Source organism: Pseudomonas palmensis, from assembly GCF_049942755.1.
Lineage (GTDB): Bacteria > Pseudomonadota > Gammaproteobacteria > Pseudomonadales > Pseudomonadaceae > Aquipseudomonas > Aquipseudomonas palmensis.
On record NZ_CP187958.1, the window covers coordinates 2,053,270 to 2,095,000 of the forward strand.

Genomic DNA, 41,731 nt, shown 5'->3' on the forward strand with positions numbered 1-41,731 from the left:
CTTCAACGCCACCTCGCGGCTTACCACCTCGACCACAGGCTGCCAGTGGGCCTGCTCCGGCCACGGCCCCTGGGTGGACAGGCAGTACCGTGCCTGTTCGTTCCACCAGGCCAGCGCCGCGGCCTTGAGCCGGCCTTCATCGCAGCCGCGCTGCGGCAACAGGTACAGGCTGCTGTCCAGCGAACCTGCCGCCAGCACCTGCTGCGCCCGCGCCTGCAAGGCATCGGCCTGGGCAAAGCCGGCAAAGATCTGCGCCAGCTCCGCGTCGCTGCCATGCTCCTTGAACAAGCCGAGAAAGTGCGAGCTGTCGAGCACGACGCGACCTTCGCGGCACGCTATCCAGTCATCGAGCAGGGTCATGCGCTCAGCGACCGAACTGGCGAAGAATCGTCAGGTGCACATCCAGCTGCAGCTTGCGCAGGTTGCCCAGCACCGCCTTGCCGCCCATCACCAGCGCGGGCTCGAAGCCGTACAGCTCCTGCTCGCCCAGCGGGCCCAGGGCCTGCAGCGCACGCTCGAACAGGAACTCGCCATCGGCGTCCTCCATGTCGAAGTCCTCGCGCTCGACCATCGACAGGAACGACTGCAGCTCCAGGTCCGGGTTGCTGCAGGGCACGTTCTTTTCGCTGCTCATGGCGTACACGCGGTTGTACGCACACAGCACGATCAGCTTGCGGCCATAGGTTTCGCCCCATGCATAGAGGTCGCCAAAGGCCGTGCGGCCGATCACATGGTAGGTGTCCAGCTTCTCGAACTCGGTGCCTTGCAGCCACATGTCCAGCAGGTGCTGGTAGTCGTGCGGGTTGACCAGCCAGAACAGGCCGTCGGCATAGCTGCCCCACCCCTGCTCCTGCCAATACTCCAGCAGTTTGTCCGGCAGGCGGCCACGGTACTGCGCGATGCTTTCGGCCGGCACGGGCCGCTGATGGGCAGGTTCGCCCATGGCCTCGATAAACATCTCGAGAAATGCGTCCTTCATCACTGACTGGCTCCCCTGGCTAGCTCTAACCTGATGTTCAATTTGGCACTGCCGTTGCCCGCCTCCACCGCCTTGCGCACGGTCTCGTCCAGCAGCGGCAGCCGGCTCGACCAGCTGGCGCCGATCGACGAGTTGACGTTCGAATTGCCCATTCTAACAGGGTCGGGTTTTACCCACCCGCCAGCCACCATGTCGGGCTCGTGCAGTGCGGCCAGGTTCGACTTGATTTCCTTGGCCCGTGCCTTGGCCATCTGCGCCGCGACCTTGGGGTCGACGCCGTTGTTGACCAGGCCCTTCTGGATGTTCTCGGCCACGCTGCGCTCGAATTCGCGGCCGAACTTGCGCTGCAGCGCCACCGCGTCGGGGTTGCGCCCGGTGCTGTCGAACGCCTCGCGGGCGAACTTGAACTCGTCGGCGGTCATGTTGTTGATGGCGTCCTGCTGGGCCTGCAACTGCTTGTTGTATTCCTTGAGGTACGCCTGCTGCTCGGTGGGCGTCATCTCCTTGTAGCGCGGGTTGTCATAGGGGTTGAACTGCTTCACGGGCAGTTCGTCCAGGCGCTCGACGGTGGCCACGGTGCCCGCACCCGCCGCCGGCTTGCCGGCAGGGGGCAGCTCGACCTTGGCCACCGGCGCTTCCTTGACCAGCACTTCGGCCTTGGCGGCCATTTTTTCCAGACCCGCCCGGCCCATCTTGATGCCGGTCTTGGCCAGCGTCACGCCGGCCTTGGCCGCGCCGCCCACGCCGGTGGCAATGCTGCCGGCCTGCCACACGATCTCGCCCAGGTCACGCCCCAGTTGCATGGCGTGGTCGTCACCGCCCACCTCCAGCGCCAGGGTCACGCGGTCGATCTTGGCGTTGAGTTCATCCACCACATCGGCGCCCAGCTTGTCGCGCGCCTCCTGGTTGGAAATCAGTTCCTTGATGCCCTTGAGGCCATCGATAGGGTGCGCGATGAACTGCGCCAGCCCCTCGATATCGTTGATGCCGGCCTCGACCAGGCCACGCCCCACGCCAACCTGGGTCAGCAGGTCCTGCTTCTTGCTGATGAAGCCCCACTTGGCAATGACCTTGAGCTCGTCCGCCAGGCCCTCGGCTTCCTTGAGCTCCTTCTTGGCCTGCACCAGTTGCTGGGTGGCCAGCCAGTTGTTGTCGGTGGCGGCGCCAGCGGCGGTGTTGGCGGTGGCGGCATCCAGGCCGGTGCTGGCGGCCAGCCCGGTGACCAGGCTGGTGATCAGGTTGCGCTTGGCTTCACGTTGCGCCTCGGACTCGTTGGGGCTGGCTTCGGAGAACAACCCGGTGAGCACGCTCGATGCCGCCGCCCCGGCCGCACCGCTGCCACAACTCTGGCTGCTGGCCGCCGCGCCCGCGCAGGCGAGGATGCCGTGCAGCGCCGCGTGTACCGGCGAGCCTTCGATAAGGCTGCCGTTGGCCACCAGCTCGCCGATATAGCCCGCGCCCTGCTGCTGCACGTAGTTGACCACCAGGCCCTGCATGAACGCCGTGTTGCCGGCGCTGATGTTGCCGCTGGCCGCGCCCACCAGCGCGGTGGTGATCTGCCGGTAGGTGCCGCCGGCGCCCCAGTTTTCGGCAATGCCGTCGGCCTGATGGCGCAGGTCGCTGGCCGCCAGCAGCAAGGCAGTACGCTCGCCGTCGCCCAGTTCCGGGTTGGCGGCCTTGGCTTCGGCCTCCTTGGCCTGGTTACGCTTGGCGTCGACTTCCTTGGCCTTGTTGTTGAGCAGGGTGCCCGCCTCGTTGGCGAACGCGCCGACGATCTCGAACCCGGCGCGAATCTGCTCCTCGTTGAAGATCGGCTTCAGCGCATTGCTGCCATCGCGGTCGCTGGACACGTCGCGGTTGAGGCTGGCTATGGCCTCGTCCACGCTCTTGCCGGTGCGTTTGTGCTGCTCGGCCGCATCGGTGATGACGATACTGCCACCACTGATACCGCTGCGGGTCACGCTGCTGGCGCTATCGCTGGCACTGATGGCGATCGGCATGCTCACACCGATGTCGTTCTCGTTTTTGGCAAGGTCGGTGCCAGGGGTTTGCGTGGCGCCGCTGGTGGCGTTGCCCTGCTGGTCCTTGCCGACCTCGCGGTAACCGCCGCCTAGGCTCAGGCTGCTGCCCTTGTACTCGGCCTCGTTCTTGATGTCGCGGCTGGTCAGGCTGGCGGTGACCAGGCGGTTGCTGCCGTCCTGCACGGCCTTGTCGCTGCTGGCGATCACTGCGCCCACCAGGTCGGTGTTGCCGGCCACGTAGATATCGAAGCCGCCGTCGCCGGCCTTGATCCCCGACTGCTCGGTGACGCTGGCGTACTTGGAGTCGATGTCGGTGGCGCCGAAGCTGCCGCTGGCACCACTGACCGAGCTCATGCCATAGCAGAACGGCGGAATGCACAGGCTGATACCCACGCCCAGGCTCTTCTCGTCCACGGTGTAGGTGCTGGTGTCCTGCAGGCTCTCGATGTTGAGGTTGCCGCCCACGTCCATCACCACCTGCTTGCCGCTGACCACCGCGCCCTTGAGGTTGGTGTCGCCGCCCGAAACCATGACCAGCTGGTTGCCGGCATCGATATGGGTGTTGGTATGGGTGAGGTCCTCGCCATCGGCTTCGCCGCGATTGCCCGACACCCCGAGGTCGAGGGTGAAGCCGTTGCGTGTGCCGCCCAGCGACAGGCCGATACCGACGCTGGCACTGCTGCCGGTGCTGTCGGTCTGCTGGGTGCTGGTGTTGGTGGCGGCCAGCAGGTTGATGTCGCCGTCGGCCAGCAGGCTGGCATTGTTGCCGGCCTTGATCTGGCTGCCGCGCACGGTGAGGGTGCTGTCCTCGTCGGCGCCGGTGGCGATCAGGCGCACGTCGTTGCCGGCGACGATGGTCGAGCCGGCAGCGGTATCGCTGTGCTGCTCGGTGGTGCTCTGGTTCTTCTTGGCGCCCAGCGACAGGCTCAGGTTGATCCCGCCCGCCGAACCCGGATCGGTGGCCACCGCGGTGGCCGCGTTGTTGGCCGCCAGTGCCGCAGTGGCCGCGGCCAGCGCCTTCATGCGTCCGTCTTCGGTCTTGTCCGAGGCCTGCTTCATCTGCTGGGTGGTCTGGATGGCGCTGATCACCGGGTTGGTCAGGGTCAGCGACACGCCGGTCTGCTTGAACAGGGTCTGACGCTCACGCTCGCTGGTGTTGCGCGCCTCGACGATGGCGATCTTCTCGGCACGGATATCCACGTCGCCCTTGGGCGCCATGACCTGGCTGCCGACCTGGCGATAGCTTTTGCCGGCCTCGATCAGCACGTCGCCTTCGGTGGAGCCGACGGTGCTGGCCACCGCGGTGGTGCTGGTGGTCATGTCCTTGACCCGCTGCTCCTGGGTGCCGACGGTCACGGCGATGCCACCACCGCTGAACAGGCCGCTGGTTTTCTCGGTCTTGTCGTGGCGCTCGCTGCGGCTGTCGCTGGCCGCCGCGATGTTGACGTCGTTGCCCGCCACCAGGATGGTCTGCTGGCTGGACACCACGTTGGCGCCCTGCAGGTTGATGTCGCGCCCGCCCTGCACGTAGGTGTGCTCGCCGCTTAGGGTCGAGCCCTGGGCGGTGGTTTCGCTGAGCGTGTCACGGGTGGTTCTGGTGGTCTTGGAGAACATGCCGTTGCCGCCAGTGACCTTGTGCGCCTCGTCGGCGAACTGGTAGTTCTGCCCGGCCATCAGGTTCACGTCGCGGCCGGCGTCGGCCATCCCCATGCCCTGCTCGCTGCTGGCCTGGCTGGCGCGCAGGTTGATGTCCTGACCGGCCTTGAGGCTGACGTCGCCGGTGCCCTGCACATTGCTGCCCACCTCGGTGCGGCTGGCGTCCTTGCGCCAGTTGCTGCTGTTCCAGGTGATCGACTGCTGGTGCGACTCGGTGACGGTGGTCAGGTTCAGGTTGTTGCCGGCCACCAGTTGCGTACTGCCGTTGGCACCGGCGTTGACCACCTGGGCGCCGGCCAGGTTGATGTCGTTGCCGGCCGAGGCCGTGAGCGTACCGCCGGCGCCGCTGACGAACAGCCCGGCCACCCGCGACAGGTTGCTGCGCGTGCCCTGCTCGCTGCTGCTGTCATGGGTGCTGGAGATGACGTTGAGGTCGTTGCCGGCGCTGATCGCCAGGCTGTCCACGGCGCCGATCAGGCCACCGAGGTTGTCGAGGTTCTCGCGTGCCTGCACCGACACCTTGTCGGCCTGGATACGCCCGCCGAGGTTCTCCACGTTCTGCGCGGTCAGCGCCAGGATGCTGCGCCCTCCGAGGCTGCCGCTGTTGCTCAGGGTGTCGTTCACGTCGAGCTTGAGCTGCTGGCCGGCCATCAACGCACCCGCGCCGTTGAGGTCGCCCTGCTGCACCCGCACGTACACCTGCGGCACCAGCACCCTGCGGGTTTCGCCGCCGGCCACGGTCACCTGTTTTTCCACCAGCCACACGATGTCGCTGGTCAGCTGGGCCATCTGCTCGGCGCTCAGCGCCACACCCGGCACCAGTTGCCAGGTATTGGCCACGGTAACCGCGTTGTCGAGCAGCGCGCGGTACTGTTCCTCGTCGTTGGCATAGCCGTCGATGAAGCGCCGGCCAGTGAGCTGGGCGACCTGTTCGCGAATCAGCTTCTGTTCGTAGAAGCCATCGCCCAGGCGTTGCAGGGTTTGCCCCGGGTCCAGGTGCAGCTGTTGCAGCATGTAGTCGGACGACAGCCAGTTGCGGTAGCCGGCAAAGCGCGGGTCGGTCTCCACCAGATAATTGCGCACCGCCTGCGGGTTGCTGTCGAACAGGCTGTTGCTCGGCAGGGTCAGCACCGGGCCGCCGGTGCGGATCTGCTCGCCGACGCCTTCGGCATCGAGCCCGGCCTGCGCCGCCACCTCGATGATCGGCGCCACCTGGTAGGCATTGGCGGCGGCGCTGTCCACCGCGCCGGCGCCGGCGGCCTGCTGGTCGCTCAGCTGGCTGGCATGGCCGCCGAGCTGGGTGCCGCTGCCGGTGATGGCGGCCAGCTCCTGCCATACGGTGGGCTGCAGCGAGATTTCCTGGATCAGCGGCGCGGGCACATAACCGGCCACGCGGGCGCCCTGGCGGTCGCGGCCCTTGCGCTGGATACGGTAGAAGTTGGTCACCGTGCCGCTGTCGGTGGTGACCTGCTGGCCCTTGAACTCGGTGTTCACCAGGCTGCCGATGGCGCCCTGCAGCAGGCCGCCGGCGATGATCCGGCTCTTGTCGTTGAGCACTTCGCCGGCGTTGATGACCAGGTTGCCACCGGCCAGGATCTGCCCCGGCGCCGAGGTGGCGATCTGGGTTTCGCGCACCACGCGGGTCACGTCGTAGCGGTTCCAGTTGTCCTTCTGGCCCTCGGGGGTGATCAGGTACTGCACTTCGTTGTGGCGGAACGTGACCTGGTCGGCCTGGTAGCGGTTGGGCGAGCCGGCCAGCTGGAATTCCTGGAAGCTCTGGCGGCTGATTTCCACGTCGCGGGTGCTGAAGTGGTTGTTGAGGTTGCGCAGGGTCTGCACGTCCAGCGCCATGTGCCCCAGCGACTCGATGGTGGCGCTGGCGTTGGTCAGCAGCGCGGCGCGGCCGCTGGCGTGGTCGGCGTCATCCAGCGTGGCGCCGATGGCCATGTCGCCGGCACTGAAGATCAGCGCCGCTTCGCTGTTGTCGATCTGCGTGGCGCCGATGTCCAGGCGCGCACGGGCGGCGATGGCACCGGAGCGGTCGCCCTCGTTGGCGTTGACCAGGGTGCCGGCAGCGATGCCCAACTGGTCGCCGTAGATGCGACCGGTGCCCAGGTTGTACAGCACGCCGGTTTGCAGGCGTACCTTCTGGCCGTCGATCAGGCCACGGTTGGTCAGGCTCTGGTGGGCAGTGATGCGCACCTGGTCGGCACTGATTTCACCCTCGGCGCGGTTGTCCAGGGTACTGGCGTCGAGCAGCATGGAGCGGCCGGCCAGCAGCTTGCCGCTGTTGTTCAGCGCACCGCCGGTCTGCACGTCGAGGGTGCCATTGGCCTGCAGCAGGCCACTGAGTTCAAGGCCTGCGAGCAGGCGCAGGGTCAGGTCGCCCAGGCTCACGGCCTGACCGTTGCCACTGTAGTAGGCGGCGTTCAGGCTCAGCGACTGGCCGGCCAGCAGGCGCCCGTCGAGGTTGCTGATGCTCTGGCGGCGCGCAGCGGGGTCACGGTCGGTAATGTTCAGGTGCTGGCTGGAGCTGATCAGCCCGCCCGCGTTGTCCAGCAGTTGGCTGACGCCGATGTCCAGCGTGGTGTCGGCGCGAATCACACCGGCCTGGTTGCCCAGCACGTCGGACTCAAGGCGCAGGGCGTGCCCTTGCAGGCCCTGGTTGTCGGCCTGGGTGGCGTTGTTGGCGAGGGTGCCGGTCGACACATGCAGCAAACCTGCGGAGCGGATCAGGCCGCCCTGGTTGTCCACACGTTCGGCCGAGGCCACGTCGATGGCGCCCAGCGCCTGGATCTGCCCGGCCTGGTTGTTCAGCCGCAGGCCCTGCACCTGCACACTGTCGGCGCCGACGATGCGCCCGCCGGCGTTGGTCACGTCGGTGGCCAGCAGTTGCATCGCGCCCTTGGCCGAAATGTAACCGCCGGCGTTGCTCAGATGCGCGCTGTGAATCTCCAGCGCACCCTGGCTGATGATGCCCTTGCCGCTGCCATCGTCGAGGTTGACCAGTGCCTGTTCGCCGGTATCGATGTACAGCCTGCCCTGGGACTGGATCAGCCCGCCGGCGTTTTCCAGGCGCCCGCTGCGCAGATCCAGGGTGCTGCGCGCATCCAGGGTGCCCTGGGCGTTCTGCAGCAGTTGGCCATTGCTGTTCAGGTTGAGTGCCAGGCCGCTGATCACGCCGCCACTGTTGTCGATACCCTGAGCGTTCACCACGATGTCGCCCGCCGCTTCCAGGCGCCCGCCCACGTTGCCCAGCTGGCTGTCGCGGGCAGTCAGCAGCAGGGCGCCCTGTACCGAGCCGACCGTACCGCCGCTGTTGTTCAGGTGCGCCGCAGTCAGCGTCATCTGGCGGATCGCGGCGAAGGTGCCGGCGGTGTTGAACAGCTCGCCAGCGCCCGCAAACAGTGTGCCGCCGGCGCTCACGGTGCCGCTGCGGTTGTCCAGCGTGCCGGCGTTGAACACGCCGTTGCCGCTGGCCGCAAGGGTGCCGCCGGTGTTGTCGAGCAGGCCCTGGGTGGTGACCGCAAGGCTGCCGCCCTGGGTGGCCAGGACCTTGCCGCCGCGGTTGGACAGGGTGTCGGCCTCGATCGATACGTCCTTGCCCTGAGCCACGCCGGCGTCGAGCTGTACCTGGCCGGCCTTGAGCTGCAGGGTGCCGGTGCTGACCAGCGTGCCCTGCGCGCTGTCGAGCGTCGTGGCAGTCAACTGCAGGGTGCCGGCGCCGGCATGCTCGACGCGGCCCTGGGTGTTGACCACGGTGGCGGCGCTGAGCGTGGCATGGGTCGCGTTGCTGGCGATGCGGCCACTGCGGTTGTCGAGGGTGCCGTCGACCTTGATCGAGGTACTGCCCTTGCCGCTCTGGGTCAGCTCGCCGCCCACGTTCGACAGCTCGCCGGCGCGTACTTGCAGGTTGCCCGCCACCACCTTGGCGGCGTCGCTGCGCAGGGTCTGGCGGGCGGTGGCACTGAGGGTCTTGCTGGCATCGACGCTGGCGTTGGCGAGGTTGATGTCGCCGCCGGTGAGGGTGATGTTGCCGGCCACGTTACGGCTGGCGCTCAGGTCGACGTCGCCTGCACTGACCTGCAGGTCGCCGCCGGCCAGGTGTTCGCCGTGGGCCTGCACGCGCTGCGCGGTGAGGGTCAGGTTGCCGGCCTTGCCCAGCTTGCCGCTCTCGTCCAGCCCGGCAGCCAGTGCCGAGCCCTTGCTGCTGGTGATGGTCGACTGCGCGCCGGTCGCCTTGAGTTCGACATTGGCCTGGCTGGCCAGGGTGCCGCTGTTGTTCAGGTCGCCGGCGCTGCTCAGCTGCAGGTCGCCCTTGGCATAGACCGTGCCGCTGTTGTCGACCCCGCCCTTGGCGGCGACGCGGGTGGCGCCGGCACTGCTGAGGGTACCGCTGTTGAGCAGCTTGCCGTCGGCGCTGATCACCACTTCGCCGGCGCCGGCACCGATCGTGCCGGCGTTGCGCACGCCCACACCGCCCTCGGTGCCCACCAGCATGATCTTGCCGGCGTACATGCCGCCGAGCTTGGCCACGTCGATGGCGACTGCGGGGGCCTCCTCGTCGCTGCCTGCCAGCCGGGTTGCGCGGGTGTTGTCGGCGTTGACCTGGTTGCGCCCGGCGGTGACTTTCAGGTCCTTGGCCCAGATGCCGGCGTTGACCTGCACGCTCTGCGCGATCAGGTCGGTGTAGTCGGCGTCGGCGCTGTCCAGGCCCTTGCCCTGGATGCTGAGGGTACCGCCCTTGACCTGGTAGCCGGTGATGCGGCCGTTCTCAAGCTGCGCCTGGCCGGTGGTCAGGGTGGCGCGGTTGGCGTTGATGAAGCCGCAGCCGTCGCAGGTGACGCCGGCCGGGTTGGCGATCACCACCTGGGCGCGTTGACCGGCCACTTCCACATAGCCGCGCAACTGGCTGGGGTTGCTGGCGTTGACCTCGTTGAGGATCACCCGCGCACTGCCCTTGCTCAGGTTGCCGTTGCCCTGGATCCAGCCACCCAGCTGGGTCTGGCTGGCCTTGACGCCGTTGTTGAGGATGACCCCGCGCTTGTCCACGTCGAACTGGCTGTAGGTATTGCGCGACACGCCGGCGGCGCTGGGGGCGGTGATGTTCACCTGCGGCGTGCCGTTGGCACTCTGGCCCACGTTCGGGCGCTGGGCTGCTGGCGCACGCCCATCGGCGACCACCCCGGCAGCCCAGGAAGGTGCAGCGTCCAGCGCCACCAGGCCGAGGGCGAGCATCATTGCGAAACGCAGGCGGCCCAGTTCGGCCAGTGTGCCGGCCGAGCCGGCCACGGGCCCGGTGGTGGTGCCCGGCGCCTTGCCCTGGCTGGCGACGTTCTCGGCAACCACCATCAGCAGCCCGCGAGCCTTGTTGAAAACGATACGGTAGAGATGCTTGTTCATTGCAATTCCATTTGCGGTGCCAGACCGCCAGAAGTCAGGGTTACGCTGTGAGTTCCAGCGGGTGAGCGGCAAACCAGGCCTTGGCCTGTTCGGGAATCACGCCGATCCCCAGGTGCGTCTTGACCCGCAGGCCGCGCACTTCGCCTTGGTGGTCGAGGGCGCGCATGCAGCGGTTGGGGAACAGCTGGCGCTGCACCAGGCGCGCCAGCGTTGCCGCATGCCCGAACGGGGCGACGAAATCGTTTATCCACAGGCGTTCGCCGCTGTTCCAGTCGGCATCGGCCATCTCGACAGGCGAGCGCTCGATGTAGCGCTGCTCGGCGGCGCCGTCGAGGTTGAGCCAGGACAGGTAGAACACCGGCTTGCCGGCCTCGCTGCCGAGCACGAACTGGCGGTGCTTGAGCGCCGGCAGCAACAGGGTGGCCAGGCTGTGCAGCGGTGCGTCGCGGTGAGCTGTGGAGTGCATCCACAGCCAGGTGGCCGAGCCCAGCACGGTAGCCTCGTTCCAGGGCTCGTCGAAGAGCCCGGGGGCGATGATGTCGAAGCGATCGATACGCATGGCGGGCCTCAGAACGACAAAGAGACAGTGAAGGCACTGGTGATGTTGGCCGTTTCGAAACCGTCGGGCTTCTTCAGCGGCGTACCCCAGGACCAGTCATACGACAGCGCCTTGTAGCCGCCGCGCACCCCTACCACGGCACCGGCCAGGCGCTTGCCCACCAGGTACTCGCTGGAGTGGCCGCTGACTTCGCCGTAGTCGACGCCGGTGTACAGCTCCTGGCCGGTATCGCCCAGGGCCAGGCCGATCTCGTTGCGCAGGGTCCAGCCGCGTTCGGCCGAGAGGATGTTCTCGCCGTCGAAGCCGCGCACGGTGTAGCGCCCGCCGATGGAGAAGCGGTCCTGCGGCACCAGCGCCGAGCGGTTCCACTGCGCGCGCCAGCCACCGATGTAGCGCATACGCTGGTTATAGGCGATGAAGGGCACCTGCAGCTGGGCATCGGCACTGATGATCTTGGAGCGCGAGGTGCCTTCGCCGGTGAGTTCTTCTGGCGCCTGCAATGCGCCGTGGGCACCGGTGCCGCGACGGTAGCCCGCGCTCAGGTCGAGGGTGGAGGCGCCGATGAATTCGCGGTGGCTCAGGCCGGCTTCCCAGCCGGCCATGCGCCGGCGCTGCAGCTGGATTTCAGTGTCGTCGATGAAGTTTTCCGAGGTACGCGTCCACAGGCTGCCCCAGGCCGTGGTCTTGCGCACCGCATCGCGGTACAGGAGGCGCGACAGGCGCAGCTCGTTGTTGCGGGTTTCGCCGCGATACTGGTAGGTCTCGTTCTCGCCGGCCACCTGCTGGTGGTAGTCGTACTCGCTGGTGGTGAAGCCCAGCAGCCAGTAGCCGAACGGCAGCGAGTAGTGCAGCGTGTTGCCCTTGGAGCCGCGATTGCCCGACTCGCCGCCGCCCAGGTCGTGGGTGGCGCTGGCGTAGAACAGGTCGTTGAGCGAGAGGATGTTGTCCAGCGACAACGCCAGGTTGCCCTGGTACTTGCCGGTGGTCTTGCTGCCGGAGTTATCCACAGACAGGCTGAGCCGCGCCGGGAAGGCCTGGCGCCAGGCGATCACGATGTCGCTCTCGCCGGGGCCGGCGTCGCGGGCCTGGGCCGGGGCGATCTGGATGTCGGCTTCGGCGGTGGGTACGCGCTTGAAGTTCTCCAGGGCCTGTTCGATGTCGCGCAGGTTGAGCAGGTCGCCCGAGTGCGCCGGCAGCGCGTTCCAGGCATTGGCGCGCGAGCTGGTGCCTTCGGCGAAGCGGATGTCGCGGATACGCCCGGGAATCAGGGTCAGGGTCAGTTCGCCGCTGTTGAGGTCCTGGGCCTGGGCCAGCACGCGGGTGGTGACGTAGCCTTTTTCGATGATCGCGTTCTGGATGCGCTTCATGGTCAGGTTGATGCCGGCGCTGCCCAGGCAGCGCCCGGTGGCCGGGTCATCCTTGGGGTTGGCGGCGCGCAGCGCCCACTGGAAGCGCTCGGCCGCATCGCCCACCAGGCGCAGTTGGCGGATGGGGAAGCACGGGGTTTCGTTGGCGGGCAGGCGGCCGTCGCCTTCATCGGCCAGCGGTGCTTCGAGGCGCACGTCGGGGCGTGCTTCGAGCTGCTCGCGCTGCACCCGCTCGCGGTCGCGCTGGCGCAGCAGCTCGGCATTCGGGTCGGCGGCGTGTGCGGCGGTGCCGGCACCGGCGGCCCAGGCAGCGAGGGCCAGCAGCAGTGCGGCAGCGGGAGTGGGGCGCGAGGTGCTGACGAAGCAGTGGGCAACACGTGTCGTCAACGCCCGGCAATGGGCGATCGGCAGCATGGCACATCCTTGTGGGCCGGAATTCTTGGGGGAGTGTTATCGGGGGGCGGAGCGTTGTGCGCGGCTGAATGTTCAAGCCTGCTGGGAGGGACGGTGATTTGTCCTACAACCTCTTCCGCACCGCTCTGACGGGGATATCGCGAGAAAGTTGCAACGGGGTGTGGGAAACGTGATGGGGTTCAAGGTTTTGCAGGGGATGGCACCAGATGTGCCCTCACAAGGTGCCAGCCGCTGCTTCTGCGGCGATCATCAGATCGAGCGCCGCCCGCGCGGCGTTTCGCCGGCAAGGCCGGCTCCTGCATCGATTGCAACGCGCCATGGCCTGCAGGATCGGCGGTGCCAGCCTTGTTCGCTCGGCGTCAGGTCTTCAGAAGCTCGCGCGGATGCCCGCGTACAAGGTCCGACCTGGGCCCGGCTCGTAGTAACGGGCGCCTGTGTCGTTGATGCGCAGGTTGTCGTAGTAACGCCGGTCAGTCAGGTTATCCACACCCACGTACGGTTCCAGCTCCTGGCCCTGAAGCTTGAGTACCGTGCCCACGCGCAGGTTGAACAAGGCATTGCCCGCCACCCGCGCCTCATTGGCGTTGTCCGCATACTGCGGGCCATAGGCGTTCATGTTGACCCGTGCATAGAACGCATCCGACTCGTAGCCCACCTCGGTGAACAAGGTCTGCCGGGGAATGCCCGGCAGACGGTTGTCGTCATAGCCCTCGAAACGGGTGTAGTGGTAGTCGTTGTAGCTGTAGGCCATCGACAGGCGCCAGTTATCCACAGGCCGGTATTCGCCACTCAACTCGAAGCCGTCACGCCGCGATTTGCCGGCGTTGCTGTAGGTGTTGCCGCGGTCGGTGCTCTGCGCCACCAGTTCGTCCTTGAGCAGGATGCTGTACACCACCGCCTCCAGGCGCAGGTCGTCCCACTCGCCCTTCACACCCAGCTCGCGGGTCAGCGCCCGCGCCGGTTGCAGCCCGGTGTTGAAGCCGCCTGCGGTCGGGTTGCTCAGTTCGTTGAGGGTGGGGGTCTCGAACGAGGTGGCCACCCGTGCATACGCCATGGTGTGCTCGGTAAGGCGGTAGCTCAGGCCGGCACTGTAGTTGAAGTCTTCGAAACGCTGCGCATCGGAGGCGTCGCCGTCGCTCGGGAAGCGGTCGTCGACCGACTGGCGCGTGGCGTCATAGCGTCCGCCCAGGGTCAGTTGCAGACGCTCGGTGAGGTCGATGCTGTCCTGCACGTACAGCCCATAGCCACCGGCCTTTTCGCGTTGGCGCAGGGTGAGATTGCCGGTGTGACCACCGACTTCGTTGTTGTGCCGCTCGCGGTCGTCGCGCTGCTGCTCGATGTCGATGCCGGTGGTGAGCTGATGACCCAGGCCGAACCAGTTGGCCAGGTGCGTGTACTGCCCGCCGACACCGGCAAACAGGCGTTCGTAGGTGGTCTGCCCGCCCGCGCGCAGCGGCAGCCGGTTGCCGAAGTCACGCCGGCCCAGCCAGGTACGCAGCTGGTAGCTGTCGGTGTCGCTCAGCTGGCTGGTCCAGTTGACCGCCAGGCGTTGCTGGTTCATCTGTTCGTCGGAGTCGAACAGCAGGCTCTGCGGGCGCGCCTGGCTGCGCTTGTCGCGCACCTGCGCGAGGGTCAGGGCGCCAGGGTCTTCGGAGCGGTTGTCGAGGGCCTGGAAGGTTACCCCCAGCACGCCGGCATCGGCCTGCCAGCGCAGCTTGCCGGTGAGGTTGCGCGCTTCGGAGGCGGCGTGATCGCGGTAGCCGTCCATGTTGGTGACGTTGAGCGCCAGCAACCCGCCAAGGTTGCCGGAGGTGCCACTGGTTTCGGCACGCACGCGGCGATAGCCGTCGGCACCACCACCCACGTCCACGAGGGTGCGCGGCTCCAGCGAGGGCTCGCGGGTGGTGATCGCCAGTACGCCGCCGGCACCGTTGCCGTACAGGGTGGAAGCCGAGCCGCGGATCACTTCGATGTTTTCCACCAGGCTCAAGTCGACACCGTCCATCTCGGTCTGGCCATCGGGCATGGTCAACGGCACGCCGTCGACCAGTACGCGGATGCCGCGCATGCCGAAGCTGGAGCGGGCACCAAAGCCGCGAATCGACAGGCGCATGCCCTGGGCCATGTTGTAGCGGCTTTGCGGCACCGCACCGGGCACCGCCATCAGCAGGCTGTCGAGGGTCAGCATCTGTTCGCCGGGCTTGTCGGCGACGCTCACCGAGCTGACGGCGGCCGGGGTCTGCAACCATTCGGAGGTCACGCGGGTGGAGGTGACTTCCAGCGGCGCCAGGTCGACACTGTCGGCGCTCGCGGAGCCCGCGCCAAGCAACAGGAAGGTGAGGACGGTGGGCCGCCTTGGCAACATGGTGACTCCTTGAAGGTGGCCGCCGGCTACACACTGTGCCGACGTTTTTGGGGGTTCGTTATAACGCAGATGCCGGGTCGGCAAAACTGTCCAATAGTACCGCCAGCTCCGACCATAGCTGCGGGTCGTCGCTGCAGGCGACGTTGAAGCGCATGCACTGCAACAGGCCGGGCTCGGGGCCGAACAGGCTGCCCGGCCCCAGCAGCACATCCCGCGCCAGGCCTGCACGGGCCAGGGCCTGGGCGTCGCAACCGGGGGGCAGCCGCACCCAGATGAACAGGCCGCCGGCATACCCCAGCAGCGGCTCGCAGCCCAGCGCCCGCAGGCGCTGCTCGACGCGCCCGGCCGCCTCCTGCAGGCGCAGTTGCAGGCGCTTGCGGTGCTTGTCGTAGCTGCCATCGGTAAGCAACTGTTCGACCACCTGCTCCAGCAGTTCGGAGGTGATGCCGCCGCTCATCAGCTTCATGTGGGTGAGGCTGGCGGCCAGTTGCGGCGCGGCCACCACATAGCTGACCCGGGCGTTGGCGCTGAGGGTTTTGGAGAACCCGGACAGGTACGTCACCTGCTCCAGGCCCGCCAGCGCCGCCAGGCGGGCCGGCGCCTGCGAGTGCAGGTCGGCGTAGAGGTCATCCTCGATGACATGGCAGTCGTACTGGCGCGCCAGCTGCAACAGCGCGAACGCCTGGCCCGCAGTGAACGAGTGCCCGGTGGGGTTGTGCAGCACGCTGGTGGTCAGGTACAGCCTGGGCCGGTGCTGCGCCAGCAGCTGTTCGAAACGCGCCAGGTCGAGACCCTCGGCGGTGCGCTGCACGGTGACGATGCGCGCGCCGTGCAGCGCCAGGTTGGCGTGGAAGTTGAAATAGCACGGGCTGTCGAGCACCACGCAATCGCCCGGGCGCAGCATCACCCGCAGCAGCATGTCCAGCGCCTGCACGGTGTTGCTGGTGGTGACGATCTGCTCCAGCGGCGCGGCGATGCCCTGGCCGAGCAGGCGCGTCTGCAGGGTCTGGCGCAGCGCCAGGTAACCGGCCGGCGTACCGTAGCCGCCAATGCGCAGGCGCGTGGAGCGGGCCACGGCGCGCAATGCCTGGCGCAGGTTGCCGGGCTCCAGCCAGTCGGGCGGCAGGTGCCCGCTGCCGGGGCGCAGGCTGTTGTCATCGGCCAGCAGTGAGCGGCGCAGCACGCTGGCCAGGTCCTGCGGCAGCCAGTCGGTGTCGCCCCCCGGCACCCTCGGCGCGTGACGGCTGGCGACAAAGTGCCCGCGGCCCTGGCTGGAGGTGATCAGGTTGCGGGCACGCAGGCGGTCCAGCGCTTCGATCACGGTGAACTTGCTCACGCCCAGTTGCGCGGTCAGTGCGCGCACCGGCGGCAGGCGACTGCCCGCCGGCAGCTCGCCGGCCTCGATGGCACGCGCCCAGGCTTCGGCGATCTGCTGGACCTTGGGTGTTCCGGGGCAGAACTCGATGACGGGCAGCATGCAGGTCTCCACAGGTTTACCGGTAATCCTACCAGTAAAGTCGGGCGCGATTGCCCGCTGCTTGGCCTGCCCGCAGCGTGGCCCGCGCTCTAGACTGCGGCCTTTGCACTGTGAGCACTGCCCCATGAGCCTCGGCCTGACGCCCTCCTCTTTCGGTTACTTCGTGGTGTTCTGCGCCAGCATGACCTTCAGCCCCGGGCCGATGACCCTGCTGTTGCTGAGCCTGGGCCTCAAGGCCGGCCTGCGCCAGTCGCTGCCGGCGCAACTGGGCGCCAGCGTGGCCTACCTGCTGTCGATTCTGGTGTTTGCACTGGGCTTTTCGGCGCTGATCCAGGGCTACCCGCTGGTGCGCCAGCTGATCCAGGCCCTGGGGGTCGCGTATGTGCTGTACCTGGCCTGGCGGCAGTGGACCAGTACCGGGCTGGCGCTGGGCGATAGCGGCGGGCCGGCGCTGGAGGGTTTCCGGGCGCTGTTCGCCAGGGGCCTGCTGACCGGGCTGTCGAATCCCAAGAGCATCCTGATGTTCAGCGCGGTGTTCCCGCAGTTTGCCAGCCACACCCGCGACATCGCCGTACTCGGCCTGACCTTCCTGCTGCTGCAATTTGCCAGCGGCTGCCTGTACTGCTATTTCGGCCAGCGCATCCGTCATGTGCTGCAGCAACCGGCGCGTCGGCGCCTGCTGCAACGGGCCACGGCGGTGCTGCTGACAGGCGTGGCGTTGATGCTGATGCGCGGTTTCGACGGAGCATGACGTTTTTCAATCGGCCCCATGGCGTTTTCAACCTTGCCGAGTGGGCATCCGTGCACGATTCTTAGGGGATAGGCATCGCCGCTTATCCACCGCCGAGGCTGCACATGAAAACCGTGAAAGAGCTGCTCAATACCAAAGAAGAAAAACACCATGCGGTACACACCATCAGGTCGCACCAGACGGTGCTCGAGGCACTGATGGTGATGGGCGAGAAGAACGTCGGCGCCTTGCCGGTGGTCGATGACGGCCAGGTGGTCGGGATAATCAGCGAGCGTGACTACGCCCGCAAGATGGTGCTCAAGGGGCGTTCGTCGGTGGGCACGCCGGTACGCGACATCATGAGCGCACCGGTGGTCACGGTAGACCCGCACCAGAGCGTGGAGGTGTGCATGAACCTGATGACCAACAGCCATCTGCGCCATCTGCCGGTGGTGGAGAACGGCCAGCTGATCGGTCTGCTGTCGATTGGCGACCTGGTCAAGGCGGCGATTGCCGAACAGGCCAACCTGATCCTGCAACTGGAGCAGTACATCCGCGGCGAATGAACCTCAGCGGTATTCGCCCTCCAGCTCGTCGAGCTGGTGGTCGAAGCTGCGCAGGCGCGCCGACCAGGTGTACACCAGCACTTCGAGGTCGCGGTTGAGCACGGCGCTGCCGCGCCCGGCACTCTGCTGCGAGTCGCACAGGTCGAGCTGGTAGCGTTCGCGGGCCATGGCCGTGGCCACGCTGGAAAGTTCGCGGGCGTTGTTCAGCCAATAGCGGTGGCGCCCGCGGGTCTGCTGGTCGAGCTGCTGGCACTGGCGCTTGAGGGCTTCGAGGCTCTGTTCGAGCGGGGTGCCTTCAAGCTCGCCCATCACTTCCTGAAAGGTGCGCCCCGGCTGCCAGTAGCTGCCCCAGAAGTAGCGGTCGAATACGGTTTCGACCCGGCGCAGGGCAACCTTGGTGTTCCAGATGGCCACCAGGGTGCGGCCCTGCTCTAGCTGGCGCTTGCGCACCTTGAGCTGCTGCCAGCTGCTCCAGGCCAGGGCCGTGAGGGCCAGCGCCGCAATCACGGCGGCGGCCGCGTACATGAAGTGCATGGCCTCCACCAGCTGGTAGAGCTGGCGAACGCCGTAGAAGTAGCCGGTGCTCAGCAGGCCCAGGGCGGTCACGGCCGCCCAGAAGCCGGGTGCGTAGGGATCTTTCATTGGCGCCATCCCCTTATTGTTTTTCTGAGCATAGCAACGCCAACTGCAGGTACAGGTGCCGCTCAGCGCTTATTTGCGGGGATTGCGCAGCGCCTCGTTGAGCTGGTCGAACTGAACGGCCCAGTCGGCATCCTCCAGAATCGCCTCCTTGAGGAATTCGCGCTGTGCCGGCGTCCAGAACGGCGCATCCACCAGTTTGATGTCGCCCTTGAGCGGCGAGTGGCTGGTGATGAACTGGTCGATGCCTTTGGGATCATCGGGCAGGCCAAGCTGCTTGAACAGGGCGCTAAAGCTGTGGGTAGGTGCTTCCATGGGTCACTCCTTCTGGGCGTCAGGCCGGGTTGAATGGGGTAGACAGCGCACAGGTCGTTCGAGGTCAGTCGGGTAGGCGTTTAATTTCACCGCCGGTCCCGACCGCTGGAGTTTAGTCGCTGCAGTTGCGGTACATGCAGACGTTCCGATGCCGATGGCGTCGCTCGAGGGTGGGTGGGGGCCGCTTTGCGGCCCAATCGCGGGTCAAGCCCGCTCCCACAAGGATCACCGCTGCCCATGTGGGAGCGGGCCAGAATGGCCTTGCAAGATAGCGGTTGCTACCAACCGCCGCCCAGCGCCAGGAACAAGCCGATCTGCCCCATCGCGACCTGGGTATTGGCCGCCGCCAGCTGCGCACGCATGTCGGTGTAGGTGCGCGTGGCCTGCAGGTCGGCCAGGAACGACTCACGCCCGGCCTTGAAGAACCGGTGGGTCTGGTCGGCCGCCAGTTGCGCCGAGCGCTCGGCCTCGGCCAGCGCGTCGCGCCGGTCAAGCAGCGCGCTGTACTGCGCCAGGCTGGTCTGGGTCTCGCGGATGGCGTTGAGCACCACCCCGTCGAAATGCGCCAGCGCCGCCTGGGTCGAGGCCTCGGCCTGGCGAATGCGTGCCCGCGAACCATTGGTGGGCACGGTCCAGGTCAGCAGCGGACCAAAGCCCCAGCGGTTGGTCGCCGGCTTGCCCAGGTTCTCGAGGATGCCGATGGTGCCCACCTGCGCGCCGATGCTGATGTCCGGGTACAGCTGCCCGGTGGCCACGCCGATGCCGGCAGTGGCCGCCGCCAGGCTGCGTTCGGCCTGGCGGATGTCGGGGCGGCGCTTGAGCAGCGCGGCGCCATCGCCCACCGGCACACGTTGCGCTATGTGCGGCAGCTCGGCGCAGTGCGCGGTACCCGCCGGCAGTTGCTCGACCGGCTTGTCCAGCAGCATCGACAAGGTGTACAGGCCCGCCTCGCGCATGGCCTGGTAACGCGGCAGTTCGGCGCGCAGCGACTTGAACTGGGTCTCGGTGCGCGTCACCTGGGTTTCGTCACCGCGCCCGGCATCGCGCAGGCGCTGGGTGAGGGTCACGCTCTGCTCCTGCAGGTCCAGCGAGGCCCGCGCGATGTGGTATTCCTCGTTGGCCGCGCACACCTGGGTGTAGGCCCGCACCACATCCGCCACCAGGGTGATGCGGGCGGTGTCGGCGGCAGCCTGGGTGGCGTCGGCGTGGGCCTGAGCGGCCTCGACGCCGCGCTTGAGCGTGCCCCACAGGTCGAACTGGTACGAGGCGCTGAGGATCGCCTCGCCGATGTTGGCCACCGGCACCTTGTCGGGTTGCAGAAAGGCTTCGCCGGACTCCTGCAGGCGCTGCGCACCCAGCTTGACCCCGCCATTGAACCCGCCCTGGGCCTCGGCCTCCTCGACCTGTGCCCGCGCCCGCGCGATGTTCGCCGCGGCCACGCGCAGTTCGGTGTTGGCGGCCAGCGCCTGGTTGACCAGCGCGTCGAGACGCGGGTCCTGGTAGAGGTGCCACCAGTTGGCGGGCACCGGTTCCGAGACCACGCTGTCGGCGTCGCTGCGCAGCGCGCCCTGCAGGTCGCCGCGATTGACCGCCGCCTCCTTGGGCACGCTGTAGTCGGGCCCGACCATCTGGCAGGCCGACAGCAGCAACCCTGCGCCCAGCAGCGCAAAGCGTTTCATCGGGCGGCATCCTCGATGATCGACACCGTGGCAGTACGCCCGGCGATCATGCGAAAGTTTTCCGGCACCTCGTCGAATGCGATGCGCACCGGTATGCGCTGCGCCAGGCGCACCCAGCTGAACGCCGGGTTGACGTTGGGCAGCAGGTTGGCGCCACTGCTGCGGTCACGGTCCTCGATGCCTGCGGCGATGCTCTGCACGCGACCGCGCAGGCGCGCGTCGTCGCCCATCACGCGGATATCCACGGCCTGGCCGATATGGATGCCGCCCAGCTTGGTCTCTTCGAAATAGCCATCGACGTGGTAGGAGTTGCTGTCGACCACCGACAGCACCGGGCGCCCGGCGCTGACGAACTCGTGGGCGCGCGGGGCGCGGTCGTTGAGGTAGCCGTCGACCGGGCTGCGTACCACCGAACGGTCGAGGTTCAGCTGCGCCGCGTCCACCGCCACCTGCGCCTCGGCCAGGGCCGATTGCGCGCGGGCCTGGCGCGACTGGCTTTCTTCGAGCTGCTCCTGTGCCACCAGGTTGCCCAGGCCACGGTTGCGGCGCGCCTCGCGCTGCGCCTGGGCCAGGGTTTCACGGCGCTCGGCCAGGGTCGCCTGGGCCTGGCGCAGAGCCAGGTGAAAGCGGTCCTGGTCGATGCTGAACAGCACGTCGCCGCGCTTGACCACCTGGTTGTCGCGTACCGACACCTGCTGGATCAGCCCGGACACATCGGGGGCGATCTGGATCACGTCGGCGCGGATGTGGCCGTCGCGGGTCCAGGGGGCGAACATGTAGTACAGCACCATCTGCCACACCAGCACGGTTGCCAGCGTTACCACCAGCAGGGTCAGGACCACGCGGCCCAGGGTCAGTAAGGGTTTTTTCATGGCAGCATCAGGCTTCGGCAAAAGTGGTCGACCGTGCCCAGCAGCACGGCGTAGAGAGCAACGTTGAACAGCGCCCGGTGCCAGACCAGGCGGTAGAAGTGCAGGCGCGTGAGTACCGCGTGCACCCCCAGGAACAGCACATAGGTGAACACCATCATCACCAGCAGCGTGGGCAGAAATACCCCGCTGATATCCAGTTCACCGATCACAGGGGGGCTCCATCGATGCCGTAGGGCAGTTGCGGTTGATCGTCGGACGGTTCCAGCACCACCTCCACCCCCGGCAGCAGCGCCAGGCGCAGGCCGCTCAGGGCATGCAGCAGGTGCACGCGGGTTTCCCCGCAGTCGGCCATGGCCTCAAGGTTCAGGGCATGCCGCGCACGCTCCATGCTGCGCAGCAGGTCGGCCGGCGCATGCAGGCGGCGGCGGGCCTTGAGGCACGCCTGAAAGTGCGCACCCACCTCAGCGATCACCTGCGCCAGCGCCGCCTGTGCCGGCGGCGTGGCCCGTGGCATGTAGGCCAGCAGGTCGAGCAGGTTGAGCCCCACGCGCAGGTCGCGCAGCGCGCTGTTGGTGTCCTGGCCGGTCTGGGTCAGGCGCGGCAGGTGCTGCATCAGGCGGTCGAGCATCTGCACGCCGAGGCGCCGGTGTTCGGCCAGGCTGGCCGGGCGGGTCATGCCGACGATGTCGTGCCAGCTGAAGCGGGTCAGGCGCTTGGCCGCCAGCTCCACGCCGAACGGGCGCACCACCAGGGTCCAGATGAAGGCGAACAGCAGCCCCACCGGGCCGGCCAGGTTGGCGTTGGCAAAGGTCAGGAAGTCCGCGTCGTAGGCGCCCTGGATGCTGATGAACGAGGCGGTGTTGACGATGGTGAGCAAGGTGCCCAGGTAGAAGCGCGGCTGCACGGTGAGGGTGCCGACGCAGATGAACGGCACGGCGAACGCCAGTACCAGCATCGGGAAGTCATGCAGGTTGGGCAGCACCAGGAACAGGTAGAGGCTGGCGAACACCACCGACAGGGTGGTCCAGAAGAAGAACCGGTAGATCTGCGGCGCGGGATCGTCCATGGCCGCGAAGAAACTGCACGCCACCGCCGCGAGGATCACGGCGCTGGCGCCGTCGGGCCAGCCGAGCAGTATCCACAGCGCGGTGGCGGCGAGGATCGCGGTGAAGGTGGAGAACACCGAGTAGAGCATCAGCCCACGGTCGAAGAACGGCGTCAGGCGGCCCAGGCGCCAGTGCCGGTACACCGCGCGCCAGGGCGACAGGTCTTCGTCGCGGATGGCGTGCTGCAGGCTGCAGCAGTCCTGCCACAGGTCGATCCATTCGCCCAGCCGGTAGAGGGCATTGGACAGCAGCAGGCCGGGGCGCTCGTCGAGGGCGGCGACACTCGGTTGCAGGCGTTCGAGCTGCTCGCGCAGGGCCGTCCAGCGCGCCACCGAGGCGTCTTCGGCGCTGGCCTGCAACCAGCTGCGGGCCTGCTCCAGCAAGCCTTGCAGTTGCGCCGCCTGTGCCGGGGCGCGGCCTTCGAGGGCCAGCAGCGCGTCGTCGAGGGCGTCGATCACCGGGAACAGGTGGATCATGCGCCCGCGCAGCTCGCGGGCATTCTTGACCGTCTGCGGCCGCGCGCCCTCGTGGGACAGCTGGCCGATCATCATCTCCAGCGAGTTGAAGGTGGTGACCATCGAGGCGCGCAGCCCGCCCACGGTTTCGGGCGTGGCCTGGCGGGCAAGAAAGGTGTCGCAGTAGCGGATCGCCTCGGCGAACCAGTTGCCGGTGGCGCCGACCACCACCGGGGTGAGCCGGCGCGGCCAGAAGATCGCCCCGACCACCGCCGCGCAGACGATGCCCAGGCAGATTTCCTGGGCCCGCGAGGAGGCGATGTCGAATACCGCCAGCGGGTTGTCCACCACCGGCAGGGCGATCATCGGCAGGGTGTAGCCGGCCAGCATCAGCGCGTAGCTGTTGGCGGTGCGCAGGTGCAGCGAGAGAAACAGCAGGGTGCCGGTCCACAGGGCGATGGCGCAGGTGAGCAGCACCGGGGTCTGTACCAGCAGCGGCACCAGGAACACCGCCCCCGCCGCGCCCAGCAGTGTACCCAGGGCGCGGTACAGGGCCTTGGAGCTGGTGGGCCCGACGAACGGGCTGGAGACGATGTAGACCGTGGCCATCGCCCAGTAGGGGCGCGGCAGTTGCATGAGCAGGGCGATGTACAGGGCGATCATCGACGCGGCGAAGGTGCGCACGCCGTAGAACCAGTCCCGCGCCGGCGGCATGGAGCTGAAGAAGTCCTTCATGAAGGCACGCCCGGCGAGCGCTGCGCGGCGTCTTCGAAGGCGCGCACCACACGCAGCGCCGCTTCGAGGTCGGCGGGCGGGATGTCGTGCAGCACCTGGCGGCGCAGGCGCACCAGCTCGGCCTCGATCGCCTCGGCCAGCTCGCGCCCGCGCGGGGTCAGGCTCAGGGCCTTGGCGCGGCGGTCACCGGGGGCTTCGCTGCGGCATACGAAACCGGCGCTGCACAGCTGGTCGAGCAGGCGCACCAGCGACGGGCTTTCAAGCCCTGCGGCCTGGGCTACCGCCACCTGGTGCACGCCATCGCCCAGGCGCACGATCATCAGCAGTGGTACCGCGCAGGCTTCGGAGATGCCGTAGCCGACCAGCGTGGCCTGGCAGATGCGCCGCCAGTGACGGCTGGCCGCGACCATGCCGCTGCTGATGTTCAGTTGCAGTGCATCAAGATTCATGGGCAAGGTGTCGAGATTCATAGTTTGCTAACTATCAATATTCTTCGATCAACGCCCCGGGCGTCAATAGCGGCAATGCGGCATCCGTCGGCCGAGGTCAGCGCCGGTACTGGTCTTCGTGTTTCAGGGTCAGCGCCCGCGGGCTGCCCAGGCTGATCGCCCGGTCGCGCCAGAACAGGTAGCGCATGGGGTTGCCGGCCACGCTGAAATGCATGGCCAGTTCCTCGGCCGCCGGCATCACCCCCGCTGCGGCCGCCAGCTCCAGCCAGTACACGGCGAGCCTGGCATCGGCCCGCACCTGCTGGCCATGCAGGAGGCGGTAGCCGATCTCGAACCGGCAGCGCCCATCGCCGCGCTGGGCGCCCTGCATGAACCAGTCGTAGGCGCGCTGCGGATCGACCTGCCAGGTTTGCAGGTGGGTATCGCAGATCTCTTCTTCGTAGAGGTCGCCCAGCGCCGCGGCGGCTTCGTCCAGGCCGCGCTCGAAGGCCTGCCGGTAGCACTCGGCGGCGCTGGCGTAGGCGATGGTCACGCCCTTGCCGAAATAGTGCTGCTGGCCCAGGTTGTACCAGGCCACCGCACTGCCCTGCAGCGCCGCCATGCGCAGCAGGCGCCCGGCCAGGGCCGGTTCGGCACGCCAGTACTTGCCGTTGAGCCATACCCAGCCGAGGTCGTTGAGCGCCACCACGCTGCCATCCAGCGCCTGCTGGCGCAGGTCGGCATACACCGCCTGCAGGTCGACGGCTTCGTCCAGGCGGTTGACCAGGCAGAAGCCCCTGCCGAGCACCGCACGCTGGGCCGGCATGCCGATGCCGGCCGTGTGGCGCTGGGTCTGCCCGCCCGGATCGGGGGCGATCACCCTGGGCAACAGCCGCGCGAGCAGTGGGTAGATGGTGCTGGCAGCAGACAACGGTTCATCCCTGACTGACCGGTGGGTGGCCCATGCCACCCTGTGAGGCAAGCCTAGACAAGGACACGCACTTTTGTCGCCCCGATGCGCTCAGCGCTGCATGCCCCAGCGCCGTACTGTGACGCGCTCGAGGGTATTGAACACCAGGCTCTCGACCAGCAGGCCGATGAGGATCACCACGGCCAGGCCGGCGAACACCTTGTCGGTGTACAGCTCGTTGCGGTTCTGGAAGATGTACCAGCCCAGCCCGCCCTTGCCGCTGGTGGCACCGAACACCAGTTCGGCGGCGATCAGGGTGCGCCAGGCGAACGCCCAGCCGATCTTGAGCCCCGACAGGATCGACGGCAGCGCCGCCGGAATCAGGATGTGCACCACCAGACGCAAGCCGCGCAGCCCGTAGTTGCGCCCGGCCATGCGCAGGGTTTCGGACACACCCATGAAGCCGGCATAGGTGTTGAGCGCCAGCGCCCACAGCACCGAGTGCACCAGCACGAAGATCAGGCTGTTGTCGCCCAGGCCGAACCACAGCAGCGCCAGCGGCAGCAGGGCAATGGCCGGCAGCGGGTTGAACATCGAGGTCAGGCTGCTGAGCAGGTCGCGGCCGATCTGGGTCGACACGGCCAGGCTGGTGAGCCCGAAGGCCAGCACGATGCCCAGCAGGTAGCCCTTGAGCAGCACCACCAGCGACACCCCGACCTTGGCCGGCAGTTCGCCGCTGAGCAGGCCGTCGTACAGCGCCGCGGCGGTTTGCAGGAAGCTGGGCAGCAACAGGTCGTTGCCCTGATAGCGCGCCACGGCTTCCCAGGCCAGCGCCAGCAGGATCAGGATCAGGCTCTTGCGCAGCCAGCCCTGTTGCCACAGGCGCTGGCCCAGGGGCAGCTCGCGTTCCAGCGGTACGCTGAGCAGGGGTTCAAGGGTGACTTCGTACTCCTGACGCGGAGCCGGTGCAGAGGTGGTCATCGGTGGGGCTCCCGGTCAGTAGGCGATGCGGATGTCGGTGAAATCCAGGGCGGCGTCCTGCTCGGCGGCGGCATCATCGTCGAACAGCAGACGATGGATGCGCCGCGCGCTGGCCTGGAAGTCGGCAGCGCCCAGGCTGTGCAGGTCGTACTGGTGACTGTGGATCTCGGCGCGCACGCGCCCCGGGTGCGGCGACAGCAGCAGGATGCGGTTGCCCACCACCAGCGCCTCCTCGATGGAGTGGGTGACGAACAGCAGGGTGAAGCGCACCTCCTCCCACAACAGCAGCAGTTCTTCCTGCATCTTGCGCCGGGTCAACGCGTCGAGGGCGGCAAAGGGTTCGTCCATGAGCAGGATCTTGGGCTGCATGGCCAGCGCCCGGGCGATGGCCACGCGCGCCTTCATGCCGCCGGAGAGGGTGTGCGGGTATGCATCGGCAAATGCCGCCAGGCCGACCTTGTCCAGGTAATGCAGGGCGCGCTGTTCGGCCTCGGCGCGCTTGAGCGTGCCGGAGGCCAGCAGCGGGAACATCACGTTCTGCCTGACGGTTTTCCACGGCGGCAGCTGGTCGAACTCCTGGAACACCACGATGCGGTCCGGGCCCGGCCCGTGCACCGGCTGGCCCTGCAGGCGGATCGCGCCCTCACGGGGCTCGATGAAGCCGGCCACGGCCTTGAGCAAGGTCGACTTGCCGCAACCTGAGGGGCCGAGCAGGACGAAACGGTCGGCCTTGTCCACTTCGAAGCTGACCTGGTGGGTGGCCCGCACCACGCGCTGGGCGGTGCGGTATTCGAGGCTGAGGTTGTCCACCTGCAGCAGCGCCGGTGCGCTCACGGGGCTCAGGTTGCTGGCCGTGTGGCCTGGCAAGCGGGCGGTCATGCGCTCAGCTCCCCTGCAGTGGCTTGGCGTCCTGGAAGAAGTAGTCCTTCCACGATTCGGGTTTGTGCTTGATCGCGCCGATGCGGTACATGAAGTCGGCCAGCTTGTAGGTGTTCTTCGGCGTGACGCTGAATTCGTATTGCGGGTTGTCCATGATCTTGAGCAGCGCCTCGCGGTCGATCTTGGCCTTGGTCACGCGAATGTAGGTATCGGCCGCCGCGCCCTTGTCGTGCTGGGCGAAGTCGGCCGCCTCGGCCAGGGCGTCGACGAAGGCCTGGTAGGTTTTGGGGTTGTCGTTGCGGAATTTTTCGGTGGCGAACAGCACGGTGGGCGAGTTGGGACCGAGCAGGTCGTAGGTGTCGAGCACCACGTGCACGCTCTTGTTGGCCAGCGCCTGGTCCTGGAACGGCGGGTTGGAGAAGTGCGCATTGAGCTCGGTGCCGCCGGCCAGCAGCGCGGCGGTGGCGTCGGGGTGCGGGACCGCCAGGGTGTACTTGTCCAGGCGCGCGTAGTCCTTGTCGCCCCACTGCTGGGCGGCGGCGTACTGCAGGAAGCGCGACTGCACCGAGACGCCAACCGCCGGCAGGGCGATGCGGTCCTTTTCGGTGAAGTCGGCGATGGTCTTGACGTTGGGGTTGCTGCTGACCAGGTAGTACGGGAAGTTGCCCAGCGAGGCCACGGCCTTGACGTTCTGGCGGCCGTAGGTGCGATCCCAGATGGTCAGCAACGGGCCGACGCCGGCACCGGCGATGTCCACCGAGCCGGACAGCAGCGCGTCGTTGATCGCGGCGCCGCCCGAGAGCTGGGTCCAGTCGACCTTGATGTCGATGCCCTGGGCCTTGCCGTGCTTCTCGATCAGGTGCTGGTCGCGCACCACGTTGAGCAGCAGGTAGACGATGCCGAACTGTTCGGCGATGCGGATTTCACCTTCGGCCTGGGCCGTGGCGGGGGCGACGAGGCTGCCGGCGAGCAGGCTGACGCCCAGGCCGATGCTGGCCGCCAGGCGGCTGATTGAGTTGCGCATGCGGTACTCCTGAAGACGGGTCAGAACGGGGCGTCGCCCTGGATGGTGGTGCGGTACAGCTTGCGACGCAGGTGCGCGGGGCAGCCGGCGGCCAGGTGGATCAGCGAGCGGTTGTCCCAGAACACCAGGTCGTGGGGTTGCCACTGGTGGCGGTAGATGTTGTGTTCGAGCACGCTGTGGGCGTACAGCTCGGCCAGGATATGGCGGCTTTCGTCCTCGGGCAGGCCGACGATGCGGGTGGTGAAGCCCTCGCTGACGAACAGCGCCTTGCGCCCGTTTTCCGGGTGGGTACGCACCACCGGGTGGATCACTTCCTGCACCTGGGCCAGTTGCTCGGCGGTGAGCGTGGGGCGCCAGTTGCCTTCGAATTTGGTTTCGCTGTAGCGCGCGGTGTAGGAGTGCGCGGCGCTGCGGCCTTCGACGGCGGCACGCAGGTGGGCGGGCAACTGGTCCCAGGCCTTGTGCATGTCGGCGAACAGGGTATCGCCGCCCTCGCTGGGCAGCTCCTGGGCATGCAGCATCGACCCCAGGCTGGGCAGTTCCTTGTAGGAGAGGTCCGAGTGCCAGAACTTGCCGGCATCGCCCAGGCCGATGTTCTGGCCGTTCTCGATGATGTTGGAGACGATCAGGATCTCGGGGTGGCCGCCGAGCAGGAACTGCTTGAGCACGTGGATCTGCAACACGCCGAAACGGCGGCTGAAGTCGACCTGCTGCTGGGGGGTGATGCGCTGGTCGCGGAACACCACCACATGGTGGTCCAGGTGCGCGCGGTGGATGCGCGCAAAATCGCCAGCGTTGACCGGACGGCTCAGGTCCAGGCCGATGATCTCGGCGCCCACGGCACCGGCAAACGGACGAATCTCGAAGGCTTGGGGTTGGGCGCTGTCGGTGTACGACAAGGCGCCAGGGGCCGCTGACATATCTTTTCACTCCCACGTGTCGGGTCGGTAACTGCGCGTGGAAATAAATATAAATGCATAAGAAAAAAAATTTAAATACCTTTAGAGAATAAGCATAGAGAGGGTTGTCCGCCTCGCGTGGCCTATGCTGCTGAGGCCATCAAGCAGATGTCATCAGGGGGAAAAGCCATGTTCTATGTGCAACGCGACACCCGTGGGCATATCGTGCGGTTGGAGTCGACGCCCTTTGCCGAGGAGAACGAAGCGCTGCCCAACGATTCGCCGGAGGCTCAGGCCTGGTTTGCCAAGAAGCTGCAGCAGAGCGACCTGGACATGATCCGGGTGCTGGAGGACTTGATCGAGGTACTGACCAGCAAGGGCGTGATCAGCATCACCGACCTGCCGGCGAGCGCACAGGCCAAGCTGCTCAGCCGTTCGAGCGCGCGCCAGACCATGGGGGGGTTGAACAAGCTGATCGATGAGGAGCGGCCGTTGATCTAGCAGCTTCGCCGGCCTGGCCGGCGAAGAAGCCACTACGGCGCCCAGGGCCGGGGCTCGCCGATCAAGCGCCCCTGCACCCCGAAAATCCCCATGTCGCGCAGCACCTCCAGTTCGCCTTCGGTTTCCACCCGCTCGGCAATCAATGGCAGGTCGATGCTGTGCGCTGCGCGCTGGATCGCCTCGATGAACAGGCGCTTGTGCGGCTCCTGATCGATGGCGCGGATGAAGCTGCCGTCGACCTTGAGGTACGCCAGGCCCAGGTGCGCCAGGTTGCCGATCATGCTGAAGCGCCCGCCAAAGTGCTGCAGGCTCAGCTTGAAGCCCAGCGCGCCCAGTTGCCGTGCCAGCTGCTCGAGCGCGGCCTGGTCGGGCAACTGCTCTTCGCCGATCTCCAGGGTCAGGCGCGGGCCCAGCGCCGCATGACGCCCCAGCAGCCCGTACACCGCCTGCAACGCCTGGGGGTCGGCCAGGGTGGCCGCCGACAGGTTCAGCGCCAGCGCCTGGTCATGGCGCTGCAGGTGGGCCAGCACCTGTTCGAGCATCAGCAGGTCATGCCGGATCGACCAGCCGAAACGCTCGAGCCAGGGCAGGAAGCGCCCGGCGGGGAGGGTTTGCCCATGCCCGTCGGGCAGGCGCGACAGCACCTTGTACTGCAATACGCGGCCCAGCTCGTGCGTCGCCACCACCGGCTGGAAGAACAGCTCGAAGCGGCGCTGGTCGAGGGCGTGTTGCAGCAGGGCATGCCAGTCGTGGTCCAGCAGCGCCGGGGCGTGCGCGGGCAGGCAGACCCATGTCGGCAGCTGCTGGCTCTGCGCCTGGGCCAGGGCTTCGTCGCAGCGCTCGAGCAGGGCCTGCGGGGCGTCGCCCGGGCTGTAGGGGGCCAGGCCGATCCAGGCCACCGGGTTACGGTCGGAAGCACCGGTGTCGTACAGGCTGTGCAGGGTCTGCTCCAGTTCCTGGGCCAGGTGCACGGCCTCGTCATGCACCAGCCCCGGTGCCAGCACGGCGAACTCGCCGCCACGGCTACGGGCGATCAGGTCGAGGGTTTTGGGATAGTGCGCGCACACTCGCTGCACCTGCTGCGCAAGAGCCTGCAGCAGGGCATCGGTGCGCTGGCCGCCCAGGCGCAGGTTGAGCCCGGCCAGGTCCTGCACGTGCACCAGCATCAGGTAGCCAGGGCTTTCGTCCTGGGCGCTGAGCCGGGCAGACAGCTGCATCTCGAAGAAGCGCCGGTTGCCCAGGCCGGTCAGGCTGTCCTGCCAGGCCTCGGCGCGCAGGGCTTCACTGCGCTGGGCCTCCTCGAGAAACAGCGCCTTGAGTTTCTCGACCATCTGGTTCATGGCCTGCACCACCCGGCGCAGCTCCGGGGTGCGCGGCAGGCGCGGCGCACTGAGGAACTCGCGACGCGCAATGGCCTGGGACTGCGCCACCAGGTAGTCCAGCGGTCGCAGCTGACGGCGCAGCAGCAGCGCCCCCAGCAGTGCACTGACCACCCCGCAGGCCAGCAGCCAGGCCAGGCTGCCGAGCGCGCTGCGCCACAGCTTGGCCAGGGCGAACATCGGGTGGCTGACCACCTCGACCCGCGCCGCCTGCTGCCAGCCGCGGCTGACGATGGCATCGCCGCCGGCCGGCTCCAGGTTGATCAGGCGGATGAACCAGGCCGGCACACCGCTGCTGTCCGGCTCGGCGTGACGCTCCACCAGCAGGGCATTGGGGCCCAGGTCGATCACGCGGATGCTGGCGTAGTAGCCGCTGTCGAAGATGGAGCTGACCATCAGCTCGACCATTGCCGGGTCGTCGATGTTCGGCGTGAGCGACAGCGCCAGCGCGGTGGCGGCGTCCTGCGCATGCGCGCGCAGCTGATTGACGTATTGGCTGCGCGAGCTTTCCAGGCCGACCATGAAGCTGCCGCTGAAGGCGACCACCAGAAACAGGCAGATGGCGAGCAACAATTGCTTGAACAGTGACATCCGCAATCCTCAGTAAGCCGGCTCGGTGGGAAACCCCTCGGCCTGCATCTTCTTCAACAGATCCTGCCAGCGCGACAGGCGCTTGCTGTCGCCGACCTTGCGATTGCCACCCGCCCCGGTCAGCCACAGGCCCTCGCCATTGAAGGCATACACCGGCAGCAGGTCGGTGCGCTGGCTGGCCGGCTCGATGGTGTCGATCAGGCTGTCGAGCACCAGCGGCATCGCCTCTGGAGTGGAATAGTAGGTCAGGACCATGTGCGCGCGATTCTGGCGCAGCGCCTTGACGTAGGTAATGCGCAGTTTCTCGCTGGGGATACCCAGGCGGCGCAGGCTGAAATACTTGGCGATGGCGTAGTCTTCGCAGTCGCCGGCGCCCTTGATCAGTGACTGGATCGGGGTGGACCAGTAGTCGGCCTGCTGCCACAGTTCGGGGTCTTCGACGTAGCGCAACTGGCGATTGAAGAACTGGTTGACCACCTGCAGGCGCTCGGCTTCGCTGCCCTGGCGCTGGGTGGCAAGCAACTGCTGCCAGGCATCGATACGCTGCTGGCCGGCACCAAGGGGGCCGTACAGGGCCTGGGCCTTGCGGCTGATCTGGGAAAAGTCCCAGTCCGCGCGCAGGTTGCCCAGCAATACGCAGCCGAGCAACAGCGCCAGGCCAGCCCGGCGCGGGGTCAGAGGCAAAGCCCAACGTATCGCCAAGGCCGGCGGTCCATGCAGATCGTGGAATCGCGATGGTGCAGGCTGGGCGGGCAAAAGACAATGGCGCACGGCGGCAAGCTTCCAAAGCGCTGCGACTTCATTCAGGATAGCCGCCGCGAACGCCCGCAGGCCCGCGCCGGCCTGAATTTGACAGGCGCAACCGTCATCACTAGGGTCATTGGATCCAATCTTTGCTAGCAGGGCAGTCAGCGTGGCCGAAAAAATCAAACTCCTGAGCATTCTGGGTGACGAGCAGGTGCCTGCTCACCTGGCGCGCAGCGTGATCGAAGAGCGCCTGCGCAGCGCCATCCTCGACGGGCGCCTGGCACCCGGCATGGCGTTGCGCCAACAGGAGCTGGCGACGCTGTTCGGGGTCAGCCGCATGCCGGTGCGCGAGGCCCTGCGTCAGCTGGAGGCGCAGTCGCTGCTGCAGGTGGTGACGCACAAGGGCGCGGTGGTGGCACCGCTGATCAGCGAAGATGCGATGGACTCCTACGGGCTGCGGGTGATCCTGGAGAGCGAGGCGCTGCGCCAGTCGATCCCGCTGCTGGACGCCGAGGACATCGCCCTGGCCCGGGGCTACATCGAGCAACTGCAGAACGAGACCCGGCACGCCGAGATGGGCCAGCTCAACCGCCTGTTGCACATGGCCCTGTACCGCAAGGCGCCCAATCAGAAGTTGCTGCGCCTGATCGACAACGAGTTGAGCGAAGAGGCGCGCTTCCTGCGGTTTCATCTGTCGTCGATGGGGCTGGGCAAGCTGACCCAGGACGATCACATCGCGCTGGTGGACGCAGCCCAGGCCGGCCAGGTGGACGAAGCTGTACAGCTTCTGACCCAGCACCTGGACAAGGGCATGCAGGCCATCAGGCAGTACCTGGCCAGCCAGCCGCAGGGCTGAACGCGCCGCCGGGTCGGTCAGTGGTTGCAAATTGCGCAAGGCCCCATAACAATGAGACTAATTATCATTTATGACCTTGGTTGCAGCGCGCCTTCATGTCCTCCCACGACTCTGTGCACAGGCTCTATCAGCAACACCACAGCTGGCTGAACACCTGGCTGCGCTGCCGCCTGGGCAATGCGGCCGATGCCGCGGACCTGGCCCAGGACACCTTCGTGCGCCTGCTGCAGCGGCGCGAACAACTGGAGCTGAATGCGCCGCGTGCGTTTCTGCGCACCATCGCGCGCGGGCTGGTGATCGATCACTGGCGCCGCGAAGAGCTGCAGCGTGCCTACCTCGAAGCCCTGGCGCAGCTGCCCGAGGCCGAGGTGCCATCAGCGGAGACCCGCGAGCTGCTGCTGGAACTGCTGGAACGCATTGCGTGCCTGCTCGACGGCCTCAGGCCCAAGGTGCGCACCGCGTTCCTGCTGGCCCAGTGCGAAGGGTTGAGCCACAAGCAGATCGCCGAGCAGATGGGTATCTCGCTGCGCTCGGTGGAGCGGTATGTGGCCGACGCCCTCTATCACTGCTACCTGCTGCGCTATGAACCCTAGCCCGCGCGTGGTCAAGCAGGCCATTCACTGGATGCTGCGGGTGCGCGAGAACGGCGCCAGCCCGCAGTTGCAGGCCCAGTGCGAGCAGTGGCGCAGCGCCAGCCACGAGCACGAACTGGCCTGGCAACGGGTGCACAGCCTGCAGCAGGAAATGAACCTGCGTGCGGTGCCGGGCGCCGGTGTCGTCGCCCTGCAGACCCTGGAGAACAGCCAGCAGCGGCTGCACCGGCGCCAGGCCCTGAAGCTGCTGGGCGGCGTGGTGATGCTTGGCTCAGCGGCCTGGGTCAGCAAGGACATTGGCCTGCTCGACCCGTGGACCTCGGATTTCGCCACGGCCACCGGCGAGCGGCGCAGCGTCCGCCTGCCCGATGGCAGCCTGCTCAATCTCAATACCCATACCGCGGCAGACCTGGCCTTCGACAGCCGCCAGCGCCTGGTGCGCCTCAAGCACGGGGAGTTGATGCTGACCTGCGCCGAACACCCGCTCGGCCCGGCTGGGCGGCCGTTGCTGGTGCAGAGCCGCGATGCGCTGCTCGAAGGCTTCGATGGGCGCTTCGTGGTGCGCCAGGAGCGCGACTGCACCCGCGTCACGGTCAGCCAGGGCAAGGTGGCGATCCATCACCCCGGCCCCGCCGGGCTGCAATGGGTGGCTGCTGGCGAAGCCTTTCTGGTGAATGCCCAGGGCGCCACACCCGTGGCGCAGCAGAACATGGACCCCGGTGCCTGGGCCGATGGCCTGATCGTCACGCGCAACATGCGCCTGGGGGACTTCATCGACGAGGTGGCGCGCTACCGCCACGGCTACCTGAGCTGCTCCGACGATATCGCCAACCTGCGCCTGTCCGGGGTGTTCCGCCTGGAAGACACCGACAAGCTGCTGCACCTGCTGCCGCAGACCCTGCCGGTACATGTGAGCTATCGCACGCGCTGGTGGGTACGCCTGGAACGCCAGGCGTGATGCGCTGATTTTTTTGGCGGGTTTTGTCGGCACGTCCGGCTAGGACAGTAAGCGACTCCCTTCTGCCCTTACCGACCCTACGGATGCTCTTCATGCGCGATACCCTGGCCCAGCCGCGGCTCACTGACAGTAATGAGTTTCAACCTCTCTTAGATTCACGCCTGGGCAAGGCGGTGCGCGCCGCACTGTTCGGTACCGCGCTGGGCCTGGCCAGCGTGCCGATGGTAGCGATGGCCGAACCTGCGGGCAGCGCCAGCCAGCAGTACAACATCCCCGCCGGCTCGCTGGACGAGGTGCTGAACCAGTTCGCACGCCAGGCCGGCATCACGCTGTCGAGCACCCCGCAGATGACCCACGGCGCGCAATCGCCCGGCCTGCAGGGCAGCTACGCCACCGACCAGGCGCTGCGCCAGTTGCTCAATGGCACGGGGCTGGAGGCGGTGAGCCAGGATGGCACCAGTTATGTGCTGCATGCGGCCCCGCAGGACGCCGCACTGGCATTGCCTACCACCGACGTGCGCGGCTTTGCCCTGGGCAACGCGCTGGGCAGCATGGAGGGCTACAACGCCACCCACAGCCAGATCGCGACCAAGACCAGCACCGCGCTGCTGGAGACCTCGCAGTCGGTGTCTGTGGTAACCCGCCAGCAGATGGACGACCAGGGCGCGCAGACGGTCTCGCAGACCATGCGCTACACCCCGGGCGTGCTGACCAACCCGTATGGCGCGACCCACCGCTATGACTATGTGGCCATGCGCGGCTTCAACGATGGCTCGGTGGACAACATCTACATCGACGGCCTGAAGTCGATGGGTGACAGCGGCACCTTCAGCACCATGCAGATCGACCCGTACTTCCTCGAGCGCGTGGATATTCTCAAAGGTCCGTCGTCGGTGCTGTATGGCCGCAGTTCGCCAGGTGGCCTGGTGGCGCTGACCACCAAGAAGCCACTGTACGAGACCTTCCGCCAGGTGCAGGCTACCGTCGGCACCCAGGGCCAGCGTGGGGTGGGCTTCGACTTCAGCGGCCCGCTGGACGACGACAAGCGTATCGCCTACCGCCTGACCGGCCTGACGCATCAGTCCGACACCCAGTTCGATCACAACGAAGAAAAGCGCTATGCGCTGGCGCCGACCCTGAGCATCGACTTCACCGAGGACACCTCGCTGACCTTGCAGGCCTACCTGCAGAACGATCCGGAAGGCGGCTACCACGCCGGCGTGCCCGCCGATGGCGCGCTGCACAAACGCAACGGCCAGCGTATCTCGGAACACTTCTTCGAGGGCGAGCCGGGCATCGACAGCTACGAGCGCAATCAGCAGTCGTTCGGCTACCAGTTCGAGCATCGCTTCAACGATGTGTTCACCGCACGCCAGAACTTCCGCTACCTGGACTCGACGGTGAAGATGGACCAGGTGTACGCCTGGGGCTATGAGTCGCCCACCAGCAACAAGCTGAACCGCTACTACACCGGTGCCGACGAGAAGCTGCACTCCTACATCATCGACAACATGCTGCAGGCCGAGTACTTCACCGGCGCGGCCAAGCACACCACGCTGGTGGGCCTGGACTACCAGCGACGCAAGACCGTGGTGGACTGGAGCAGCGGCGGCCTGGCGTCGATCGATGCGTTCAACCCGCAGTACGGCAATTCGCAGATCACCTATTACGCACCGACCAGCTACACCCGGCGCCTGCAGCAGACCGGCATCTACGCCCAGGACCTGATCGAGCTGGACAAGTGGCGCTTCTCGCTGGGGCTGCGGCAGGACTGGGTGAAGACCTCGGATGAGAATCGTATCGCCGAGCCTACCCGCCCACTGGGCACCAAGATCAGCGATGACCGCACCAAGCTCACCGGCCGCGCGGGCGTGCTGTACCTGTTCGACAACGGTATTGCGCCTTACCTGAGCTATTCGGAGTCGTTCAACCCCAACTCCTACGCCGATGCCGCCGGCAACCCGCTGGCACCGACCGAAGGCACCCAGTGGGAGGCCGGTATCAAGTACCAGCCGCCGGGCACCGACAACCTGTTCACCGCCTCGGTGTTCCGCATCGAGCAGGAGAACCTGGCCACCAAACAGCCGCAGGACGACTTCTACTACCCGGTCGGGCAGGTACGCTCCCAGGGTCTGGAGCTGGAAGCGCACATGCAGTTGAGCGAGAACCTCAAGGTGCTGGGCAGCTACACCTTCACCGACATCGAGTACAGCAAGACGATGCCGAGCACTCTGGCTGGCAGCACACTCGACAACAAGGGCAACTCGCCAACCCAGGCGCCAAAGCACATGGCCTCGCTGTGGGCGGACTACAACTTCCGCCAGGGGGTGCTGGACGGTGTGCGCGTAGGCGGTGGCGTGCGTTACGTGGGCTACAGCTGGGTGGATGCGGAAAACACCATGAAGGTACCGTCGTACACCCTGTTCGATGCGTCGGTTGGCTACGACCTGGGCAAGGTCGGGCTCAAGGGCGTGGATGTGCGGCTCAATGCCAACAACCTCACCAACGAGAGCTACATCGCCTCGTGCGCGAGCCTGAACTACTGCTACATGGGTGAAGAGCGCAATGTCAGCGCCACGGTCAGCTATCAGTTCTGACCACACCCCCGTGAGCCGCAAAGCCAGTGCCTGATTCCAGGCGCTGGCTTTGTCGCATCTGGCGACCTGATCTGGAATCCTTTTATATGCGCCACCTCTACGTATTGCTGCACCGCTATATCGGCCTGGCCACCGCGCTGTTCCTTGCCCTGGCAGGGCTCACCGGGAGCGTGCTGGCGTTCAACCACGAGATCGACGAATGGCTGAACCCTTCGTTCTATGAAGCCCCGGCGCAAGGCCCCCGCCAGGACCCCGGCAACCTGGTGGACAAGGTGCAGGCCGAACACCCGCGCCTGCAGGTGTGGTACATGGAATACCCCGACGAGCCCGGCCATTCGGCGTTGCTGGCGATGGTGCCGCGCAACGACCCGGCCACCGACAAGCCGTATGCCGAGAAAAACACGGTGTTCTACCTCGACCCGGTCAGCGGCCAGACGTTGGGCCAGCGCTACTGGGGCGAGTGCTGTTTCTCGCGGGAGAACTTCATGCCGTTCGTCCTCGAGCTGCACTACAACCTGACCCTGCCGGGCAACTGGGGGCTGTGGCTGATGGGCGTGGTGGCGATCCTGTGGGTGCTCGACTGCTTCATCGCCCTGCTGCTGACCCTGCCCCGTGGTCGTCCGTTCTGGCGCAAATGGAGCACGGCCTGGAAGATCAAGGGCGGGCATGCGTATCGACTGAACATGGATATCCACAGGGCTGGGGGCTTGTGGCTGTGGCTGCTGCTGTTGCCGGTGGCCGTCAGCAGTGTGGCGATGAACCTGCCCAGCCAGGTGTTCAAGCCGGCAGTGTCGCTGTTCTCGCCGGTGGAACCAAGCGTCTATGAGGCCCGTGGCAGGCTGCCCAGAGAAGAACTGGGGCAGACCCAGCTGACATGGCATCAAGCCCATCAGCTGGCGCAGCAGGAGGGCCAGCGGCTGGGGCTGACGGCGCCGATCGGCGAGTTGTACTACAGCTTCGAGTACAACTTCTATGGCGCCGGTTTCGGACAGCACGACACCGATGCCCAGGGCAAGTCGTGGTTGTTCTTCCATGGCACCGACGGGCGCCTGCTGGGGCAGGAGATCGCTGGCCAGGGCACCCTGGGGGAACGCTTCTACCGGCTGCAACTACCCATACATGGCGGCAGGATCCTCGGCACTACAGGCCAGGTGATGATCGCGGTGCTGGGGGTAGTGATTGCGGTGCTGTCGGTGACAGGGGTGTATATCTGGTGGCGCAAGTTGCTGGCGCGGCGCAGTAGCCGGGCTCGGCGCACTGCATAGACTGAAGGTCGGCTCCTGCAGCCCATTGAGTGCAGGGGCCGGCCTGGCCGATGCAGAGGGTGGCAGGAACAACCCGCTACCCTAGCCCCTGAAAAGACAAAACCCCTGTCTGCAGCGCAGACAGGGGTTCTGGAATTGAATCTTGACGATGACCTACTCTCACATGGGGAAACCCCACACTACCATCGGCGATGCATCGTTTCACTGCTGAGTTCGGGATGGGATCAGGTGGTTCCAATGCTCTATGGTCGTCAAGAAATTCTGTGTGCTGGCCCGTACATTTGCGACGTGCCGGCGAATTCTTGATGCTTCTACTCTAAAGACAAAACCCCTACCTGCAGATGCAGATAGGGGTTTCGGAATTTAATCTTGACGATGACCTACTCTCACATGGGGAAACCCCACACTACCATCGGCGATGCATCGTTTCACTACTGAGTTCGGGATGGGATCAGGTGGTTCCAATGCTCTATGGTCGTCAAGAAATTCTGTTGCCAGAAGGTCTAGTTCAGACACTCCAGCGAATCGGGTATGTGATGTTCGTGAGTTACAAATCTTCGGCTTACTGTGTCTTCACAACACCGCAATCTGGCCTTTCGACGCAAATTGCTTGGGTGTTATATGGTCAAGCCTCACGGGCAATTAGTATTGGTTAGCTCAACGCCTCACAGCGCTTACACACCCAACCTATCAACGTCGTAGTCTTCGACGGCCCTTCAGGGAGCTCAAGGCTCCAGTGAGATCTCATCTTGAGGCAAGTTTCCCGCTTAGATGCTTTCAGCGGTTATCTCTTCCGAACATAGCTACCCGGCAATGCCACTGGCGTGACAACCGGAACACCAGAGGTTCGTCCACTCCGGTCCTCTCGTACTAGGAGCAGCCCCTCTCAAATCTCAAACGTCCACGGCAGATAGGGACCGAACTGTCTCACGACGTTCTAAACCCAGCTCGCGTACCACTTTAAATGGCGAACAGCCATACCCTTGGGACCGGCTTCAGCCCCAGGATGTGATGAGCCGACATCGAGGTGCCAAACACCGCCGTCGATATGAACTCTTGGGCGGTATCAGCCTGTTATCCCCGGAGTACCTTTTATCCGTTGAGCGATGGCCCTTCCATACAGAACCACCGGATCACTAAGACCTACTTTCGTACCTGCTCGACGTGTCTGTCTCGCAGTCAAGCGCGCTTTTGCCTTTATACTCTACGACCGATTTCCGACCGGTCTGAGCGCACCTTCGTACTCCTCCGTTACTCTTTAGGAGGAGACCGCCCCAGTCAAACTACCCACCATACACTGTCCTCGATCCGGATAACGGACCTGAGTTAGAACCTCAAAGTTGCCAGGGTGGTATTTCAAGGATGGCTCCACGCAGACTGGCGTCCACGCTTCAAAGCCTCCCACCTATCCTACACAAGCAAATTCAAAGTCCAGTGCAAAGCTATAGTAAAGGTTCACGGGGTCTTTCCGTCTAGCCGCGGATACACTGCATCTTCACAGCGATTTCAATTTCACTGAGTCTCGGGTGGAGACAGCGCCGCCATCGTTACGCCATTCGTGCAGGTCGGAACTTACCCGACAAGGAATTTCGCTACCTTAGGACCGTTATAGTTACGGCCGCCGTTTACCGGGGCTTCGATCAAGAGCTTCGCGTTAGCTAACCCCATCAATTAACCTTCCGGCACCGGGCAGGCGTCACACCCTATACGTCCACTTTCGTGTTTGCAGAGTGCTGTGTTTTTAATAAACAGTCGCAGCGGCCTGGTATCTTCGACCGGCATGAGCTTACGGAGCAAGTCCTTCACCCTCACCGGCGCACCTTCTCCCGAAGTTACGGTGCCATTTTGCCTAGTTCCTTCACCCGAGTTCTCTCAAGCGCCTTGGTATTCTCTACCCAACCACCTGTGTCGGTTTGGGGTACGGTTCCTGGTTACCTGAAGCTTAGAAGCTTTTCTTGGAAGCATGGCATCAACCACTTCGTCGCCTAATGGCAACTCGTCATCAGCTCTCGGCCTTAAGATCCCGGATTTACCTAAGATCTCAGCCTACCACCTTAAACTTGGACAACCAACGCCAAGCTGGCCTAGCCTTCTCCGTCCCTCCATCGCAATAACCAGAAGTACAGGAATATTAACCTGTTTTCCATCGACTACGCTTTTCAGCCTCGCCTTAGGGACCGACTAACCCTGCGTCGATTAACGTTGCGCAGGAAACCTTGGTCTTTCGGCGTGGGAGTTTTTCACTCCCATTGTCGTTACTCATGTCAGCATTCGCACTTCTGATACCTCCAGCAAGCTTCTCAACTCACCTTCACAGGCTTACAGAACGCTCCTCTACCGCATCACCTAAGTGATACCCGTAGCTTCGGTGTATGGTTTGAGCCCCGTTACATCTTCCGCGCAGGCCGACTCGACTAGTGAGCTATTACGCTTTCTTTAAAGGGTGGCTGCTTCTAAGCCAACCTCCTAGCTGTCTAAGCCTTCCCACATCGTTTCCCACTTAACCATAACTTTGGGACCTTAGCTGACGGTCTGGGTTGTTTCCCTTTTCACGACGGACGTTAGCACCCGCCGTGTGTCTCCCATGCTCGGCACTTGTAGGTATTCGGAGTTTGCATCGGTTTGGTAAGTCGGGATGACCCCCTAGCCGAAACAGTGCTCTACCCCCTACAGTGATACATGAGGCGCTACCTAAATAGCTTTCGAGGAGAACCAGCTATCTCCGAGCTTGATTAGCCTTTCACTCCGATCCACAGGTCATCCGCTAACTTTTCAACGGTAGTCGGTTCGGTCCTCCAGTCAGTGTTACCTAACCTTCAACCTGCCCATGGATAGATCGCCCGGTTTCGGGTCTATACCCAGCGACTAAACGCCCTATTAAGACTCGCTTTCGCTACGCCTCCCCTATTCGGTTAAGCTCGCCACTGAATATAAGTCGCTGACCCATTATACAAAAGGTACGCAGTCACCTAACAAAGTAGGCTCCCACTGCTTGTACGCATACGGTTTCAGGATCTATTTCACTCCCCTCTCCGGGGTTCTTTTCGCCTTTCCCTCACGGTACTGGTTCACTATCGGTCAGTCAGTAGTATTTAGCCTTGGAGGATGGTCCCCCCATATTCAGACAAAGTTTCTCGTGCTCCGTCCTACTCGATTTCATGACTAAGAGATTTTCGCGTACAGGGCTATCACCCACTATGGCCGCACTTTCCAGAGCGTTCCGCTAATCTCAAAGCCACTTAAGGGCTAGTCCCCGTTCGCTCGCCACTACTAAGGGAATCTCGGTTGATTTCTTTTCCTCAGGGTACTTAGATGTTTCAGTTCCCCTGGTTCGCCTCTTGCACCTATGTATTCAGTACAAGATACCTGACTTATGCCAGGTGGGTTCCCCCATTCAGAGATCTCCGGATCAAAGTCTGTTTGCCGACTCCCCGAAGCTTATCGCAGGCTACCACGTCTTTCATCGCCTCTGACTGCCAAGGCATCCACCGTATGCGCTTCTTCACTTGACCATATAACCCCAAGCAATCTGGTTATACTGTGAAGACAACATTCGCCGAAAACTTGTAATTACTCACAAATTTTACCTTAGCCTGAACACACACCAGTGAAAGTGCTGTCCAGTCTATCTTTCTATCACATACCCAAATTTTTAAAGAACGATTCTGATAAAGTTCAGAAATCAATATTCGACGCGAATATTCATTTCTAAGCTTTGACAAACTGGCAAGCGGGGTGGTGGAGCCAAGCGGGATCGAACCGCTGACCTCCTGCGTGCAAGGCAG

At 65.5% G+C, this 41,731-nt stretch carries 29 protein-coding genes, 1 tRNA gene and 3 rRNA genes (2 of these 33 running past the window's edge); 8 read left to right on the top strand and 25 right to left on the bottom strand.

The annotated features are described in order from the left end of the window. The 7 genes from ACPRTJ_RS09380 to ACPRTJ_RS09410 all read right to left on the bottom strand — a co-directional run. A protein-coding gene (locus ACPRTJ_RS09380; RefSeq protein ID WP_213606685.1) for a hypothetical protein crosses the window boundary here: on the bottom strand, positions 1-360 show its 5' portion. Its footprint begins 258 nt before the window's first position; only the first 360 of its 618 coding nucleotides appear in the window; it begins with the start codon at positions 358-360; its stop codon lies beyond the left edge, outside the window. A gap of 4 nt (positions 361-364) precedes the next feature. Next, a complete protein-coding gene (locus ACPRTJ_RS09385) occupies positions 365-979 on the bottom strand; it encodes a GAD-like domain-containing protein (protein ID WP_043861310.1) in 615 nt (204 codons plus the stop codon). Then, on the bottom strand, positions 979-10,059 hold the full coding sequence (locus ACPRTJ_RS09390; RefSeq protein ID WP_426428676.1) for a hemagglutinin repeat-containing protein: 9,081 nt from the start codon (positions 10,057-10,059) through the stop codon (positions 979-981). Before ACPRTJ_RS09390 ends, ACPRTJ_RS09385 begins: the two co-directional genes overlap by 1 nt. Positions 10,060-10,099: 40 nt before the next feature. Next, the gene (locus ACPRTJ_RS09395; RefSeq protein ID WP_043861312.1) at positions 10,100-10,618 is read right to left on the bottom strand and encodes a toxin-activating lysine-acyltransferase; all 519 of its coding nucleotides are present in this window, start codon (positions 10,616-10,618) and stop codon (positions 10,100-10,102) included. Between the two features lie 8 nt (positions 10,619-10,626). Next, positions 10,627-12,399, bottom strand: coding sequence for a ShlB/FhaC/HecB family hemolysin secretion/activation protein (locus ACPRTJ_RS09400; RefSeq protein ID WP_054915887.1), 1,773 nt, complete (start codon positions 12,397-12,399; stop codon positions 10,627-10,629). A gap of 367 nt (positions 12,400-12,766) precedes the next feature. Further along, positions 12,767-14,764, bottom strand: a complete 1,998-nt coding sequence (locus ACPRTJ_RS09405; RefSeq protein ID WP_078481732.1) for a TonB-dependent receptor family protein — start codon at positions 14,762-14,764, stop codon at positions 12,767-12,769. Positions 14,765-14,822: 58 nt separating this feature from the next. After that, positions 14,823-16,241, bottom strand: coding sequence for a PLP-dependent aminotransferase family protein (locus ACPRTJ_RS09410; protein ID WP_426428679.1), 1,419 nt, complete (start codon positions 16,239-16,241; stop codon positions 14,823-14,825). 124 nt (positions 16,242-16,365) lie between these two features. Between ACPRTJ_RS09410 and ACPRTJ_RS09415 the strand changes: the two genes are divergently transcribed. Together ACPRTJ_RS09415 and ACPRTJ_RS09420 are read left to right on the top strand one after the other, a co-directional pair. Beyond that, complete coding sequence (locus ACPRTJ_RS09415; protein WP_043861316.1) at positions 16,366-16,992, top strand: LysE family translocator; 627 nt, start codon at positions 16,366-16,368, stop codon at positions 16,990-16,992. Between the two features lie 104 nt (positions 16,993-17,096). After that, complete coding sequence (locus tag ACPRTJ_RS09420) at positions 17,097-17,537, top strand: CBS domain-containing protein (RefSeq protein ID WP_043861317.1); 441 nt, start codon at positions 17,097-17,099, stop codon at positions 17,535-17,537. Positions 17,538-17,540: 3 nt separating this feature from the next. On the opposite strand, the gene ACPRTJ_RS09425 is transcribed toward ACPRTJ_RS09420, so the two are convergent. The 12 genes from ACPRTJ_RS09425 to ACPRTJ_RS09480 form a co-directional block, all read right to left on the bottom strand. Continuing rightward, on the bottom strand, positions 17,541-18,179 hold the full coding sequence (locus tag ACPRTJ_RS09425) for a hypothetical protein (RefSeq protein ID WP_054915884.1): 639 nt from the start codon (positions 18,177-18,179) through the stop codon (positions 17,541-17,543). Between the two features lie 69 nt (positions 18,180-18,248). Further along, positions 18,249-18,491 (bottom strand): DUF2789 domain-containing protein, encoded by a 243-nt coding sequence (locus ACPRTJ_RS09430; RefSeq protein WP_043861319.1) that lies wholly within the window; start codon positions 18,489-18,491, stop codon positions 18,249-18,251. Positions 18,492-18,769: 278 nt separating this feature from the next. Further along, the gene (locus ACPRTJ_RS09435) at positions 18,770-20,170 is read right to left on the bottom strand and encodes an efflux transporter outer membrane subunit (RefSeq protein WP_426428682.1); all 1,401 of its coding nucleotides are present in this window, start codon (positions 20,168-20,170) and stop codon (positions 18,770-18,772) included. Next, positions 20,167-21,042: an efflux RND transporter periplasmic adaptor subunit gene (locus ACPRTJ_RS09440; protein ID WP_253086546.1), complete on the bottom strand. Its 876-nt coding sequence runs from the start codon at positions 21,040-21,042 to the stop codon at positions 20,167-20,169. Before ACPRTJ_RS09440 ends, ACPRTJ_RS09435 begins: the two co-directional genes overlap by 4 nt. Further along, positions 21,039-21,251: a DUF1656 domain-containing protein gene (locus ACPRTJ_RS09445; RefSeq protein ID WP_043861322.1), complete on the bottom strand. Its 213-nt coding sequence runs from the start codon at positions 21,249-21,251 to the stop codon at positions 21,039-21,041. The genes ACPRTJ_RS09440 and ACPRTJ_RS09445 overlap by 4 nt, the downstream gene beginning before the upstream one ends. Next, positions 21,248-23,338, bottom strand: a complete 2,091-nt coding sequence (locus tag ACPRTJ_RS09450) for an FUSC family protein (RefSeq protein WP_088513901.1) — start codon at positions 23,336-23,338, stop codon at positions 21,248-21,250. Before ACPRTJ_RS09450 ends, ACPRTJ_RS09445 begins: the two co-directional genes overlap by 4 nt. Further along, positions 23,335-23,787: a MarR family winged helix-turn-helix transcriptional regulator gene (locus ACPRTJ_RS09455; protein ID WP_043861339.1), complete on the bottom strand. Its 453-nt coding sequence runs from the start codon at positions 23,785-23,787 to the stop codon at positions 23,335-23,337. The genes ACPRTJ_RS09450 and ACPRTJ_RS09455 overlap by 4 nt, the downstream gene beginning before the upstream one ends. A 97-nt stretch (positions 23,788-23,884) precedes the next feature. Continuing rightward, the gene (locus ACPRTJ_RS09460) at positions 23,885-24,697 is read right to left on the bottom strand and encodes a tetratricopeptide repeat protein (RefSeq protein ID WP_088513902.1); all 813 of its coding nucleotides are present in this window, start codon (positions 24,695-24,697) and stop codon (positions 23,885-23,887) included. Between the two features lie 90 nt (positions 24,698-24,787). After that, positions 24,788-25,657 carry an ABC transporter permease gene (locus ACPRTJ_RS09465; RefSeq protein WP_054915880.1) on the bottom strand — a complete coding sequence of 290 codons (870 nt, stop codon included), beginning with the start codon at positions 25,655-25,657 and terminating at the stop codon, positions 24,788-24,790. 15 nt (positions 25,658-25,672) lie between these two features. Then, the gene (locus ACPRTJ_RS09470; RefSeq protein WP_043861326.1) at positions 25,673-26,536 is read right to left on the bottom strand and encodes an ABC transporter ATP-binding protein; all 864 of its coding nucleotides are present in this window, start codon (positions 26,534-26,536) and stop codon (positions 25,673-25,675) included. Positions 26,537-26,540: 4 nt separating this feature from the next. Continuing rightward, the gene (locus ACPRTJ_RS09475; protein WP_426428687.1) at positions 26,541-27,560 is read right to left on the bottom strand and encodes an ABC transporter substrate-binding protein; all 1,020 of its coding nucleotides are present in this window, start codon (positions 27,558-27,560) and stop codon (positions 26,541-26,543) included. A gap of 20 nt (positions 27,561-27,580) precedes the next feature. Continuing rightward, positions 27,581-28,480, bottom strand: coding sequence for a TauD/TfdA dioxygenase family protein (locus tag ACPRTJ_RS09480; RefSeq protein WP_426428689.1), 900 nt, complete (start codon positions 28,478-28,480; stop codon positions 27,581-27,583). Positions 28,481-28,648: 168 nt separating this feature from the next. Here ACPRTJ_RS09480 and ACPRTJ_RS09485 point away from each other — a divergent pair, with 168 nt between their 5' ends. Continuing rightward, positions 28,649-28,960 carry a tryptophan synthase subunit beta gene (locus ACPRTJ_RS09485; protein WP_313326498.1) on the top strand — a complete coding sequence of 104 codons (312 nt, stop codon included), beginning with the start codon at positions 28,649-28,651 and terminating at the stop codon, positions 28,958-28,960. A 32-nt stretch (positions 28,961-28,992) separates the two neighbouring features. On the opposite strand, the gene lapD is transcribed toward ACPRTJ_RS09485, so the two are convergent. Together lapD and lapG are read right to left on the bottom strand one after the other, a co-directional pair. Next, positions 28,993-30,930, bottom strand: a complete 1,938-nt coding sequence (lapD, locus tag ACPRTJ_RS09490) for a cyclic di-GMP receptor LapD (protein ID WP_253086549.1) — start codon at positions 30,928-30,930, stop codon at positions 28,993-28,995. A gap of 9 nt (positions 30,931-30,939) precedes the next feature. Continuing rightward, the gene (gene lapG / locus ACPRTJ_RS09495; protein WP_043861331.1) at positions 30,940-31,632 is read right to left on the bottom strand and encodes a cysteine protease LapG; all 693 of its coding nucleotides are present in this window, start codon (positions 31,630-31,632) and stop codon (positions 30,940-30,942) included. Positions 31,633-31,843: 211 nt separating this feature from the next. On the opposite strand from lapG, the gene ACPRTJ_RS09500 reads away from it, so the two are divergent. The 5 genes from ACPRTJ_RS09500 (at position 31,844) to ACPRTJ_RS09520 (ending at position 37,946) form a co-directional block, all read left to right on the top strand. Beyond that, positions 31,844-32,533, top strand: coding sequence for a GntR family transcriptional regulator (locus ACPRTJ_RS09500; RefSeq protein ID WP_426428692.1), 690 nt, complete (start codon positions 31,844-31,846; stop codon positions 32,531-32,533). 95 nt (positions 32,534-32,628) lie between these two features. Then, positions 32,629-33,126 (top strand): sigma-70 family RNA polymerase sigma factor, encoded by a 498-nt coding sequence (locus ACPRTJ_RS09505; protein WP_054915945.1) that lies wholly within the window; start codon positions 32,629-32,631, stop codon positions 33,124-33,126. Beyond that, positions 33,116-34,084 (top strand): FecR domain-containing protein, encoded by a 969-nt coding sequence (locus ACPRTJ_RS09510; protein WP_058541710.1) that lies wholly within the window; start codon positions 33,116-33,118, stop codon positions 34,082-34,084. The genes ACPRTJ_RS09505 and ACPRTJ_RS09510 overlap by 11 nt, the downstream gene beginning before the upstream one ends. A gap of 221 nt (positions 34,085-34,305) precedes the next feature. After that, entirely contained in the window at positions 34,306-36,681 is a 2,376-nt protein-coding gene (locus ACPRTJ_RS09515; protein WP_426429096.1) for a TonB-dependent siderophore receptor, read from the top strand. 86 nt (positions 36,682-36,767) lie between these two features. Continuing rightward, complete coding sequence (locus ACPRTJ_RS09520) at positions 36,768-37,946, top strand: PepSY-associated TM helix domain-containing protein (RefSeq protein WP_043861335.1); 1,179 nt, start codon at positions 36,768-36,770, stop codon at positions 37,944-37,946. A gap of 140 nt (positions 37,947-38,086) precedes the next feature. On the opposite strand, the gene rrf (ACPRTJ_RS09525) is transcribed toward ACPRTJ_RS09520, so the two are convergent. From rrf (ACPRTJ_RS09525) to ACPRTJ_RS09540, 4 genes are all read right to left on the bottom strand, one after another. Continuing rightward, positions 38,087-38,202: ribosomal RNA gene (rrf, locus tag ACPRTJ_RS09525) — 5S ribosomal RNA — on the bottom strand. A gap of 111 nt (positions 38,203-38,313) precedes the next feature. Continuing rightward, positions 38,314-38,429: ribosomal RNA gene (gene rrf / locus ACPRTJ_RS09530) — 5S ribosomal RNA — on the bottom strand. Between the two features lie 138 nt (positions 38,430-38,567). Further along, positions 38,568-41,458, bottom strand: a 23S ribosomal RNA gene (locus ACPRTJ_RS09535). 224 nt (positions 41,459-41,682) lie between these two features. After that, positions 41,683-41,731 (bottom strand) — tRNA-Ala (locus ACPRTJ_RS09540) (it continues 27 nt past the right edge of the window).

Coding starts and splice junctions, on each gene's coding strand:
- ACPRTJ_RS09420 (WP_043861317.1), top strand. CDS start 17,097: ATGAAAACCGTGAAAGAGCTGCTCAATACCAAAGAAGAAAAACACCAT.
- ACPRTJ_RS09470 (WP_043861326.1), bottom strand. CDS start 26,536: ATGACCGCCCGCTTGCCAGGCCACACGGCCAGCAACCTGAGCCCCGTG.
- ACPRTJ_RS09450 (WP_088513901.1), bottom strand. CDS start 23,338: ATGAAGGACTTCTTCAGCTCCATGCCGCCGGCGCGGGACTGGTTCTAC.
- ACPRTJ_RS09505 (WP_054915945.1), top strand. CDS start 32,629: ATGTCCTCCCACGACTCTGTGCACAGGCTCTATCAGCAACACCACAGC.
- ACPRTJ_RS09510 (WP_058541710.1), top strand. CDS start 33,116: ATGAACCCTAGCCCGCGCGTGGTCAAGCAGGCCATTCACTGGATGCTG.
- ACPRTJ_RS09385 (WP_043861310.1), bottom strand. CDS start 979: ATGAAGGACGCATTTCTCGAGATGTTTATCGAGGCCATGGGCGAACCT.
- ACPRTJ_RS09405 (WP_078481732.1), bottom strand. CDS start 14,764: ATGTTGCCAAGGCGGCCCACCGTCCTCACCTTCCTGTTGCTTGGCGCG.
- ACPRTJ_RS09430 (WP_043861319.1), bottom strand. CDS start 18,491: ATGGAAGCACCTACCCACAGCTTTAGCGCCCTGTTCAAGCAGCTTGGC.
- ACPRTJ_RS09410 (WP_426428679.1), bottom strand. CDS start 16,241: ATGCTGCCCGTCATCGAGTTCTGCCCCGGAACACCCAAGGTCCAGCAG.
- ACPRTJ_RS09485 (WP_313326498.1), top strand. CDS start 28,649: ATGTTCTATGTGCAACGCGACACCCGTGGGCATATCGTGCGGTTGGAG.
- ACPRTJ_RS09455 (WP_043861339.1), bottom strand. CDS start 23,787: ATGAATCTTGATGCACTGCAACTGAACATCAGCAGCGGCATGGTCGCG.
- ACPRTJ_RS09440 (WP_253086546.1), bottom strand. CDS start 21,042: ATGAAAAAACCCTTACTGACCCTGGGCCGCGTGGTCCTGACCCTGCTG.
- ACPRTJ_RS09400 (WP_054915887.1), bottom strand. CDS start 12,399: ATGCTGCCGATCGCCCATTGCCGGGCGTTGACGACACGTGTTGCCCAC.
- ACPRTJ_RS09520 (WP_043861335.1), top strand. CDS start 36,768: ATGCGCCACCTCTACGTATTGCTGCACCGCTATATCGGCCTGGCCACC.
- ACPRTJ_RS09395 (WP_043861312.1), bottom strand. CDS start 10,618: ATGCGTATCGATCGCTTCGACATCATCGCCCCCGGGCTCTTCGACGAG.
- ACPRTJ_RS09465 (WP_054915880.1), bottom strand. CDS start 25,657: ATGACCACCTCTGCACCGGCTCCGCGTCAGGAGTACGAAGTCACCCTT.
- ACPRTJ_RS09435 (WP_426428682.1), bottom strand. CDS start 20,170: ATGAAACGCTTTGCGCTGCTGGGCGCAGGGTTGCTGCTGTCGGCCTGC.
- ACPRTJ_RS09425 (WP_054915884.1), bottom strand. CDS start 18,179: ATGAAAGATCCCTACGCACCCGGCTTCTGGGCGGCCGTGACCGCCCTG.
- ACPRTJ_RS09515 (WP_426429096.1), top strand. CDS start 34,306: ATGGTAGCGATGGCCGAACCTGCGGGCAGCGCCAGCCAGCAGTACAAC.
- ACPRTJ_RS09480 (WP_426428689.1), bottom strand. CDS start 28,480: ATGTCAGCGGCCCCTGGCGCCTTGTCGTACACCGACAGCGCCCAACCC.
- ACPRTJ_RS09475 (WP_426428687.1), bottom strand. CDS start 27,560: ATGCGCAACTCAATCAGCCGCCTGGCGGCCAGCATCGGCCTGGGCGTC.
- ACPRTJ_RS09415 (WP_043861316.1), top strand. CDS start 16,366: ATGAGCCTCGGCCTGACGCCCTCCTCTTTCGGTTACTTCGTGGTGTTC.
- lapD (WP_253086549.1), bottom strand. CDS start 30,930: ATGTCACTGTTCAAGCAATTGTTGCTCGCCATCTGCCTGTTTCTGGTG.
- ACPRTJ_RS09390 (WP_426428676.1), bottom strand. CDS start 10,059: ATGAACAAGCATCTCTACCGTATCGTTTTCAACAAGGCTCGCGGGCTG.